This window comes from Thiomonas sp. FB-Cd, assembly GCF_000733775.1.
Classification (GTDB): Bacteria; Pseudomonadota; Gammaproteobacteria; order Burkholderiales; family Burkholderiaceae_C; genus Thiomonas_A.
The window spans coordinates 907,932-964,822 of the sequence record NZ_JPOE01000002.1; the positions used below are offsets into that span (position 1 = coordinate 907,932).

50 protein-coding genes and 1 pseudogene (2 of these 51 cut by a window edge) are annotated in these 56,891 nt (G+C 64.9%); 33 read left to right on the plus strand and 18 right to left on the minus strand.

Features of this window, described 5'->3' with window-relative positions:
* The 6 genes in view from CD04_RS0104470 to CD04_RS0104495 are tightly spaced (each overlapping or abutting the next) and all read left to right on the plus strand, a layout consistent with a single transcriptional unit that may run on beyond the window.
* Positions 1-568, plus strand: partial view of an undecaprenyl-diphosphatase gene (locus CD04_RS0104470; RefSeq protein ID WP_038167490.1) — the 3' portion only. It extends 29 nt beyond the left edge of the window; 568 of the gene's 597 nt are visible here — the last part of the coding sequence; its start codon lies beyond the left edge, outside the window; the stop codon is at positions 566-568.
* Positions 565-2,088: a TolC family protein gene (locus CD04_RS0104475; protein ID WP_051848923.1), complete on the plus strand. Its 1,524-nt coding sequence runs from the start codon at positions 565-567 to the stop codon at positions 2,086-2,088. Before CD04_RS0104470 ends, CD04_RS0104475 begins: the two co-directional genes overlap by 4 nt.
* Positions 2,085-3,182 (plus strand): efflux RND transporter periplasmic adaptor subunit, encoded by a 1,098-nt coding sequence (locus CD04_RS0104480; protein ID WP_051848924.1) that lies wholly within the window; start codon positions 2,085-2,087, stop codon positions 3,180-3,182. The genes CD04_RS0104475 and CD04_RS0104480 overlap by 4 nt, the downstream gene beginning before the upstream one ends.
* Positions 3,179-6,307 (plus strand): efflux RND transporter permease subunit, encoded by a 3,129-nt coding sequence (locus CD04_RS0104485; RefSeq protein WP_051848925.1) that lies wholly within the window; start codon positions 3,179-3,181, stop codon positions 6,305-6,307. Before CD04_RS0104480 ends, CD04_RS0104485 begins: the two co-directional genes overlap by 4 nt.
* Positions 6,288-6,974 carry a response regulator transcription factor gene (locus CD04_RS0104490; RefSeq protein ID WP_031404596.1) on the plus strand — a complete coding sequence of 229 codons (687 nt, stop codon included), beginning with the start codon at positions 6,288-6,290 and terminating at the stop codon, positions 6,972-6,974. Before CD04_RS0104485 ends, CD04_RS0104490 begins: the two co-directional genes overlap by 20 nt.
* Positions 6,971-8,332 (plus strand): ATP-binding protein, encoded by a 1,362-nt coding sequence (locus CD04_RS0104495; RefSeq protein WP_031404597.1) that lies wholly within the window; start codon positions 6,971-6,973, stop codon positions 8,330-8,332. The genes CD04_RS0104490 and CD04_RS0104495 overlap by 4 nt, the downstream gene beginning before the upstream one ends.
* Here CD04_RS0104495 and CD04_RS0104500 read toward each other — a convergent pair.
* The 4 genes from CD04_RS0104500 to CD04_RS0104520 form a co-directional block, all read right to left on the minus strand.
* Entirely contained in the window at positions 8,329-9,381 is a 1,053-nt protein-coding gene (locus tag CD04_RS0104500) for a xanthine dehydrogenase family protein subunit M (protein WP_031404598.1), read from the minus strand. The two genes, CD04_RS0104495 and CD04_RS0104500, sit on opposite strands and share 4 nt — an antisense overlap.
* Entirely contained in the window at positions 9,381-11,723 is a 2,343-nt protein-coding gene (locus CD04_RS0104505; protein WP_031404599.1) for a xanthine dehydrogenase family protein molybdopterin-binding subunit, read from the minus strand. Before CD04_RS0104505 ends, CD04_RS0104500 begins: the two co-directional genes overlap by 1 nt.
* Positions 11,720-12,262 (minus strand): (2Fe-2S)-binding protein, encoded by a 543-nt coding sequence (locus CD04_RS0104510; RefSeq protein WP_231480465.1) that lies wholly within the window; start codon positions 12,260-12,262, stop codon positions 11,720-11,722. The genes CD04_RS0104505 and CD04_RS0104510 overlap by 4 nt, the downstream gene beginning before the upstream one ends.
* Positions 12,263-12,693: 431 nt before the next feature.
* Positions 12,694-14,127 (minus strand): IS200/IS605 family accessory protein TnpB-related protein, encoded by a 1,434-nt coding sequence (locus CD04_RS0104520; RefSeq protein ID WP_051848915.1) that lies wholly within the window; start codon positions 14,125-14,127, stop codon positions 12,694-12,696.
* Between the two features lie 47 nt (positions 14,128-14,174).
* Here CD04_RS0104520 and tnpA point away from each other — a divergent pair, with 47 nt between their 5' ends.
* Positions 14,175-14,615, plus strand: a complete 441-nt coding sequence (tnpA, locus tag CD04_RS25175) for an IS200/IS605 family transposase (RefSeq protein WP_081857968.1) — start codon at positions 14,175-14,177, stop codon at positions 14,613-14,615.
* 324 nt (positions 14,616-14,939) lie between these two features.
* Here the strand turns inward: tnpA and CD04_RS22445 are convergent, their stop codons facing one another.
* The 3 genes from CD04_RS22445 to CD04_RS0104535 form a co-directional block, all read right to left on the minus strand.
* Positions 14,940-16,973, minus strand: coding sequence for an AAA family ATPase (locus tag CD04_RS22445; protein ID WP_051848926.1), 2,034 nt, complete (start codon positions 16,971-16,973; stop codon positions 14,940-14,942).
* Positions 16,974-17,088: 115 nt separating this feature from the next.
* A complete protein-coding gene (locus CD04_RS24975) occupies positions 17,089-17,214 on the minus strand; it encodes a hypothetical protein (RefSeq protein ID WP_255331966.1) in 126 nt (41 codons plus the stop codon).
* A 446-nt stretch (positions 17,215-17,660) separates the two neighbouring features.
* Positions 17,661-18,434 carry a class I SAM-dependent methyltransferase gene (locus CD04_RS0104535; protein ID WP_231480467.1) on the minus strand — a complete coding sequence of 258 codons (774 nt, stop codon included), beginning with the start codon at positions 18,432-18,434 and terminating at the stop codon, positions 17,661-17,663.
* A gap of 453 nt (positions 18,435-18,887) precedes the next feature.
* Here CD04_RS0104535 and CD04_RS0104545 point away from each other — a divergent pair, with 453 nt between their 5' ends.
* A complete protein-coding gene (locus CD04_RS0104545; protein WP_031404606.1) occupies positions 18,888-19,508 on the plus strand; it encodes a glutathione S-transferase family protein in 621 nt (206 codons plus the stop codon).
* A 60-nt stretch (positions 19,509-19,568) separates the two neighbouring features.
* Complete coding sequence (locus CD04_RS24980; RefSeq protein ID WP_255331968.1) at positions 19,569-19,694, plus strand: hypothetical protein; 126 nt, start codon at positions 19,569-19,571, stop codon at positions 19,692-19,694.
* Positions 19,695-19,864: 170 nt separating this feature from the next.
* On the opposite strand, the gene gcvA is transcribed toward CD04_RS24980, so the two are convergent.
* On the minus strand, positions 19,865-20,809 hold the full coding sequence (gcvA, locus tag CD04_RS0104555) for a transcriptional regulator GcvA (protein WP_031404607.1): 945 nt from the start codon (positions 20,807-20,809) through the stop codon (positions 19,865-19,867).
* 344 nt (positions 20,810-21,153) lie between these two features.
* Here gcvA and CD04_RS0104560 point away from each other — a divergent pair, with 344 nt between their 5' ends.
* Entirely contained in the window at positions 21,154-22,665 is a 1,512-nt protein-coding gene (locus CD04_RS0104560) for an acetyl-CoA hydrolase/transferase family protein (RefSeq protein ID WP_031404608.1), read from the plus strand.
* 60 nt (positions 22,666-22,725) lie between these two features.
* On the opposite strand, the gene CD04_RS0104565 is transcribed toward CD04_RS0104560, so the two are convergent.
* Positions 22,726-23,088, minus strand: a complete 363-nt coding sequence (locus CD04_RS0104565; RefSeq protein ID WP_031404609.1) for a diacylglycerol kinase family protein — start codon at positions 23,086-23,088, stop codon at positions 22,726-22,728.
* 365 nt (positions 23,089-23,453) lie between these two features.
* On the opposite strand from CD04_RS0104565, the gene CD04_RS0104575 reads away from it, so the two are divergent.
* The 3 genes from CD04_RS0104575 to CD04_RS0104585 all read left to right on the plus strand — a co-directional run bounded on the left by CD04_RS0104575 (position 23,454) and on the right by CD04_RS0104585 (position 25,780).
* The gene (locus tag CD04_RS0104575) at positions 23,454-24,743 is read left to right on the plus strand and encodes an RNA-guided endonuclease TnpB family protein (protein ID WP_031404610.1); all 1,290 of its coding nucleotides are present in this window, start codon (positions 23,454-23,456) and stop codon (positions 24,741-24,743) included.
* A 14-nt stretch (positions 24,744-24,757) separates the two neighbouring features.
* A complete protein-coding gene (locus CD04_RS0104580; protein ID WP_051848927.1) occupies positions 24,758-25,117 on the plus strand; it encodes an OsmC family protein in 360 nt (119 codons plus the stop codon).
* 93 nt (positions 25,118-25,210) lie between these two features.
* Positions 25,211-25,780, plus strand: a complete 570-nt coding sequence (locus CD04_RS0104585) for a TMEM165/GDT1 family protein (protein ID WP_031404612.1) — start codon at positions 25,211-25,213, stop codon at positions 25,778-25,780.
* Positions 25,781-25,912: 132 nt separating this feature from the next.
* On the opposite strand, the gene CD04_RS0104590 is transcribed toward CD04_RS0104585, so the two are convergent.
* From CD04_RS0104590 to CD04_RS0104600, 3 genes are read right to left on the minus strand one after another with little or no spacing between them, the layout of a single operon-like run.
* A complete protein-coding gene (locus CD04_RS0104590; protein ID WP_051848928.1) occupies positions 25,913-26,686 on the minus strand; it encodes an enoyl-CoA hydratase/isomerase family protein in 774 nt (257 codons plus the stop codon).
* Positions 26,683-28,284 carry an AMP-binding protein gene (locus CD04_RS0104595; protein ID WP_051848929.1) on the minus strand — a complete coding sequence of 534 codons (1,602 nt, stop codon included), beginning with the start codon at positions 28,282-28,284 and terminating at the stop codon, positions 26,683-26,685. Before CD04_RS0104595 ends, CD04_RS0104590 begins: the two co-directional genes overlap by 4 nt.
* The gene (locus CD04_RS0104600) at positions 28,281-29,111 is read right to left on the minus strand and encodes an SDR family oxidoreductase (protein WP_031404615.1); all 831 of its coding nucleotides are present in this window, start codon (positions 29,109-29,111) and stop codon (positions 28,281-28,283) included. The genes CD04_RS0104595 and CD04_RS0104600 overlap by 4 nt, the downstream gene beginning before the upstream one ends.
* An 81-nt stretch (positions 29,112-29,192) precedes the next feature.
* On the opposite strand from CD04_RS0104600, the gene CD04_RS0104605 reads away from it, so the two are divergent.
* The 5 genes from CD04_RS0104605 to CD04_RS0104625 all read left to right on the plus strand — a co-directional run bounded on the left by CD04_RS0104605 (position 29,193) and on the right by CD04_RS0104625 (position 32,838).
* Positions 29,193-29,915, plus strand: a complete 723-nt coding sequence (locus CD04_RS0104605; protein ID WP_156030090.1) for a TetR/AcrR family transcriptional regulator — start codon at positions 29,193-29,195, stop codon at positions 29,913-29,915.
* 192 nt (positions 29,916-30,107) lie between these two features.
* Entirely contained in the window at positions 30,108-30,521 is a 414-nt protein-coding gene (locus CD04_RS0104610) for a hypothetical protein (protein WP_031404617.1), read from the plus strand.
* A gap of 116 nt (positions 30,522-30,637) precedes the next feature.
* Positions 30,638-31,711, plus strand: coding sequence for a hypothetical protein (locus CD04_RS0104615; protein ID WP_031404618.1), 1,074 nt, complete (start codon positions 30,638-30,640; stop codon positions 31,709-31,711).
* 43 nt (positions 31,712-31,754) lie between these two features.
* Positions 31,755-32,300 (plus strand): copper chaperone PCu(A)C, encoded by a 546-nt coding sequence (locus CD04_RS0104620; RefSeq protein WP_081857969.1) that lies wholly within the window; start codon positions 31,755-31,757, stop codon positions 32,298-32,300.
* The gene (locus CD04_RS0104625) at positions 32,284-32,838 is read left to right on the plus strand and encodes a TlpA disulfide reductase family protein (protein ID WP_031404620.1); all 555 of its coding nucleotides are present in this window, start codon (positions 32,284-32,286) and stop codon (positions 32,836-32,838) included. The genes CD04_RS0104620 and CD04_RS0104625 overlap by 17 nt, the downstream gene beginning before the upstream one ends.
* A gap of 64 nt (positions 32,839-32,902) precedes the next feature.
* Here CD04_RS0104625 and CD04_RS0104630 read toward each other — a convergent pair whose 3' ends face one another.
* Genes CD04_RS0104630 through CD04_RS0104640 form a run of 3 tightly spaced genes read right to left on the minus strand, consistent with a single transcriptional unit; the run spans position 32,903 to position 36,177 of the window.
* The gene (locus tag CD04_RS0104630; protein ID WP_156030092.1) at positions 32,903-33,688 is read right to left on the minus strand and encodes a hypothetical protein; all 786 of its coding nucleotides are present in this window, start codon (positions 33,686-33,688) and stop codon (positions 32,903-32,905) included.
* 30 nt (positions 33,689-33,718) lie between these two features.
* Positions 33,719-34,354, minus strand: coding sequence for a cytochrome b/b6 domain-containing protein (locus tag CD04_RS0104635; protein WP_031404622.1), 636 nt, complete (start codon positions 34,352-34,354; stop codon positions 33,719-33,721).
* 26 nt (positions 34,355-34,380) lie between these two features.
* The gene (locus tag CD04_RS0104640) at positions 34,381-36,177 is read right to left on the minus strand and encodes a tetrathionate reductase family octaheme c-type cytochrome (protein ID WP_051848932.1); all 1,797 of its coding nucleotides are present in this window, start codon (positions 36,175-36,177) and stop codon (positions 34,381-34,383) included.
* A 424-nt stretch (positions 36,178-36,601) separates the two neighbouring features.
* Between CD04_RS0104640 and CD04_RS0104645 the strand changes: the two genes are divergently transcribed.
* Together CD04_RS0104645 and CD04_RS0104650 are read left to right on the plus strand one after the other, a co-directional pair.
* The gene (locus CD04_RS0104645) at positions 36,602-37,300 is read left to right on the plus strand and encodes a nucleotide-binding protein (protein ID WP_197033019.1); all 699 of its coding nucleotides are present in this window, start codon (positions 36,602-36,604) and stop codon (positions 37,298-37,300) included.
* Positions 37,301-37,614: 314 nt separating this feature from the next.
* Positions 37,615-38,403: a hypothetical protein gene (locus CD04_RS0104650; protein ID WP_031404625.1), complete on the plus strand. Its 789-nt coding sequence runs from the start codon at positions 37,615-37,617 to the stop codon at positions 38,401-38,403.
* Positions 38,404-38,609: 206 nt separating this feature from the next.
* Here the strand turns inward: CD04_RS0104650 and CD04_RS0104655 are convergent, their stop codons facing one another.
* A complete protein-coding gene (locus CD04_RS0104655; RefSeq protein WP_031404626.1) occupies positions 38,610-39,416 on the minus strand; it encodes a helix-turn-helix domain-containing protein in 807 nt (268 codons plus the stop codon).
* A 107-nt stretch (positions 39,417-39,523) separates the two neighbouring features.
* Here CD04_RS0104655 and CD04_RS0104660 point away from each other — a divergent pair, with 107 nt between their 5' ends.
* From CD04_RS0104660 to CD04_RS21390, 5 genes and pseudogenes are all read left to right on the plus strand, one after another.
* A complete protein-coding gene (locus CD04_RS0104660; protein ID WP_031404627.1) occupies positions 39,524-40,468 on the plus strand; it encodes a DMT family transporter in 945 nt (314 codons plus the stop codon).
* A 337-nt stretch (positions 40,469-40,805) separates the two neighbouring features.
* Positions 40,806-41,150, plus strand: coding sequence for a hypothetical protein (locus tag CD04_RS0104665; RefSeq protein ID WP_031404628.1), 345 nt, complete (start codon positions 40,806-40,808; stop codon positions 41,148-41,150).
* A gap of 173 nt (positions 41,151-41,323) precedes the next feature.
* Positions 41,324-43,078: a DUF1800 domain-containing protein gene (locus CD04_RS0104670; RefSeq protein ID WP_051848934.1), complete on the plus strand. Its 1,755-nt coding sequence runs from the start codon at positions 41,324-41,326 to the stop codon at positions 43,076-43,078.
* Positions 43,079-43,095: 17 nt separating this feature from the next.
* Positions 43,096-44,304 (plus strand): DUF1501 domain-containing protein, encoded by a 1,209-nt coding sequence (locus CD04_RS0104675; RefSeq protein ID WP_031404630.1) that lies wholly within the window; start codon positions 43,096-43,098, stop codon positions 44,302-44,304.
* Positions 44,305-44,532: 228 nt separating this feature from the next.
* Positions 44,533-45,734 (plus strand): annotated as a pseudogene (locus CD04_RS21390) (IS4 family transposase).
* Between the two features lie 445 nt (positions 45,735-46,179).
* Here CD04_RS21390 and CD04_RS0104690 read toward each other — a convergent pair.
* Both CD04_RS0104690 and CD04_RS0104695 read right to left on the minus strand, forming a co-directional pair.
* Entirely contained in the window at positions 46,180-47,478 is a 1,299-nt protein-coding gene (locus tag CD04_RS0104690; RefSeq protein WP_031404631.1) for an RNA-guided endonuclease TnpB family protein, read from the minus strand.
* A 34-nt stretch (positions 47,479-47,512) separates the two neighbouring features.
* The gene (locus CD04_RS0104695; protein ID WP_051848935.1) at positions 47,513-48,604 is read right to left on the minus strand and encodes a DUF2252 domain-containing protein; all 1,092 of its coding nucleotides are present in this window, start codon (positions 48,602-48,604) and stop codon (positions 47,513-47,515) included.
* A 300-nt stretch (positions 48,605-48,904) separates the two neighbouring features.
* Between CD04_RS0104695 and CD04_RS0104700 the strand changes: the two genes are divergently transcribed.
* The 8 genes from CD04_RS0104700 to CD04_RS21395 form a co-directional block, all read left to right on the plus strand.
* Complete coding sequence (locus CD04_RS0104700; RefSeq protein ID WP_197033020.1) at positions 48,905-49,696, plus strand: LytTR family DNA-binding domain-containing protein; 792 nt, start codon at positions 48,905-48,907, stop codon at positions 49,694-49,696.
* A 207-nt stretch (positions 49,697-49,903) separates the two neighbouring features.
* Positions 49,904-50,767 (plus strand): xanthine dehydrogenase family protein subunit M, encoded by an 864-nt coding sequence (locus CD04_RS0104705; protein ID WP_031404634.1) that lies wholly within the window; start codon positions 49,904-49,906, stop codon positions 50,765-50,767.
* Between the two features lie 21 nt (positions 50,768-50,788).
* Positions 50,789-51,280 (plus strand): (2Fe-2S)-binding protein, encoded by a 492-nt coding sequence (locus tag CD04_RS0104710; RefSeq protein ID WP_031404635.1) that lies wholly within the window; start codon positions 50,789-50,791, stop codon positions 51,278-51,280.
* 41 nt (positions 51,281-51,321) lie between these two features.
* Entirely contained in the window at positions 51,322-53,733 is a 2,412-nt protein-coding gene (locus CD04_RS0104715; protein WP_031404636.1) for an aerobic carbon-monoxide dehydrogenase large subunit, read from the plus strand.
* A 27-nt stretch (positions 53,734-53,760) separates the two neighbouring features.
* Positions 53,761-54,372 (plus strand): SRPBCC family protein, encoded by a 612-nt coding sequence (locus CD04_RS0104720; protein WP_031404637.1) that lies wholly within the window; start codon positions 53,761-53,763, stop codon positions 54,370-54,372.
* 13 nt (positions 54,373-54,385) lie between these two features.
* Positions 54,386-55,321, plus strand: a complete 936-nt coding sequence (locus tag CD04_RS0104725) for a MoxR family ATPase (protein ID WP_051848936.1) — start codon at positions 54,386-54,388, stop codon at positions 55,319-55,321.
* Complete coding sequence (locus CD04_RS0104730) at positions 55,318-56,502, plus strand: VWA domain-containing protein (RefSeq protein ID WP_031404639.1); 1,185 nt, start codon at positions 55,318-55,320, stop codon at positions 56,500-56,502. The genes CD04_RS0104725 and CD04_RS0104730 overlap by 4 nt, the downstream gene beginning before the upstream one ends.
* 44 nt (positions 56,503-56,546) lie before the next feature.
* Positions 56,547-56,891 carry the 5' portion of an XdhC family protein gene (locus CD04_RS21395; protein ID WP_051848937.1) on the plus strand. It continues 627 nt past the right edge of the window, so the window shows 345 of its 972 coding nt (coding positions 1-345); its start codon is at positions 56,547-56,549; its stop codon lies off the right edge, out of view.

Here is a 56,891-nt window from a genome sequence, read left to right on the forward strand (position 1 = left end):
CTGGATCAACGCAAGTTCAAACCCACCGGCCGGCCTGCTCGTGCTCGCGCGGTTCGCCGCCCAGGACTTGATCCTGCTGGTGCCCCTGCTCCTCGTCGCAGGTTGGTTGTGGCGATCGCAAGCGCCGCGCACGGCACTCGTGCGCGCTGCGCTTGCCGCGCTCACGGGCTTGGCGATCAACCAGGTCATCGGCTTATTGTGGTTTGAACCGCGCCCCTTTGCGCTCGCAGTCGGGCATCAGTTTCTCGCACACGCCGCAGACAGCAGCTTTCCGAGTGACCACCTCACGGTGATCTGGAGTGCGGCCTTCGCGTTGTGTGCCTCGCGCGGGTGGCGCATCGCTGGCGCTGGCCTTGCGCTGCTCGGGCTTCCCGTGGCTTGGGCGCGCGTGTATCTTGGCGTGCACTGGCCCGTGGACATGGCGGGCGCCGCCTTGGTGAGCCTGGCCAGCGCGCTCTTGCTCCTGTGGGCTGGGCACGAGCCCGTGACTCGCATCACAGGCGTGATGCACCGGGCCTACCGCATGCTGGGCCGGCCATTCATTTCCAGACATTGGATCCGCGCATGAACTCCACCGCGCAGCCTCGGCGCGTCAAGCCTTCAGGCCCGACCATGCAGCGACCGCACAGCAGCCGGCTGGGCCTTTTTGTCCTCGGCGAGCGCAGGCAACGCCGCCGCGCCCGCCGCATGCTGCTGTGCCAGACAGCGGCCGCCCTGGCGCTGGTTCTCGCAGGCTGCGCCACTTACGTGCCCAAGCCCTTGCCGCCGCAGGCTCGCCTGCAGGAGCATCTGGGCGCTTTGCAGATCGATCGCGAGCGCATCGCGCTGCCGCGGCTTGCTGCTCAGCCGATCGACCTGCACGCCCCGCTGACCATGGACGCAGTCGCCACCCTGGCCGTCCTGCACAACCCGCAACTGCAGCAGGCGCGCGACCGTCTTGGCGTGGCCAGGGCACAAGCCTTCGCGGCGGGGTTGCTACCCGACCCTCAGTTCAGCGCGTCGTACGACAACCCCGGTCACAGCGCGCATGCGACGAGCTCCGCATACAACGATACCCTGAGCTTTGATCTAGGCAGCCTGATCACGCGCCCGGCGGCCCAGGCGGCCGCCCGCGCGCATGTTCGCTCGGTGAACCTGCAGCTGCTCTGGCAGGAATGGCAATCCGCGTCGCAGGCGCAGCTACTGTTCGTGCAATTGGTCGGCCTGCGTGATCGCGACGCGTTGCTGCTGTCTGAGCGCAACCTCGTGCTGGAGCGCCTGCATCGGGCTCGCGATGCGGCAAGTGCGGGCAACCTGCCCCGCACCGACGCCGATGCCGACCTTGTGGAACTGCAACGCCTCAATGAAGGCCTGGCACGCGACGCGCGCCAGCGCGTCACGCTGCAGGCCAATCTGCATGCCCTCCTTGGACTGGATCCTCAGGTCCGCTTGCGCTTGGCTGAGCTGCCGGTCATCACGACCCAGGACGCGCAAAGCGCCCGCGTCGCGCTGACGAAGATTGCCGACATCCGTCCGGACCTGATGGCTTTGCGGGCCGGCTACACAAGCCAGGAACAGCGCCTGCGCGAGGCGGTCCTGGCGCAATTTCCATCGTTCAGCGTTGGCTTGACGCGTGCGCGCGACACGAGCAACGTGAATACGCTGGGGTTCGGCGTGAGCTTTACGCTGCCCATCTTCAACGGCAGCCGCGGCGCCATCGTCGTGCAGCGTGCCACGCGCCAGGAACTGTATGACGTCTATCAAATGCGCCTGAACCAGACGCATGCCGATGTCGAACAGGCGCTCGCCAATCTGGCGTTGCTTGAGCGCCAGCGTCAAAGCTTGCGGTTTGCGCTGCCCGCGCTGCAAAGCGCCAGTGCAGCGGCCGACACGGCGCTGAGCCAAGGCGCCATTACCCTGCCCCAGGCGCAGGCCCAGCGCATGGCCTTGCTGGATCAACGCATGGCTTTGCAGGCCAATGCGCAACAAATGGCGGAGCAGGCCGTCGCGCTCGATCTGCTGACTGGCGCGGGAATCTATCGCCAGACAGCAAGTTCAGCACAACCCCCTGCGAGTTCGCAATCGGCTCATCGGAGCATCACCCCATGACGTTTTTCCCTCCGGCTCCCACCGTCTTCAGGCACCGCATCCGCCAGGCGGCCCTGCCCGCGTTGCTGAGCATTGCGCTGGCCATCATCGGGCCCATGCCAGCCGGCGCTAAACCCTCCTCGCGGGCCACGCCCGAGGTCTCGGCCCTTGTGCAGGAGGCTCCGCTGCGCCAGGGAACCCTGGCGCAGACCGAGACGGCGCTGGGCCAGGTGATCACGGCGACCGACAAGGCGCTTGCCGTGGCGTTTCAGCGCAACGTGCAGGTGCTGCAGGTGCGGGTGCGCGCGGGCGAGAAGGTCCGGCGCGGGCAGGCATTGATCACCGTGCAGGGCGCGCCGGGCAGTGAGCTCGCCTACGTTCAGGCTTTGACCGGAGTGCGCTTTGCCACGGCGGACCTGCAGCGCGTTCAACAACTCGCTGGGCAGCAACTGGCAACGCAGGCCCAGGTCAACGCTGCGCGCAAGACACTGGCGGATGCCCAGGCGCAACTGGCTGCAGCGCGCGCCCAGGGGCTGGGAGGCGGCGTGCAGACGACCACCGCGCCGTTTGACGGCATTGTCCTGGCCGTGCACACCTCACCGGGCGCCCGGATCAACGCCGGAAGCGACGCGTTGATGCTGGCCCCTGCCGGGGGCCTTCAAGCCGTCGTTGGCGTCACACCCGATGTCGCCAGTGCCTTGCACGCGGGTCAAGCCGTGCGCGTGAGCGCCGTGTTCGACGCGGATCAGAGCACATCGGCAACCGTGTTGGCCGTGGGTGGCGTCGTGGATGCCCAGAGCCATCTGGTCAATGTCACGCTTGCCCTGCCGGGGCAAGCGTCGGGCTGGATGCCGGGGCTGGCCGTGCAAGCCAGCATGCAATTGCACCCGTGGCATGGCTGGATCGTCCCGCGCCAGGCGGTGCTGCGTGACGCTTCGGGCCAGGCCTATGTCTTTCAGGACGACCAGGGCAAGGCCCGGCGCGTGAACGTCACGGTGGAAATCGATCAGGCTAAACACAGCGGCATTGCCGGCGATTTGCTCGCCAACCGGCCGCTGGTCGTGCTGGGCAACTACGAGCTCAGCAGCGGCATGACGCTGCGGGTGGCGAAATGAACGTTTCGCAATGGCTGCAGCGGCACCGCCGCTCGGTGCTTTTCCTGTTGGCGCTGCTGGCGGCCGGCGGCCTCCTGGCCGCCTTCAAGTTGCCCGTGGGACTGTTTCCCAATGTCAACTTTCCACGGGTCATGGTCAGCGCCGATGCCGGCGACCGGCCATCGCGCCAGATGATGCTGCAGGTCACCTATCCCCTGGAGCAGGCGGTGCGCCGCGTCCCGGGCGTCGTCGACGTGCGCTCGACAACCAGCCGCGGCGCGGCCGACATCTCGGTGAACTTCCATTGGGGCACGGATATGAACCTGGCCGCGGTCCAGGTCAACGAAGCCATAACCCAGAAGCTGCCGGAACTTCCGCCTGGAACGGTCTTGTCGAGCAAGCGGATGGATCCGACAGTCGACCCCATCATCGCCTACAGCCTGACTTCGAACAACGTGCCGCTCACGCGGCTCTATGACCTCGCGCAATTCCAGTTGCGCCCGCTTCTGTCCAGCATCGACGGGGTCGGCCGGGTGCAGGTGCAAGGCGGCGCTCAGGAGGAATACCACGTCATCATCGATCCAGCCAAGCTGCAGGCCGACGGCCTGAGCCTGGGCGATGTGCAGCACGCGCTGTCCAGTGGTAACGGCGTCCAGGCCGTGGGCAAACTGGAGGATCGCTACAAGCTGCTCCTGGCGCTGGCCGACTCGCGGCTGCACGACGCCTCGCAGATCGGTGACCTCGTGATCAAGGCCACACCCACGGGCGTCGTGCGCGTGCGCGACGTCGCCGTGGTCACCCGAAGCACCGTTCCCCAATGGATCAAGGTCACGGCCGACGGCCATGACGCCGTGCTGCTCAACATTTACCAGCAGCCCGGCGGCAACAGCGTGCAGATCGCGCGTGCCGTGCGCCAGGCCCTGGCCACCTACAAGACGCCGCCCGGGGTGAAGCTGGCGAACTGGTACGACCAAAGCCAGCTGGTCGTCGCCTCGGCATCCAGCGTGCGCGACGCCATCCTCATCGGCGTGGTGCTCGCAGGGCTGGTCCTTCTCGTGTTCCTGCGCAGCATCAAGATCACGCTGATTGCCATGGTCACGGTGCCTGCGGTCCTGGCGTCCGCCGTGGTGCTTCTTTACGCCCTGGGCATGAGCTTCAACATCATGACCCTCGGGGGCATGGCAGCTGCTGTGGGCCTGGTCATTGACGACGCCATCGTCATGAGCGAGCACATCGTGCGGCGTCTGGGCGAATCGGGCGCACAAAGTCCCGACGTTGCAGCGCGCCACAGCCGTGTGCTGCATGCGGCGATGGAATTTTTCCGGCCGCTTGCGGGGTCCAGCGCGTCGACGGTCATCATTTTCGTGCCGCTGGCTTTCCTCTCCGGGGTGACTGGGGCATTTTTCCAGGCGCTGTCGCTGACGATGGCGGCAGCCCTGATCATTTCCTTTTTCGTGTCCTGGCTGGCCGTGCCGTTGCTGGCTGACAAGTTCATCACCGTGCGTGACGCCGAGCGGGAGCGAGATCGCGGCCATGGCCCGCTGACGGCTGCCGTGCATCGCGCCTACGCCCGCCTGCTGCCTGCCCTGCTGCGCCGCCCGGCCCTGCTCCTGCTCGGCCTTGTCCCGCTGCTGCTGGCGGGCGCCTTGGCCTACCGCCAGGTCGGCAGCGGCTTCATGCCGCACATGGACGAAGGTGGCTTCATTCTGGACTACCGTACGCCACCCGGCACCTCGCTGAGCGAAACCAACCGCTTGCTCAAGCAGATCGAGACCATTCTGCGCGCCACGCCCGAGGTGCAGACCTGGTCGCGGCGCACCGGCGCCCAACTGGGTGGCGGGATCACCGAAGCCAACGAGGGCGACTTTTTCGTGCGCCTCAAGCCGCCGCCGCGCAAGTCGATCGATCTGGTGATGGAATCGGTCCGCCAGAAAATCGAGACGCAGGTCCCGGGCGTGCAGATCGAGATGGCGCAGCTGATGGAAGACCTGATTGGGGACCTGACCGCGGTGCCGCAGCCGGTCGAGATCAAGATCTACGACGACAACCCGAGCCAACTGGCGAGGCTCGCGCACAAGACCGCCGCGGACATCGCCACGATCCCCGGCATCGTCGACATCAAGAGCGGCATCAAACCCGCCGGCGATGCCCTGAATCTGCGTCTTGACCCAACGCGCATGGCGCTTCAAGGCGTCGACGCGCAGCAGGTGCAGACGCAGCTTGCCACACTCATTGGTGGCACGGTGGCCACGCAGATCGAACAAGGACCGAAGATGGTGGGCGTGCGCATCTGGGATGCGCCGGATCTGTGGCGTACGCCCGCTGCCATCGACAAGCTGCCGCTGCGGGCGCCTGACGGCCATGTGTTTGAGCTCGGCCAAGTCGCCCATGCCAGCGTGCTGACCGGGCAGCCGGAAATCACGCGGGAGAACCTCAAGCGCATGGCCGCCGTCACGGCTCGCATCAGCGGGCGCGACCTTGGCACCACCATTGCTGCGGTCAAACGGGTGCTCGACGCCCCGGGCTATTACCCCTCGGATGTGTACTTCAAGCTCGGCGGCCTGTACAAGCAGCAGCAGATTGCATTCAGGGGCCTGGTCGAGGTTCTGGTGGCCGCAGTGCTGCTGGTGTTTTTCCTGCTTCTGTTCCTTTACGAGCGCTTCAAGGTGGCACTGGCCATCCTGGCCATGCCACTGGCGGCCTTGCCGGCCGTATTCGTCGGCTTGTGGATGGCGGGGATTGAGCTCAACATCTCGGCGATGATGGGCATGACCATGATCGTGGGCATCGTCACGGAAGTTGCGATCTTCTATTTCAGCGAAGTGCAGGATCTGCACCGTACGATGCCGACCATGCCTGCGGACACGGCGCTGGTGCAAGCGGGCATCAACCGGATGCGCCCGATCGCCATGACCACGCTTGCGGCAATGCTCACCCTTGCCCCGCTGGCGTTTGGCATGGGTCAGGGCTCGGCCATGCAGCAGCCGCTGGCGGTGGCGATTATTGCGGGGCTGGCCGTGCAACTTCCGCTGGTGCTGCTGCTTATGCCCGCGCTCTTTAAGCTGATGGGTGGCAGCCTGGTCAGTGAGGTCGACGAGGGCGCCGCGCAAGACGAGGTCAATGACGATGCGCATTTTGCTGGTTGAGGATGATCAGATGCTGGGCGCGGCCACGCAGGAGGCCCTGCGCGACGCCGCCCACGCGGTGGACTGGGTGACCGATGGCGAGTCCGCGCTGGCTGCCGTGCGAACCACGGCCTACGAGGCGATGCTGCTTGACCTGGGTCTGCCCAAACGCGACGGCCTGTCCGTGCTCCAGGCGATTCGCCATGGCGCAAACAACCTGCCCGTGCTGATTGTCACCGCGCGCGACGCCGTGGAGGACTGCATACGGGGGCTGGACCTTGGGGCAGACGACTACCTGGTCAAGCCGTTCGAAGCTGGTGAATTGCTGGCGCGGCTGCGCGCCGTGGCGCGGCGCAAGGGCGGCCAGGGCCAACCCCTTTTGAGCAATGGCGCGCTGACGCTGGATCCGACCACGCGCGAGGCCAGCTACGAAGGAAACACGGTCCGACTTTCAGCCCGGGAGCACGCGCTGCTCCATGCCTTGCTCCTGCGACCGGGCGCAATCCTCTCGCGCAAGGAACTGGAGGACCGCATCTATGGCTGGAACGAGGAAGTGGAAAGCAATGCCGTGGAGTTTTTGATCCACGGCATCCGCAAAAAACTCGGCCAGTCCGCCATCAAGAACGTGCGCGGCGTGGGCTGGATGGTCGACCGCGAGGCCGGGCAAGCGCAGCACACGGCGCCATGAACCCGCGCGCCGTGCTGCGCCAATGGGCGGCGCAATCGCTGCTGCGCCGACTCTGGCTGTGGATGACGGTGATCGTCGCCGTGGTGGGCGTGTGTACCGCTGCCGTGTCCTACGTGTTTGGCTACCAGGAAGCCAACGAACTGCAGGATGCGCAATTGCGCCAGATCGCCAGTCTTGTGCATCGCTGGGGCGATCTCCCCCAAGCCGTCCTTGAGCCGCAGGGCGCCGAAGTCGACAAAGACGCTCGCATCATCGTCGAGCGCCTTGACCGGCCGGCGTCTCCGCGCGGACTGGCCTTGCCAGGGCAGCTCGGCGTGGGCATGCATGTCGTGCAATCCGGCGGGCATTCCTGGAGGGTATTCGTGCGCGACGGTCCCATGGGACGCATCGCGGTTGCGCAACGCACGGATGTGCGCTCGGACGCCGCGATCGACAGTGCCCAGCGCACCCTCTTCCCGTTGCTGGCCCTCATTCCGCTGCTCGCACTGCTTGCCGCCTGGGTCGTGCAGCGCGCCTTGCGCCCCGTGCGCGATCTGGCACGTGAGGTCGATGCGCGCGATGACAGCCGACTTGACGCGCTCCCCGTCGAGCACGTCCCGCAGGAAGTGCTGCCTTTCATCGCATCCATCAATCGGCTTTTGTCGCGCGTGGCCACCATGCTCGAGCGTGAACGCCGGTTCGTGGCCGACGCGGCCCATGAGTTGCGCACGCCCATTGCGGCGCTGAGCCTGCAAGCCGAGAACCTTGCGCACGCGGACATGCCGGAAAACACGCGCACCCGTCTTCGCAGCCTGCAGCAAGGGTTGGCCAGAACGCGCACCGTGGTGGAGCAGCTCCTGAGCCTTGCGCGCGTGCAGTCCGGACGCGGCCTCACCCTGCGGCCCCTGGACCCGACGCAGGTTCTGCAGCAGGTCATCGCCGATCTCATGCCGCTGGCAGCTGAAAAGGGTATCGATCTGGGCATGGAACGCAACGAAGGTGCGCCGATCCTGGCGGATTCGACACAGCTCTATACCCTTTTGCGCAACGGCCTGGACAACGCGCTGCGTTACACACCCCCCGGGGGGCGCGTGGATTTGGCGATCTCGACGGACCGCACCGACGGTGACCCTGCGAGGGTCCACATCGACATATCGGACACGGGCCCCGGCATCGCCCCCGATGATCTGGAACGCGCCTTCGAACCGTTCGAGCGCCTGTGGCACGCGGCCGACTCCATGGGCAGTGGACTCGGCCTGGCCATCATGCGCAATATCGCGGAAAACCTGGGTGGGCGCATTCAGCTTCAGAATCGACCCACTGGCGGCTTGCGCCTGCGCTACAGCCAGCCCGCCGTGCGGCAAGCAAACGCCGTCTAGGCTGGCGCGCGCGCTGCAGGCGTCGCGGCTTGTTGGATGGCGCGAACGATCAGCGCGCGAAAGAGCGGCACCTTGTAGCCGTTTCCCGACAGCGGTGTGGCAGGAGCAAGGGCTGCATCGGCTGCGGTTTTTGCCACGTCGTCGCTGATCGTGGAGCCCTCAAGAATCGCTTCGGCTTGTGGCGCCCTCCAGGCGACGGGTGCTGCAGCGCCCAGCACAACGCGTGCCTGACGGCACACACCGTCGTCGCCCATGACCAGGACTGCTGCCACTGCGGCCAAAGGCCAATCAAAGGACGCCTTCTCGCTGAGTTGCACATAGGCCGAGCTGGCTGAACGGGCCAAGGCGGGAAGTCTGATGGCGGTGACCAACTCATCGGCACCAAGGACAGTCTCGCGGTGCGGGTCCCGGCTGGGCAGCACGAAGAATTCGTCCAGCGCGACGACCCGCCGCTCACCGTTGCCGCGGACGCACTCCACCTGGGCCTGCAACGCCAGCAACGCCGTGGCGGGCGTGGAGGGATGAACAATGGCGCAGCCATCCTGATTGGCAAAGATCGCGTGGTAGCGGTTGTCCCCCCCATATGCGAAGCAGTGCTCACCCCCCTTGCGCACGCAGTGATGCGCGGCCGAGCGCAGGTACCAGCACCGGGGGCGCTGCAGCAGGTTGCCTCCAAGCGTTGCTCGATTGCGGATCTGCGGGCTTGCGGCCAACGCTGCGGCCTGGGCAAGTGCTGCACAGCGCCGTTGCAAGGCCGGATGCGCGGCAAGCTGTGCTAGTGTCGTCAAGGCGCCGATCGTGAACCCGCCATCGGCCTCTTCGCGAATCCCCTGCAGTTCGGACAGGCCGCTGATGTCGATGAGACGCCTGGGGCTGACCAGGCCATCTTTCATCAGGTCGACAACATCCACGCCGGCCGCTTTGACAAGCGTCGCCTGGGACTTCGCCAATTGGCCTGGCCTGTGGACCATGGCCTCGGCGGTGGTGTGCGTGGCCCGCGACGCTGCCTCCTGGGGCGACGTAGCCCGTTGCCATTCGAAGGCATTCATCAAGGCACGCTCCTGCCGGCATCGTGCAGCGCCTGAAGGACAAGGGCCGGGGTCATGGGCAGCGCATGCATGCGCACCCCGGTTGCGTTATACACGGCATTGGCGACGGCTGCGGCCGTTGCAATGTTCGCCGGCTCGGCCACGCCATAGGCGTCCGTTGCACTCAATCCTTGATAGTTTTCGAGCACCACGACCTCGATGTCAGGCAGTGCGCCCGCGCCGATGCATTTGTAGTCGACGAAATTCGCATTCATCATCCAGCCTGTGTGGGGGTCGAGAATCCGCTCCTCAAGCAAGGCGTAGGAAATGCCCATCAAGACGCCGCCGTGGATCTGACTTTCAATCTGCAGGGGGTTGATGGGCCGCCCACAGTCGTGCACGGCCACGACGCGCTCGACCTGGATGATGCCGGTTTGCGTGTCAACGCAAACCTGCGCAAACTGCACGCCGCCGAGATCGTTCAGCGCGATGGCAGCGTCGCCGTGGCAGGTTCGAAAACCGGCATAGTCGTCGCTGCGGCTTGCCACCGCACTGATGCGGTCCGTGCGTAGCGTTGCAGCCGCCTCGCTCCAGGCCATGCGCGGCCGCGATCCATCGGTGCAGTGCACCCAGCCGTCTTGCAGCGTCAAGGCCTGCGGATCCACACCCCAGTGTGACGCCACCGCGTTCAATAATGATCGCTTGATCTGCCATGCGGCCGTGCGTGCCGGGGGCGTGATGGACGCCGAGGTTCGGCTGCCATACGACGGCGGACCCGAGGGAAACTCGGTGTCTCCAAGGCGCACGTCAATGGCACTGGGCTGCAAGCCCAGCTCTTCGGCAACGACCTGCTTGAGCAGCGTGCCAATCCCCGTGCCGATCTCTTGCACGCTGGAGAGGAGTTCGACGCTTCCGTCTCGCCACAGGCGCAACTCGCAAGCCGAGTTGATCTGGACATTGGCAGGCCATAGTGACTGCGCCATTCCGATGCCGCGCTTGATGAGGCCCTGATCGGAGCCCGGTGACCTTCGGTGTTCCCATCCGACTTTCTGCGCGCCAAGCCGGCGTTCCTCGCGCCGCACCGCGCTGAGGTCGATCACGTCGCGCAGCGCCACGGGATCCATGGCCAGTTTCTCGGCCAGCGCATCGATTGACTGCTCCAACGCAAACGCGCCTTGCGTGTTTCCGGGCCCTCGCATCGCCGTGCTCGGCGACGTATTGGTGAAGACATCAAACTGCAGCGATTCCCGGTTGGGGCAATCGTAGAGCGCCATGGCGATCCCGCCAACGCCCGCGCCCTGGGCAACACCCGCACTGCCCCACGCCTGCAGTGCGATGGCGGTGAGCTTGCCATCAAGGCGCGCCCCGATCCGCAGGTGCTGCTTGCTTGAGGGGCGGTTTCCACTGTCCATCAGTTCCTCGTCTCGCCGATACACAAGGCGCACCGGTGCCCTGGCCAGGCGCGACAGGGCCACGGCCGTCTTGCCATAAAGGCCAAGCTGCGATTTGGAGCCAAAGCCGCCACCGACGGCTTTGGCGCGGACCCGCACACGCGACAGTGGCAACTCGAACGCCTCGGCAATCTGCGCGCGCACGCCAGCCGTGAACTGCGTGGACATCCAGACCTCGACCCCGTCATCGCCCCAGGCGGCCACAATGGCGTGCGGCTCCAGGCAGCAGTGGGTCTGGACCTGGGTGAAAAACGTCCCTTCCACCACGCATTGCGCAGCGGCAAACCCGTCGTTCAGATCCCCGTGCGCCTGCCGGACGGGGCCTCTGACGTTGCCCGCGAGCGGCAGATCCGGGACGAAGGGAAACCCCACGGATGGAATGCCCGCCGCCTCGTCCTGCCGGTAAAGCGCTGCAGCCTCGGGCTTCATGGCGGAGTCCAGATCCAGGACCGATGGCAGCGGCTCAAGCTCGATCCGGATCCGATCGAGCGCCGCCTGCGCCGATTCGGGCGTTTGCGCTGCCACGGCCGCAAGGGGTTGGCCCACATAGCGCACCGTGGCCATGTGGCCGTGCGCTGGCCGGTCCACCATGGCCACGACAGCCCGCACACCTGGCTCCTCCCGCGCAGGAGCAAGGTCCAAGACACGGATGCGCGCATGCGCAAGCGGCGATCGCAGCACGGCCGCGAAGAGCATGCCTGGCAACTGAACGTCCACGGTATAGATCGCTGCGCCGGTGACTTTGTCAACGGCATCCCAGCGCGGCTCGCTGCGACCCACATGCCTGAGCTCGGCATTGGGCGCCAGCGCCGGTGGTTCGTCCCCGGATAGCGCGCGTGCGACATGCTGGACGCCAAGGTGGGCCATGCCCACCGCAAGCCGCTCTTCGCGTGGCAAGGAATCGTTCGTCATTTTTGTTCTGCCTCGACAGCGGCCAACGCCAGCATCGCCCGCATGACGTGCGGATAGGTTCCACAGCGACAAAGATGACCACTGATCGCGGTCTCGACGTCTTCAACACTCGGGTGCCGATTGCGTGCCAAAAGGGCAGCACAGCTCATGACGAGACCCGGCGTGCAAAAACCGCATTGCACGGCATCGTGCTCGATGAACGCCTTTTGCACCGGGTGCAGATCGTTGGCCGGCGCCAGTCCCTCAATTGTGGTGATGTGGCGCGAGTCGACTTCAATCGCCAGGATCGTGCATGCAGCAACGGGCAGATCGTCGAGCCAGACGGTGCACGCGGAACACGCTCCGTGATTGCATGCCACCTTCGTCCCGGTCAAATCCAGCGATGTGCGCAGGGCCTCTGCCAGCGTCGTACGCGGCTGCACCCGAAGCGGCCGTGAACGCCCGTTGACGACGAGCACGATCGGTACGTCTTCAAGCTTGGGGACTTCGTCCATTGGCTTGGACGTGCCATCAGCCGTTTCCTGCGCGTTGTTCGCCATGCTCTCGCCCTCCACCCCTGCGCATTTCCCGCCGCGCCCTGGACGCGGCGGTGCAGGGTCGATTGGCCGACGCACTGCGCTCGCCGCCTATTGCGCAACTGTAGGCCGCCCTCGCCGCAAATGCGAGATATCCCCACGCCGACTGGATCATCCAGGTGCTCCAGCCAGCCATGCACGTCGCCGGCAGCCAGGAATGCACGCGAGTCAAACCTCGATGCTCACCTGCTTTGCATGGCGCGCGCACAAGGTGGCGACCCACCCCCCGAACGTGCGCAGCTCGCCTGGCTGTCCGCAACGCTGGCAGGTCGTCATGCTCTGCTGCTCTGCCTGCCGGGTCAGATCACGCAGGCGGGAGCGCAGCTCCTCGGGAACTCGCCCTGGCTCGTGAATGCTCCCGCGACTAAGCGCCTTGTGGCGCTGTAGTCGGGGCATCAAAGGCCAGGCCAGCGCCCGAGTCCTTGATGCCCGTCCGATGAAACTTGGCGGTTAGAGGCCCCACGCAACAGACGGGCATGCGCCCAGATGTCGGCGAGAACCAGAGGCATTCTCTCCACGGCCCCGGAGCTTTTGCCGGTTGCCGCGCCTTGCATTTCTTTGGGCTTGAGCCCCAGGAGCATCGCCAGCCCACGGGCCGCGATGTTCAATGCGCCGTTGAGATCGGCGTTGTACTGCTTGCCCGAGGCGAAGGTCGCCAGTTGGGCATTTCGCTTCGAACGAATGACCTTGCCTGAGCCGTCATACGCCCATCGACTGGTGCCACGGGCGTAGACCTCCAGCACGCGCAGACCCATCTCCTGCGCCTTGAGCGCAAGGGCCTGGATCAGCGCGCGATGCTGGAAGCGATGGAAGCGCTTGCGCTGCTGCTTCGACGGCCCCTTGGGCTTCCAGCCCTTGAGATCTTCGACGGCAAAGGCTTTGGCGCCATGCTGGGCGGCGAATGCCGCCAAGCGCGACGCCAGGGTGCGCGCCGCGTCGAGGCTCAGTCCCTCGATACGGCGGTGAATCGCCGAGCAATGCTTCTGGCCGCGCACGTGGGGGCCGGATTGGCGCTGCTTGGCGGCGATGACGGATGCAAGAGCGTCGCGCTGGTCGTTGTGCCTGCCGCACGTCAGAAACGTGCGGGCGATCACCGTGCCAGTGGAGTCGACGATTGCGGCCGTCGCCGCGGTGTTGATGCCGACGTCCACGCTGCAGATGCGGTGCTTGCCGTGGACGAAGTCTTTGTTGGTCACGTAGTTTCTCGGGCGCAGCGCGACCGGGCAGGACAGCGCGACCTTGGCGCCGCGCACGATGAGCGAGGGGCTTTGGTCGAGCTTGGCCGCCTTCGGCAGCACGCGCACGAACCGGCCCTTGACGCGCAGCGGTTCGCTGAACCGCCACTGACCGTCTGCGCCCAGCAGCTTGACCTGCACGGTGCGCATGTCCTTGCCGTAGAGGATCATGTTGCCGCCGTACAGCGACGGGTAGACGTTGTTCAGCCCGAGCCGCGGGGGCCGGGCGCCTTCTTCGCGGTCGCGCCCGCCGATCTGCCCGTCGAGGAAGTTGTTCCAGTTCGACAGGAATGATGACACCGCGCCGTGGGCTTGTTCAATGGCTGCGCGGCGCAGGTAACTCGGCATCTTGCCGAACATGCGACCCAGCACCGGGTATTGGACCTCCGGGCGCTGCGCGGTCTTGTGGAACAAGTCTTCGATGCTGGCGCACTTGACCTTGCCGTGCGAGATGTCTGCCCAATGCACCAGCATGACGCCGCACAGTCCACGCACGACACGACGAAACGCGGCGACCGTGCGCTCGACATCCTCGCGCACTGCTGGTGAAACGCCAAGCGCATGTCCTTCGGAGCGAAAAATGACTGGAGCCATGCGCTTGATGGTACGATCATCAACTTAACTATTCAAGTGACATGACCATGTCTGACGGATTCAAGACAAGCAATCATGCGGCTTACAGCCTGTACTATCACATCATCCTCACAATTAAATACAGGAACAGGTGCCTGACCGTGGAGATGCTCGACCGACTGCGCGAAATCTTCACCAACGTCAGTGCGTCCTGGCGCTGCCGGCTGATCGAATTCGGCGGCGAGGCGGATCATGTACATCTACTGATCGAGGGGCAGCCCTCGATGGATCTTGCGCGATTCGTCGGAAATTTGAAGACTGTGAGTTCGCGCTACATCCGCAAGGAATTTGCGCAGCACTTGCGCAAGTTTTTCTGGAAGGTTCAGTTCTGGAACAACGCCTACGCAGTGGTCAGCGCGGGCGGACACGCGGGCATCGAACAGCTGCTCGCGTACATCCAGGATCAAGAACAGCCGCCATCGGCGGCTCACCGCTTGACCCGCGACTAAGCGCTTGCGCGCTGTAGTCGGGGGATGCGCGGTGAGTTGCTCAAATCCGTAGTACACACGCATGCAGCCAAACTTTTCCTTGATCTGCCGCAGGCGGAATCGCCGCAACGATGCGGGATCCTGCAGGAGCTCAACCTCGAAACCCGTGAACAGGCGGTCGTAGATCGCCATCCAACCAAGGTCGAAACTCAGCATGAAGGCGCCGGGAAGAATCTGCAACACGTACGGATGGCGGTGCATCAAGGCTTCAAAATCCATGCTGTGCACCTCCGCGATGACTCGGCTCCAAAATCTCCATGTTCGGCTCTGCTTACGCGCACATGCTCAATGCCGCATGGCCTGCGTCGATCCCAGGGCTTCGTGAAGCCACAGCCGCACACGCTGCTGCAAGGCGCGCACACTGGTGACATCACCCCAGGCCTGCACCTCGCGCGCGCTCGGCACGGGCAGCACACCGTGGGGAATCTGCATGCCGTCCTCGATATCGCGCACGATGAAGGGCACGAGCTGGGCAAAATGCTCAGGTCTGGGCTCGGTGACAAACTGCAGATCCAGTCGCGACCGCAGCGGCTTGGAAAGAGCTTGGAGACTGTTGCTGGTGGCCACCCATGACAGCTGCGAGAGGTCGCACGGCGCGCGCAGGAACACATCTCTCCACTGTCGCGCCGTCTCCGGCTCCAGCAACCCCAGAAGGATGGACTCAAGCGATCCTTTTGGCCCGTACCCACGCTCACTGATCTTGTCGATCTCATCGAGCAACACGAGAGCAGTGGCACGCTTGCGCGCGGCGAGCTCGTCCACGATGGGACTGGGTTGGGCGCTGGCCCAACCGCGCGCGGTCCCCAAGAGCAGCTTTTCGTCACTGCTGCCGCCAATCATCAGCGACACCATCGGCAATCCGAGCTCCTGCGCCAGACGCCGCGCCAGGCGGGTCTTGCCACTGCCAGGATGACCCACGAGAAGCGTGGGCTGCAAGCGCAGGATGCGCGCGCCGGCTCGCCTGCTCAACATGAGCGGCGCCAGCAGGTGCTCGACGGTGCGTGGCGTCCACGCAAACTCGGCCATGAGCCTGTCCTGGATCAACTGCAGTTGGGGCAAATCCGGCAACGCGGTCGCCGGCAGGGGACGTGTGAGCACGACATAGTCCTGGAGCGTTTGTGACTCTTCAGAGTCCTTCTGGCTCTGGGCCATCCCGGGGATTGGCTGGGAGATGATGACGATCGTCGGCTCCGGCTCTCCTGCGGTGAGCACCGTTTGCGCCAGCTGATCCTGGAGCTGGCGCTCAACAGTGGGCGTGGCGACCCCAGCACTGCCCAGGCCGGCGGCCAGCAGGCTCAGCACTTCAGTCCAGGCAGCCTGGAGGTCCTGCCGCGCGCCAGCCTCCTCGTCAGCATTCGCCTGGAATTGCTCGTCCCCGTTGGCAGCACCATGACGCAACAGGCCCAGGCGAACAAAGCATGGTCCAAGAACCGCCTCGGCACGCAGGCGGTGGCTGCGCGAATGCCCGCCATCCGCGTGATCCCCTCCGGCGTGCCCCTTTGGGTTGAACGACGCGCCACGCTGCCATGCCAGCGCGAGCCCATAAACCCCGGCCCACGCCAAAATCAGCATGGCAGCCTCCACATCCTCGTCAAAGTCGGAAGGGCCCTTCGACCGGTTACCGGTCGAGGCGGCTTGCAGGTCGCGATCTGCGGCGATGATGTGGCGCAAGGCCGCCGCGAGAAGGCCCGGTAGCGGATCGTGCCCCACCACAACAGCGCCCAGCTCCACTGCGGCCAGATTCATGTGCTCCCGGCCTTTGGCATCCTTCAACAACGGCGCAAGCAAGGTGGCACGGATGCGCTGAACGCGTAAATCAAAGGTCGGAGGCCCTTCGCCCTTGCTTGCCGCCGAGCGGCTTTTCTCGTCGCGCTCGGCGATGATGGTGGCTGCCAAATCCACCAGCGCCCGAAGGTTGCCGTGCGTGGCAGCGAAGTGAAGCAGGCGCTTGCGCATCCGGCGAGCCGTGCCGGCGTCCGTCACATGCAGTTCGAATCGCTCCCGGCTCAACACAAGGGCTTTGCGGGCACGCGCCTGAGGGGTGAGCGCCGGATCGCTGGACGTGATTTCGGCCAGGGCCTTCCAGATTTTCACCGTCGATCCATGCTCGCCATTGGAACCGGGCAAACGCTCGGCGCCGTGCTCGCCAGCGGCAAGGATGAGATAAAGCAGGCCATCGAGTGTCGGATCCGGGAATCCGGCAAATGATGGCATGCCGGCGTTGACGCCTGGCGACAGATGCGCGCTGTCGCCAGGCTCGTTGGACGCCTGGCTGCCAGGGGCGCCCTGGTCAGCTTTGGGGTTGGAGGAAAGGGCCATAGGGGGCTCATGTCGAGTTGGGGCACTGCACGGCGGCAACCGCTCCGCCATCCCGCATGTGCTGCGGGTTTCAATCCGGTGAAACCGAAGTGGCTTGGAGATGACCGGCGCCGGACTACAAAGCGTCACAACCGGGCATGCAGGAGCGCCACGCGCGCACGAGCGCCCCGACGCTGCGGCCGATGTGTGTCGGTGAAGCGCCAGTTTGGGTCTGTTGGGTCTCTTGGGTGCGCGTGGTCATGGAAGGCTCCTGTTGACATCTCCCCATCCTCGGCTTGCGGCCACCGCTTGCGCGGCAACGGCGGGGATTCCTGCGGCGCCGCGCATGAGTGGCCTCCTGCCCAGCCGCGTTGTTGGGTTGCTGCTGCTGGCAGCAAGGCGGCACCACTCACTTCACAGGCGATCCGGGCGTGTCTCGCCCTTGATATGTTTAAATATACAGTATTAACAAAGTGGAGCGCAAGCCCCCAAAGGGATGCCTTGCGCACCCCCGCAACCCTTTCCCGCCCCCAAGCACGAGGCTTGTCGCGCATCCAGACCCATGCCCCATGCTTGACACGTGCGCCTGGCTGCGCCGTCGATGCTCAGCAACGGTCGGCCTTGGCGGCAGGATATGCAGCGGATTTTGATGTCGCGCCCGACATCCTGTTGTCCCGGCATCGGGGGCCAGCCGCCGGCGGCCCATCCTTATTCGGAAACGATCTTTGTTGCCGAATGAAACCCCACCATGCCGGCCCAGACACTAGTCTTGCATCGGACGTCGGAAAATCCGCACAGGCCGAGCACGGTTGACAGCTCTTCGGGCGTATAAAAGTGATGGATGGCGTCGCTGAAATAGGCGCCACAGTTTCGCGATGCTTCGGAGGAGCCGAAGATCGAGGCTGTCAATGCCACGGCCATGCGGAGAAAGCGCAGATAGGACCACTCCACCATGCGGTGCGCGGGCCTGAGCATGTCGCAGTGGTAAAAGCGGCCATTGGGTTTGAGCACGCGGCAGATTTCGGGAAAGACCTTGTCGAGCTGCAAATGGCGCGATGCAGCCTGAAGAGTGACGACATCGAAGGTGTTGTCGGCAAACGGAAGCTCATGCACATCATGGATCACGCTTTCGATCTGCACCTGATTGCGCTTGGCAAGAACCTGGCCGTGCCGCTGCATTTCGCTGCTGCGATCCACCGCCGTGACCCGGATGTCGGGTTGTTTGTGCAGAAGCCGCATGCCCACGTCATTCGTGCCGGCAGCGACATCGAGGACGTGATCGCCGGGCTTGAGGTTGATCGATCGGACAAACTGCCAGACCCATAACTCCCAGATCCCGAAGCTTGCAACAATGTTGCCCTTTCGGTAGTAGGTGGGGACGTCCCGGAAGACCTGTGGAACGCTTTTTGACCAGATCTCGCTGAAATGCGACCGCCGCAGGCTCTCGCGCTGCTTGAACCAATCGATGGGGGCCGAGGCCATGTCACTTTGCTGCATCACGTGAACCCTCTTGGTGTGTGGTGCTGAACCCGCGCACGGCCCACGCAGGACTTCATGCATGGGCGGCCTTTCGCCCGGCACATCGTGCCGCGCAAGGCGGCATCCGATCCATTGCCGTCGGGACCAAACACTCGACAGCGCGCAGCAATGCGCACTCGCCAAGGCGCGACAGCCATCGCATCTGAACCGAGGGCGCCACGCCCCAGCCTGCCGGCTTCGCCGGGCAGGAACGCGCCAGCGCGGCTTCGTCGCTGGTCGGCGAGTTTGGTGCTCGGGCTGAGGACGAAGCGCATGGTTTGTTTGTAATGCCCCGGCGCACGAGCGGGGTTGATCGGGATCAAGGGCAAGCGTCGTGGGGGCGGCGCGAAAAGCCGGGCCACGCGCAATCGGCAGGTGCACGCTATAGTGGGCTTCAAGCCATTTCAAGCGCCTGCCATGATCGTCGTGCATCACCTCAATGAATCGCGCTCGCAGCGCGTCCTGTGGCTGCTGGAGGAGCTGGGGCTTCCCTACGAAATCCGCCATTACGAACGCGATGCCAAGACGCGTTTGGCCCCACCCGCCCTCAAGCAGGTGCATCCTCTTGGCAAATCCCCGGTGATCGAAGACCAGGGCGAAACCGTGATGGAGTCCGGCGCCATTGTCGATTACCTGATTCGGCACTACGGGCACGGGCGTTTGAGCCCGCCACAGCCATCGCGGAACTTCGAGCTGTATACCCAGTGGCTGCACTACGCCGAAGGATCGGCCATGCTGCCCCTGCTGCTCAAGCTTTATGTCTCGCGATTGGGCGAGGCCGGTGCGCCGCTTGCACCGCGTATCGACAGTGAACTGGCCAATCACCTGGGGTATGTGGACCGGTGCCTTGAAGGCCGCCAATGGCTCGTTGGCGATGAACTCAGCGGCGCGGACATTCAGATGAGCTTTGTCGGCGAAGCCGCGCGCGAGCTTCGCGCTGGCTACCCGCACATGGATGCCTGGATCCGGCGCTTTCAGCAACGACCGGCCTACCGGCGCGCCATCGAGCGCGGAGGACCCTACTCGCTGGCCAATTGACACCGCAAGCCCGGGACATGACCACGCCGATACCCGAGCATGCACACTGAATCATCGCCCATGGACCTGCTTCGCTGGATGACCGCACACGTCGACCGGCTCCTGGCCGTTTACGCCGGTATTGCAATCGTCGTGGTTGCCCTGCTGACGTTGCGCGGGGCGCGTCGGCGCAAAAAGGGGCGTTGAAGGCCCGCTGGGCCCGCTGCGGGGTCCACGGCGGGGAGACTGCCGCACGACCCGATGCACGGTTGCACACCGTGCGGCCCCCGGTCAGCCACTGGCGCGTCGACCGCGCGCCTCTGCCTTGCCGGTTTTCCCCCGCAAATTTGATGCGCAGAAGCGCCGGCGCGCCATCCTCAATGCTTGGCACACTCGGCGAGCAGCCACTGCCGAAACGCCATCACAGGCCACCGCTGCGCGATGGATTCGGGTGTGACGAAGAAGTATGCATAGGGCGAGCGTACGGCGAACTCAAAGGGGATCATGAGGCGCCCGGCGGCCACTTCAAGCTCGACCACGGGCCTTAGAGCCAGCGTCACACCCTGCCCGGCAAGCGCGGCCTCGAGAGCCAAAGCGGCATTGGCAAACCGCGGCCCCCGCGTCGCATCGACACCGGTCACACCAGCGGCGGCCAACCATTGTTTCCAACCAGCTTCATGCCGCTCATCCCCGAGCGTGTCGTCATGAATCAGCGTATGGCGCCCAAGGTCAGCCAAGCGGCCAAGGGGCCGCTGCGCCGTGGGCAGATTCACACTGCACACAGGGACGTAGACGGGTGCAAATAGCTGCTCCACATGCAGGCCGGGGTAGGAACCGGCCCCATAGCGTATGGCCACTGCGGCGGTGGCCTCGCGCGGGTCGAACAAGCCGAGCCCGGCCAGACGCGAGCCGTCGGGCCCGTCCACGGAATGCGAACTGCTGGACAGATGCACCTCAACGTCAGGGTTCGCGTCGGTGAAATGCGCCAGGCGCGGGATGAGCCAATGCGAGGCAAATGACGGGGGCGCGTCGACGATCAGCGGGCCGTCGCCTGTGTGACGGGTACGCTCAACCGCCGCCGCGAGGCACTCGAACGCCTCATGGATCTTGGGCAACATGGCCAGTCCCTCGGGCGTGACTTCCAGGGCTCGCGCCAGGCGGCGAAAGAGCTTGAATCCCAGGTAACGCTCGAGCGCCTTGATTTGCTGGCTCACGGCGGCAGGCGTGACGCTCAATTCTTCTGCCGCTTTCTTGAAACTCAAGTGTCGGCAGGCCGACTCGAAGGCTCTGAGCGGGCCCAAGGGAGGAAGACGATAACTCACGGCCGGAGCGGTGTTGTGTTGGGCAATGCGGCCCTGAGGGAATGCAATACGCCAGGAAGGACGGCAGAAAACGGTCATTGTGAGCGATTCTTCCCGGCGAAGAAAGAGATGGCTTAAGAATTTCTAATCCGAGACCTGATAAATGATCGTTTGTCGCCTCAAATTCCGTTCGGTAGAGTGCGAACTGTCTCCTCCAGTGCGAACCGAGCCCGGTTCGTCTGGTTCCGAGCCCGCGATCTGCGGGCTTTTTTTCGGCCCCATTTCTGCCGGCACCGGCGGGGAGACGCCACATTCAGGATGGTTTTTCCTTTCCATTGCATGCAGCCATTGGAGTCATTCAGTCCATGAGCGAAGCGTCTCGGATACAGTGCACCGCCTTGCGCAGCAAGATCATGTCGGCCGAAGATGCCGCCGCCCTGATTCCCTCAGGGGTCAATGTGGGCATGAGCGGATTTACCGGCTCGGGCTATCCCAAAGCCGTGCCTTCAGCGCTAGCCAAGCGCATCATGGACGCGAATCTGTACGGCAAGAAGTTCAAAATTGGCGTGTGGACCGGCGCGTCCACCGCACCGGATCTGGACGGCGCACTGGCCATGGTCGACGGCGTCGAATTGCGGCTGCCGTACCAGTCGGACCCGACGTGCCGCAAACGCATCAATGCCGGGGAGATGGAATACATCGACATCCACCTGTCGCACGTTGCACAGTTCGTGTGGTCGGGTTTCCTCGGCAAACTCGACTTCGCCGTCGTCGAAGTGGCTGGCATTCTGGACGACGGGCGCCTGGTGCCCTCCTCGTCGGTGGGCAACAACAAGACCTGGCTTGAGCAGGCCGACAAAGTCATCCTCGAGGTCAATGCCTGGCAAAACCCGCAACTTGAGGGCATGCATGACATCTATTACGGAACCCAGTTGCCACCCCACCGGCGCCCCATCCCGCTGGTGCGCGTTCAAGACCGGATCGGCGACCCCTACTTGCGCTGCGATCCGTCGAAGATCGTGGGCATCGTGGAGACGTCCAGCCCGGACCGCAACTCGGCGTTCTCAGAGCCCGATGAGAACTCCCGAAAGATCGCTGGGTTCATCCTCGAGTTCTTCGAGCACGAGGTGAAAAAGGGGCGCCTGCCGCCCGAGCTGCTGCCGCTGCAGTCCGGGGTCGGCAACATCGCCAACGCGGTGATGGCCGAGCTCGATGAGGGGCCTTTCGAGAACCTGACCGCGTATACGGAGGTGCTTCAGGACGGCATGCTCCAAATGCTCAAGTCCGGAAAACTCGCCTGCGCGTCGGCCACGGCGTTTTCGCTCAGCTCGGCGGCGCTCGTCGAGCTCAACAGTGAGCTTGCGCGCTATCGCGAGCGCATCATTTTGCGGCCCCAGGAAATCTCCAACCACCCCGAGCTGATCCGCCGCCTCGGCGTCATTGCCATGAACGGCGTGATCGAAGGCGACATCTACGGCAACATGAACTCCACGCATGTCATGGGCACGCAGATCATGAACGGAATTGGTGGCTCGGGTGACTTTGCACGCAACGCCTACTTGTCCATCTTCATGACCCCCTCACAGGCGAAGGATGGAGCCATCTCCTGCATCGTACCGATGGCTTCCCACGTGGACCACACCGAGCACGACGTGCAAATCTTCGTCACCGAGCAGGGACTTGCCGACCTGCGCGGCCTGTCGCCCAAGCAGCGCGCACGCACCATCATCCAGAACTGCGCGCATCCCAACTTCAGGCCTGCCTTGATGGATTATTTCAAGCGCGCTCTCGCGCATTCGCCGGGAAAGCAGACGCCCCATTTGCTCGAGGAGGCATTCAGCTGGCACTTGCGCTACCAGCAAACCGGAGCCATGTGAGCCCGGAACCCCGCGCCACGGCTGCACTGGGGACGTCTCGCGCGCGGGGCGCAGCCGCTTTCATGCATGGCCCAACAGCCTCCAGATTTTCGGCAGGACAATGATGGCGCCAATGGCAAGCGCCCCGATCGACGCCAGCAAGACTGAAGCTGCAGCCACGTCCTTGGCATCGCGCGCCAGCGCGCGCCATTGGGGCGAAGCCAAGTCCACGACAAACTCCAAAGCCGTGTTGAGGGCTTCTGCCATCATCACGAGCGTGATGGCGACAACCACTCCGATCCACTCGCCCGCGCTCAAACCCAACGCCGCACCGAGGCCCAGAACAAGCGCCGCCGCCACCAGGTGAATGCGCGCGTTCACCTGGCTTTGGAACAGAACCCTCAGACCCCTGAGGGCGCAAGCGAAGGATTGGAAACGGGACATGGACTCTCAGCTCTGTAGGCGGCATGGGCGCATGTTTGCGCGCCAAGCGGGCAAACCGACGTTCATCACGCGATGCGCGACCTTTGCCGACCATCGCGCTGCGCCGGGCACGGCATCTGGCGCAACAGCATAGCCCGAAGGCAAGCGCGGCCGCATCGCCGCACCTCATGTTCAAGTCGTTGCCAGTACAGTTGGGCTTTCGCGCGGATGATGACGGAGACTTGACCTTGAACATATGCTCGCGCATTCCCCTTCCTAGCCCGGCCCGACGCACAGCGTCGCTTAGGCGAAGCCGTCCGGGCAGGAGGGGGTCAAGCGGGCGGGTTTCGCTTGTTGTTCCGTCGATGGCTGGATAAAATACCAGCATGCAACGGCGCAAAGTCACGCTCAAACTTTATCCCAATGCCGCGCAGATGGCGCAGCTGGATGCGTGGACGCGGCTGCACTGCGAGTTGTACAACGCGGCGCTCGAAGAGCGCATCGACGCCTGGCGCAAGGCGGGCAAGTCGATCTCCTACTACGACCAGCAAAACGTCCTGCCGCAGATCAAGGCCGATCGACCCGAGCTCAACGAACTCGGCAGCCACGCCTTGCAGCAGACGCTGCGGCGGCTCGATCTCGCATTCCAGTCGTTCTTTCGCCGCGTCAAGGCGGGGCAGACGCCCGGCTTTCCGCGATTCAAATCCAGCATGCGGTTCTCCGGCTTCGCCTATCCCGATCCGGCGGGGTGGAAGCTCATGCAGCATGGCGGCAGCGGCGCAACCCTGCGCATCGGCAGTGGCGAGGCCGCCCTGTCCATCCGGGCGCGCGGACGGCACCGCTTCGGGCCGGATGCCAAGCCCAATGACATCACGCTGACGCGCCGCAACGGCCAGTGGTTCGTGTCGGTGACGCTGCGCGTGCCCGACGACGCCTGTGCGCGCGAGCGCACCGCTGACATGCGGCGTGGCGTGGATTTCGGGATCAACGACTGGGCCACATTCGACGCGGGTCCGCCCATCGCGAACCCGCGCTGGGTGCGCGAGGAACTGCCCCGCCTTGCAGCGCTGCAGCGCCAGCGTGCACGCAAACGCAAAGGCTCCGTGCGATACAAGCGATTGAGCCGCGGCATCGCGGTGCTGCATGATCGCATCGGCAATCTGCGCCGGGACTTCGTGCACAAGGAAACGACCAAGATGGTGCAGCAATGCGCCGTTCTGGCGACGGAGCAACTGGCTCCGAAGACCATGAGCCGCAGCGCGAAGGGCACGGTGGATGCGCCGGGCCGTCGCGTGCGGCAGAAGGCCGGACTCAACCGCGAGATCCTCTCGGCGGGGTTCGGCATGGCGCATCAGATGCTGGCGTACAAAGCGGAAGAAGCTGGTACGCGACTGCATCTGAGCAACACGCGCCAACTCAAACCGTCGCAGCGCTGCTCGGCCTGTTGGGAACTCGTTCCCAAGACGCTCGCAGACCGCATGCATGTCTGCCCGCATTGCGGGCACATCATGCAGCGCGACCAAAACAGCGCGTTGGTGGTTCTCATCGACGCATTCAACACGCAGGACGCGCCTGGGACGGGCGTGGCGGCGAGACCCAAACCTCTGCCCCGGCAACCGGGCAAGTCCAAGTCTGTGACCCGCGAAACCCCCACTACAGCGCCGTCAGGCGCTTAGTGGCGGGAGAGTTCATGGAGCTCTATCGCGATACGCCGGCGGCGGCGCTCGTGACCTTGAAGGCCGAGGGCAACCTCGCCGAAGGCATCAGCTGCAAGATCGAAACGGGCAAGGCGCTCGGCATCGAACTTCGAGGCGCCACGCTTCGCGCTGAAGGTGACCTGGATTTTCGCGGCACCCTCGGCGTATCGAAGGCTATACCCGTAGGCTTCCAGGACATTCGCCTCACGTTCGACCTCGACACCGATGCCTCGGAGGAACAATTGGAAACGCTGCTTCGACTGACCGAACGCTACTGCGTCGTCTATCAGACTCTTGTGCGCTCGCCGGCACTCAGGATCAGCCATCGAACCCTTTCCAGCAAAGCCCCATAGCAGTCAAACCCCATCGATGGCTCGCACGGGCGTCCTGAGCATCAAAATGCCCGCGACCCCAAATCGCCTGTGCCATCGCACCCATAAGCCTTCATGCATCCGTTTCTCGTAGCCACCGGCCTCGTCGCACTGGCCGAAATGGGCGACAAGACGCAGCTTCTCTCGCTTGTTCTCGCCGCCCGCTACAGACGGCCTGTGCCGATCATTCTTGGCGTGCTCGTTGCGACCGCGCTTAACCATGGCATGGCGGCGGCCCTTGGGGACGTGCTGGCCCGGGTCCTGACACCATCAATCCTGAACTGGGCGGTGGTCCTGTCGTTCGTCGCCATGGGTCTGTGGATTCTGGTGCCGGACAAGCTCAATCAGGATGAACTGCCGCAGCGAACCGCCTCGGGTGTTTTTGCCACAACGCTGCTGTCGTTCTTTGTGGCGGAAATGGGCGACAAGACCCAGATCGCGACGGTCGCCTTGGCTGCGCGATTTGCCGAATGGCTCCCGGTCGTTGCCGGCACAACCCTGGGCATGATGCTCGCCAACGTTCCTGCGATCATCTTCGGAGATCGCTTCGCACATCGACTCCCTGCCCGATGGATCCAAGCGACGGCAGCCGTTTTGTTCATTGTGCTGGGCGGGATCGCGCTGGGGCACGCTCTGCACGGTTAAGTGGCGCTCGCGCTCAAGCCAGTGCCGCGCCGAGCGGTCGACGCAACGAGGCCGGCAGCCGATTCCTGAGCGGCGCCTGCCCAGACGCGGAGTTTGCACTTGTCGACGCAGACGCAATCGCGCATCGCACCATCAAAGCCTCGAGCGTGCAAATGCATCCACGCGGCGCGCGGTATCGGGATCCGCGAAGCATGCCATGGCTGCCTGCCGCTCATACTCCAGCGCACAGATGAGCTGGGCACCGAGGCCCGTGGCCATGACGCGCTTGAGTTGCGTGGTGGCCCGCTGCGATCGCGCTGCGACCTCGGTGGCCCATTGGATGGCCGTGCTGAGCATTGCGTCGTGCGCCACAACCCGGTTGACCAGGCCCAGGCGCTGCAGCGCCTGGGCATCAAGCCGCTCGCCCAAGACGATCAGTTCCATTGCCTTCTGGTAACCCACAGCCTGGGGCAACAGATGCGTGACCCCACCGGTGACGAAATGCCCAAGCGCCATCTCGGGGAAAAACGCCACGAGGTTGTCGGCGGCCACCACCATGTCGCAGTTGAGCATCCATTCGAACCCGCCACCAACGGCATACCCGTGCATGGCGCCGATCACCAGCTTCGGTCCAAACATGATGTCGCGCGTGATCTGCTGGATGCGCTCGCAAGTCTCGGCTACGCAGGCGGCTGAGGCCGCTTGCATGCCGAACTCCTTGAGGTCGTCGCCAGCGCAAAACGCGCGCCCTGCTGCCGTCAGGACGATGGCGCGCGTGTCGGGGTCGGACTGGGCGTCCGTTAACGCCTGGTGCAGATGCGCCAGAAGGTCGGCGCCAATTGCATTGAGGCGTTGCGGACGGTCGAGCGTGACGATGCTCACCGGGCCCTCAGTGTGCAGCCGGGCGTACTGGGTTGTGGGGGTCATTGCCTCTCCTGATGCTTGATTGGTGGATGCGTGTGCCGCTGCGCGACATCGGCCTCGCGGTCCCAGGCACCGCTTGTGCCCAGCTCACGCAGACGGAACTTCTCCACCTTGTCGGTTGGCGTCATGGGCAGCGCATCCATGAAGCGCAGGTAGCGAGGCACCATGAACCGTGGCATGCGCTGCATGCACCAGTGGGTGAGCGCCTGCGGCGTGAGCGTGCTGCCCGGGCGCAGGACCACACAGGCCAGCACATCCTCCTCGGTCAGATCACTGGGCACACCCACCACAGCGCAGGCAAGAACTTCGGGGTGCATCTCCAGGCCGATCTCCACTTCCATCGCGGCGATATTCTCACCGCGGCGACGCACGATGTCCTTGCGCCGGCCGACGAAATAGAACCAGCCGTCGGCATCGCGCGTGAGCAGGTCCCCGGTGTGAAGCCACTGGTCGCGAAAGGTGCAAAGCGTTGCCTCGGGCATGCCCCAATACCCGTCCATCAGCACCGAAGGCTCCTCGGAGCGCACCAACAATTCGCCTGGGGTCCCCGGAGGCACCTCGAAACCGTCCTCATCCACCAGCCGTACCTGCCATGGCCCCAGCGGCTTGCCACAACTGCCCGTACGTCGCGGTTCGTGCTGGGGCGTATAGAGGATGGCACCCACCTCGGTCGCACCGTACAGTTCGACCAGCCGGCAGCCAAAGCGCGCCTCGAACGCGGGCGCCCATTCCGGCAGGGGCACACCCCAACCCAGCCGCGCGGCGTGCTCGCGGTCTCGCGGCGAGGCCGGCTGTTTCCACAGCATGGTCAGCGTGGCGCCCATGAAGTCGAACACAGTGCCCTTCAGCGCCCGCATCTCATCCCAGTAGCGCGACACACTGAAGCGCTCGCCGATGGCTGCCACGGCGCGCAGCAGCAGCGCCGGCGCCAGGGTCATCACGGTTGCATCCAGGTGGAACATCGGATAGGGGCAGTACAGCACATCCTCGCTGCGCAGGCCAAGACCCTCGATCACGCCTTGGGCCTGGCGCAGGACGAAACGGTGCGAGATCTTCACCGCTTTCGAACTGCCGGTTGTGCCCGACGTGTAAAGCAAAAGCGCCAAATCGGAAAACCGGGGCGCCGCGCATGGCGCAGGCTCGGTGCCGGCCACGATCAGCGATTCCCAGGCCAGCGCCGGCCTCACCCTTTCGGCGCCTCCCACCACGACCACCCGTCTGATCGTGTTCAGCTGCGCGCGCACGGCTTCAAACTGTGGCCATAGCATGTCGTGCACCACGAGCAGCTCGCTTTGCACGAGATTGAGTGCCTGGGCCAGAACCGCACCCTTGAACTCGGTGTTGACGGGTGCGGCCACCGCACCCAGCCGGGCAAGCCCGAACCAGCACAGCGCCAGTTCGACGCAATTGGGCAGCAGCAGGCTTACATTGGCCCCAGCACGCACACCCTGGGCGTACAGACCCGCGGCGAGTGCTTCGGACTGGCGCTGCACCTCCCCGAACGTCCATTCGCCATGCATAAAGCGAATGAAGGGTTTCGCCGGGGCCTCGGCTGCGGCCTGCCGCAGTTCGTCGGTCAGGGTCTGGGTGAAGCTGCTCATGCGTCCCCCGTGAACGGGATTGTCTGGCCATGCGGCGCGACCGGCCAGTGCTCGCGCCGATTGGGCACGGCGCCGTCGATGCGCAAGACCGAGCCCGAGATGAAGGCTGCTGCCGGTGACAGCAGGAAGATGATCCCCGCAGCCACTTCGGCCTCGGTGCCAAGGCGCCCGGCGGGCACCAGCTCGGCGAATCGTTCGATCACGGGGCGGTATGCATCGGGGTAGCTCTCCAGGCCCGATGATGCGATCCACCCGGGCGCCACCGCGTTGACCCGCACCGGGGCCCATTCATACGCGAGCGTCTCGGAGAGATTGAGCATGCCCGCACGCGCAGCACCCGAATGCGCCATGCCGGGCATGCCACCCCACATATCCGCCAGCATGTTGACAATGGCGCCGCCGCCCCGCGCCTTCATCGATTGCAGGTAAACCTCGCGCGCGAACAGGAAGCCACCGAGAAGATTGTTGCGCACTACCGCATCGAAACCGTTGGCCGAGATGCACTCGGCAGGACTGAAGAACTGGCCACCGGCGTTGTTCACCAATCCGTCGATCGCGCCCATCTCGGCCACGGCGTCGGACACCACGGCCTTGACGCGTGCCTCATCGCGAATGTCACAGGCATGCCAGCGGACCTCGGTCCCATGCGCGGCAACGCGTTGCCTTGCGCTGGCGAGCTTGTCCGCCGATTGTCCGACAAGAACAAGGTTGGCACCCAGCCACGCCAACTCCTCCGCGGTGCGAAGGCCAATGCCTGAGCCGCCGCCGGTGACGATGAAAACCTTGCCCGCAAAAAGGCCCGGGCGGAATTGGGACAGGCTCGACATACATTCTCCCAAAAACAAATATGATTATGACCTCATGTTTTGTTTTCGGCAACCATCAAGTGGAGCATCCTCAGGCCATTCATGATCTCCGCATCCCCCCACACCCCTGCATCCTGCGCCGCGCGCCAGGACGAAGCCGGCGATCTGTCGTTCCGCACGCACCTGCAGGCTCGGTCGGCCATACCCGGGCTGCGCAAGGGGCTGCGCACCGGTCTGCGCATTCGCGTTGCGGCCTGCCAACTGCTGGAGAGCACCGGGCCCGACAGGCTGAAAATTCACGATCTGTGCGAGCGCGTCGGGGTGTCCCAGGGCACCCTGTACCTGTACTTCGCCGACCGCGATGACCTTCTGGCCACCCTTTTGCAGGAGTTCGTCGCATTCCTGCACAAGGGAATGGCTGCGTCCACGCGCCAAAGCCCGTCCCCTGAAAACTCCGTGCGATTGGCCACGCTGAGCTACTGTCGCTACTTTGAAGCGAACAGGGGTCTGATGCGGTGCTTGCTCCACCATTACGAGACTTTTGCGAAGGCGCGCGCGGTGGTGGACGCCTGGAACGGGGTCTGGATCGAGACCATCGTGCGTTCCGTGCGACGCTGGCAGCGCCGCACCGGCCGCGCCGCAACATCCCCGCGAGATCTGCGACGCCGCGCCTACGCGCTCGGCGGCATGGTCGACCAATACCTCAACGCAATTTACCTTTACCAGGATCCGAATCTCGCCCCGGTGGCAGGCGACATTGACGCGGTGGCCGATACCTTGACGTTCATCTGGCTGCGCGCATTCGATTTGGTGCCCGATCGGTAACGCAATCGGTCGGAGCTTGGCTGGCGTGGCCCCGCCAGCGTGCCGCCTTGACGCGCATGCCCAGATGCTTGACCGCATGTACGTGACGCGCAAGCGCCCGTCGCCCGCGCCTGAGACTGCTCGCTGCGCCTGCCGGTCGGCGTTGCCACCTCCGCTACTATCGGCGCTTTGCTCGAACACTCTCGCCTCCGCATGTCTGCCTTCTCACGCTTGCGCCGTTGGGCCGGTTGCCGCGCCAGTCTGATCTGGCTGCTGCTGGCCTACGCCTGCACGCCGTGGGCGCAGGCGCTGCAGCCGCTTGCGCAATCGATTGAGATCCCCTATTGCGCAGCGGGACTCGCACAGTCTCAATCCGCCAGCCATGTACCGACGTCGGGCACACCGGCCACGCATGGCCAGGCGCACGCATGGCTGATCTTTGCCCTCGACGGCGGCTGCGCAGTGCAGTCACTGCAAGCGGCATTCGGGCGCAATCCACAGCTGCAACCTGCCGTGCCGCGGCGCCAGGCGCCCCTCCTGGCCGCATCGCCTTCACCGCGATCCGGAAACCTCGGATCCGTGCGCCCTCGCCCGCGCGCTCCGCCGACCCTTCTCCAAGCAGTCTGACCGTTGATTGGCACGGCCGCTCCAGCAGCCGCTGCCCGCCTTCATCGTTCAAGCCCCGGTATCCGCATCGCCACCTCTTGAGGCGATGGCGGCGGGGCCGCTTGGGAGTCTTCAAGATGCATCAGTGGTTACCCCCCCTGCAGCGCGCCGCGCTTGCGGGTCTTCTCGTCACGGCGGCGCCCCTGCCGGCGTTCGCCTGCGCCAGTTGCGGCTGTTCGCTGTCCACGGACGCTGCCATGGGCTATGCAGCCAGCCCTGGCTGGCGCCTGAGCCTGCAGTACGACGCCATCAACCAGAATGAGTTGCGCACCGGAAGTCATGCCGCGAGCCCTGCGCAGGTGGTCAACGAGCCGACCACCGGCGAGTTGGAACACCAGACCGTCAACCGGTACGTCACACTCGGGCTTGCCTATAGCCCCAATGCCGACTGGAACTTCAGTCTTCTCATTCCCTACATCGACCGCAGCCACAGCAGCTACACGGACCAGACGTCGGCGCCGTTCGACAACGCCCAGCTTGCGCCTTCCCATCTCAGCACGGCGCAGGTGTCGGGACTCGGAGACATCAAGTTCATCACCGCGTGGCAGGGCCTGCTGCCAACCCACAATCTGGGCCTTCAGCTTGGCGTGAAACTGCCCACGGGCGACTACGGCGGTGCAAACGCTGCCGGCACCGCGGCGATCGGACATCACCCCGCCGCCTTCGACAGTGGCCCGACCTCACTGGTGCCCTCGCCAGGCAACCTGCTCGACACCAGCCTGCAGGCCGGCACCGGAAGCACCGACCTGATCATTGGTGCCTTTTACTATCAGGCGGTCAGCCAGGACTTCGACGCATTTGTGAATGCGCAGTTTCAGGCCGCGTTGGCCCACCGGCTTGATCAGGCTGGCCAGGACTACCGTCCTGGCAACCTGACAACGATGAGTTTCGGCCTGCGCGATGAAGCCAATCCGGACGTGGTGCCGCAACTGCAGGTCAATCTCACCCGCAAGAGTGCCGATCAAGGCGCGCTGGCCGACACGCTCGACACCGCCGGCACCATCGCCTACCTCAGCCCTGGGGTCAGCCTCAGGGTCGCCAAGGGCGCACAGCTCTATGGATTCATCCAGCGTCCGGTTTACAGCCGGCTGGACGGGTACCAGTTGCTGCCGCGTTGGACCGCAACCGCTGGGCTGAGCTATGTCTTTTAACCGCGGCGCTCGCGCCGATTTTTCAACCAAGGAAGCCACGACCATGATCAAGACCCTGAACTCTCACGCCCATCGCCTGCCGCGCCGCGTTGCGCTGACCTTCGTACTGGCCGCCGCCGCACTGGCCGCTTCGCCCGCATTTGCCGCGGACAGCGCGCCGGTTCAGGCCAGCAACGCCTGGATCCGGTGGCTGCCAGCCGGGCTGCCAGCCGGCGGCTACATGCAATTGCGCAATCTCTCCGACAAGCCTGTGGATCTGGTCGGCGCAACCAGCGCCGACTATGGCAACACGATGCTGCATCACACCGTCAAAAAGGGCAATACGATGGAAATGCTGCCCGTCTCACGCGTGACCATCCCGGCGCATGGCAGCGTTGCGTTCCAGCCAGGCGGGTATCACATCATGCTGATGCAACCGAAAAAGGCGGTGCAGCCCGGAGACCAGGTGCCGATCACGCTGGAGTTCTCCGGTGGCAGCACCCTGCGCGTGGAGTTTCAGGTGCGCAAGGCCGACGCCACCGGGCCGGGGGCCGCTGGCGGCGTGAACATGCACAGCATGCCGGGCATGGGTGATGGCCAGACCAAGTGATCACGGACGTCGCGCCTTGCTGCGCGACATCCTTTCCCTTGGTATGGGTGCGGCCGCCAGCGGCTTGACCCAATCGGCGCGCGCCGACGACTTGCGCGTTGGCGCGCCGGCGCCGCCGCTGGTGCTGCACACGCTGGCCGGGGATTCGATTGCAACCCGCGATCTTCTCGGCCAGATCGTCATCGTGACCTTCTGGGCGAGCTGGTGCGGTCCCTGCCTTGCCGAGCTGCCGCTTCTGTCTGCCTATGCGCAGCGGCATCGCGCGCAAGGCCTGGCGGTGCTGGGGTTCAGCCTGGACGCACCGGACACCCTGCCCGCTGTTCGATCGATGGCGGCCACTCTGAGCTTTCCGGTCGGTCTGCTGGGCAGCGCCTACGCCGGAGCGTATGGACGCATCTGGCGCATTCCCGTGAGCTTCACGATTGACCGCCGGGGACGTCTCGCCGATGACGGCTGGCAGGACCGGGACCCGGGCTGGACCGAGGCTCGGCTCGAGCGCGTCGTCACGCCGTTGCTGAGCGGTGCGCCAATGGGCTGACGCACCGGGACAAATGGGGTGCATGACCCGGGAGCGGTCTGAACAGGAACGCTCCCGCCGCGGCTCAGGACCCCTTCGCCTGCGTGATCAGCGCGCCGCCCACGGTATCCCTGAGCGTGATGGAGCGCAAATCGAGCTCCAGGCGATGGCTCTTGCCCTGGGCGCCCTGCACATGGGCGACGATATCCATGGAAAAGTGCTCGAAGTTCCCGATCGCCGGATCGAGAATGGCGATGGTCTTGGGATCCGTGCAATGCAGTTTGCGGAAGGATTGCGCATCCGTATAGACGTAGTGATAAGGCGAGTTGTCGAAGTAATAGCCAACCCCCTTGATGAACAGGCGGTTGTCAAGTGGATACGCCTGGGCTGCCTTGTCATACGCGTCCAGGGCAATGTCGTTGACCTTGATCAGCACATCCGGATGCGCCTTGGCCGCCTGAATCAGGCGCTCGATGGCCTGCGCCTGCGCGGCGCTGGCCTGCACGGGCACCGGTGGGACGATGTTCTCGGTGTTTTCGGTCAGGATGGCGCTGTCGTCAACCGGCAAGCCCGAGTAGGCGTAGACATAGATTTTCAGCAACACGTCGGAATCGAGCACCGCCAGACCATGCTCGATCTTGAGCACACCACCGTTCAAGGCGCGATCCATGGCCGGCAGCGACGGCTTCGTGCCTGGCGTGTCGGCCAGGCCGGGAAGGCTCTGGTTGGTTTCAGATGGCGCGCCAACAGCAAGCGTGCACAGGCCGGGCAGCGCCATGGCGCCGGCAATCACCAGCGCTGTGGCCGCGTGTGCAACTGCACGGCGCCGGGGGCGCTCGCAACGGGGAAACTGCTTCGAAGTGGAGAGCATGATGGTGGTCACCTTTGTCGCGCGCGAATCTCATGCGCCTGTCGAGGAGGAACCCTGGGCTTCGTCGCTGCCGCTTTCCCAGCCCGTGATCATGGCCTGAATGTAAGCGGTGGGCGTTTTCCCGGTGGTCGCCAGATACACGTGGGCGATGAAGAACAGAAGCATCATGTAGGCCGCTGCGGTGTGCGTCCAGGCGACTGCGGTCAAGCTCAGCCCCAACGGCATGACGCGTGTCCAGTCGTAGGCGAAAATCAGCAGCAGTACGCCGCTGGCCCAGATCAGCGGGTTGATCATCAGCTTGAGCCACAGATACGCCAGGCGCTGCAGCGGGTTGTGCTTGTGCAGCAGCGTCGGCTCGTACGGGTGGCGCTCGCCGCGGAACATGCCCCAGGCGTAATACCGGGCAACCTGGGCCATCCTTTGAAAGGTCGGGATGTATTGTTTCCACTCTCCCGTGGTGAAGTGCCAGAAGATGGCAAAGGTCCACAGGGTGACCAGCAGCCATGCGGCGTACTCATGAATGAGCAGCGCATTTCGGAACCTCAGTCCGCCCAGATAGCCGTGGATGGCAAAACCGGTGTACAGCATGGTGATGACGAGAAGGGCCTGGCTCCAATGCCAGAAGCGTTCGAAGCGTTTGAATAGATACAGACGATGCTCAGCCATGATCATGTCTCCTTGACGGGTGAGTTTCAGCGCCGGCGCAGCCAAAGGCCGATGCGGATGAGCGCGTGGATCACGACGCCTGCCAGGGCAAGCGCCGCAACGAGCAGGCCCAGGCGCTCGATCAGCGGCTGATGGTCACGCGGCCGTCCCGGCATGTACACCCCGTCGATGTTTTGCAGCCGGCCCTGATCTGCGTGGCATTGCACGCACCGCAGCGCGTTTTCCTTCGGCGCCACCATGTGGGCAATCGGCCAATACATCTCGGTCTTCACAAACCCGTAATGACCCGAATACGGCAGGTGCGCAGCCTTCATGCCCGTGGCAATCGACGTGTTCCAGTTGTAGTTCATCGTGTAGGAATCCTCGTCGAATCCAAACGAATGGAAGATGGCCAGGATGCCTGTGCGCGTGTCATACGGCTGGTTGTTGTGATGGATCTTGAATGGCCAGATCTTGGACTGGCCATCGGTGGGGCTGCCCTCGATGGCGTTGACCTGCACGACGCCGTTCTTCTCGTGGTTCTGGATTTTCTCCCCAATGTGCATCCACGTTTCCGTGCCATTGAACCAGCGGTACTGCGGCACCACGTTTTCGGCCCAGCGGAAGCTGCCCTTCACCCCCCAGTAGGTGTTCCAGCCGCGCGCATTCATGATGACCAGCGGTGAACCGTTGGGCGCGAGCTTGCCTGCGGTGGCGTAGTTCCAGTCCATCTTCGTTGGCAGCCCGCCGCGCGCGAACTGCGGAATGTGGCAGGTCTCGCACGCTATATCGCGGGTGTGCATGTTCAGCGTCGACGCCACCAGGCTGGACTGCACGTTGTCGCCCACGTGCGGCGCCTGACCGTGGCAGGACTGGCAGGTCACGGCGTTGCCGTTGTGCGCCGCGCCGCGCATGTACGCGCCCTGCTTGGGATCGGCATCGATCGCGTAATGCTCGCCGCTGACGTTGTGGTCCGTCGTTTTGTGACACTCCTGGCACGAGAAATTCAGGCCCTTGGCGTCCATGTGCACGTCAAGCGCACGCGGCGGGTCATTCAGCGAGCTGTCGAGATCGCCATGCTTGACGCCGTCGCCCCCGCCTCCATAAAAGTGGCAGATGCCGCATGTGTAGCGCGTGGGCGCCCCCACGCGCTTGGCCACCGCGGCCAGATCCTCGGGCTCCACATAGGCCTTGTCCGTGCCGTAGACCTCGTTGCAGCCGGGCCGCACCGCGATCTTGGCCAGCGCCGGATTGCCACCGATGAACGGAATCTTGCGGTAGGTCTTCGTCTTGTCATGGCACACCAGGCAATCCACATGGTCCTCGGTGCGCTGACTGAACGGGATGAACTTGTCTGGATCCTGGCTGCCGTAACCGGCATGACACACCGTGCAGAACTGTTCATTGCTGATGGGGCTGACGCAGAACGTGTTGTAGATCTCGTTCTTGCCCACCATTTGCTTGGTCTTCGGGTTCCACGCCTTCCAGGTCCAGTGGATGGTGGACATGACCTGCTTGGCTGCCTGCGTGTGGCAGCTCAGGCACGCGCGGGTGACCTGTTCGGGCGATGTGAACGGGCCCTGAAGTTGTTTGAATTTGCTGTGGTCTTGCGGCGTCTCGGGCCCCACCGGGCCGTCCACTTCCTTGGGCACGACGTGCCAGGTTGGCGCGTCCGCCGGGCCCGCCGCATTGGCGTTGACGAATTGCTGGGCTGACTCGGCGCCAAACGCCGGCACGCTCAAAGCGAGCAGCCACGCCGCCAGCCACCCCATTGCGATGCGTGCCTTGCGCGCCAGGAACGAGCGATGCAAGCCCGATGCGCTGCGCTGTGTGGCCAGTTTCATAAACGCCTCCTCAGATTAGGCGGATCGTTGTCCGCCTGTTTGTGTATTGGGCTCGTTGTAATACTGGTCGGGGTATTTTGAATAGGCCCTGACGAGCATCCTTTGATCCAGGTCATGCAAAGTCGATTTAGAGGCATGTTTGAGCTCACACGCGGTCATTTGCGGCGACACTTTCGCCCATCGGTATCGACGGGCTTTGCGGCGCTTGCAGGCCGGGGCACAGGCACGAGTGGTGGTTCAATGCAGTGCGACGCAAGGCATGACACCGCGCCCAATCCCGGCTTTGGCACGACCGCCCCTGCCCCCGCGCCGAAAACTGAGCGACGGCTCTCCACGACCCTGCCGGTTCGCAGCCAAATGCCGGGCAGCGTCCTGGGCCGAGCGAGCCGTCTCGGGATGGGGCCTTTGATGAGGATGGATGACCATGATGAAGTTTTTGCTCACGATCTGCGTTCTTCTTGCGACTTGCTCACCGACGTGGGCCAGTGAACGTCCGACGGCCATGCCTGGCGTGCCGGATGCCATTCATGGCAAGGTGCTCCAGACCATGGACGCCGGCGCCTATACCTACCTGCACCTGCAGGCCGCTTCAGGCGATGTCTGGGCTGCGGTGTACAAGGCCCCGGTCAAGGTCGGCCAAGATGTCAGCGTGGATCACGTCGTGCTGATGAAGAACTTCGAAAGCAAGACGTTGAAACGCACGTTCCCGGCGATCTACCTGGGCATGCTGGAGCCGGCCACCGGTGCCGTCGCGCTGGCTGCACCCACTGCAGGTGCACAAGCTGACGGTGGCCCGGATCCTCGGGTTGCCAAGGCCCGGGGGCCCAACGCTTACACGATTGCGCAGGTCATTGCGCAGAGAAATCAGCTTCAGGGCAAAACGGTTGTCATTCGGGGACGGGTCGTCAAATACAACCCCCAGATCATGGGCAGGAATTGGGTTCACCTGCGCGACGGATCGGCTGCTGCCAGTGCGCAGCCCGATGAGATCCTCGTGACAACGAGCAGCGCGACGAAACTCGGTGATGTCGTGACGGCACGTGGCAGCGTGCGCACGAATGCCGACTTCGGCGCGGGCTACGCCTACCCTGTGCTCGTCGAACACGCCACGCTGCAACCTTAAGTCGGACTGCGGCACGGGCTGCCTCGGACGCAATCCAGTGTGTGGCGGCTGCGACGCGCGTCTTTCGCCGCGCCAGCCCGCCCCTGGCGAGGAGGGGCTGCTGCACGGCGTCTTGCCCGTGCCCATTGCGCAGGACACACAGCGCGTCTGGAGGATCAGGACGGCGCGTTGCGGTGCCTGGAGGTTTGCGCCATCGCTGCGCTGCCGGGGCAAGGCGTGTACGCTCGGCGGTATGTTGCCCACGGCCCCCGCCCACTTCAGGAGATCCGCCATGCTCGCCCGTCACACGCTCGCCTTGCGGATCGGATCCGTCCATGACTGAGACCGAACCCCTGCATGCCCTGCGTCCGTTTCTGCGCAACTGGGTCTGGGAGCACGGACGCGTCGGAACCCGTTACCTGGACTGCACCTGTGGCGAGCTCCGGTTTGACGAAGGCAAGAAGGCGCATTACGCAAGCGAGACCCACCAGTATGTCTCGCTGCTCAAGGACGCCGAGCCGGTTGCCAAAACGGCGCCGTCGATTCACGAAGGTGGCCTGGCCCGGCTCTTGCGCGCCGCCCAGCAAGGACGCCCGGCCGAGGCCGGCTCCGCGGCCGAGGTGCAGCGCGCAGTCCAGGACTGCATGGAACTGGGCCTCATCAGCGCCTACCAGCGCGATGCCGAGCAGGCTCGCGCGCGTTATGCCCTCGAGCCGCTGTTTGACGATGAAATCCGCGCTGCGGTCATCGAGGATGTGCGGCGACTCTGGGTCGGCGTGCGCGAGCAACTGTTGCGCTACGACTTCACCATCTTTTACAGCCTCCCGCAGGCATTGCTGATCAGCGACGCGCCGTTCACCGACTGGCGCGTGCGCGCCAAGCCCGCCCTGCCCTTCGTCTCGCTGCCGCTTGGACCGCATAGCCTGCTGGTGGGCACCCCTTCGGCCCGCACCAGCCGCACCGCGCCGGTGCTGTGGAAGGAGGCCCCCGTCATGGGACCGTTCCGTGATCACAACCAGCACCAGGTTCAGAGCGCGCGTCGCTGGCTGGTGGCAACGACGGACGAGGCGCTGCTCGCCGTGCAGCCACGCTTTGCACCCGATGCCCCAGCGCCCTCGGCGTGACACCGCGTCCCAATCCGCGGGATCGGCTGCGCCCAATGACGCGCGAGGGCGAACGCTCAACGGACGTGATCGCCAAACCTGCAAGGGCCCGGGTGTGCCGCTTGGGCCCACGGCAATGCCAGCCTGATGTGCCGGCTTCCAGGGCAAACCCATGCCCGGGACGCGTCGGCTCAGCGTCGTGCGTGGCTGGCGCTGAGCGCCTGGGGTCACGACCCCCCGGGAGCGCGGGCCGATCCCTTGCGGTATTCGTCGGGGGGCAGCCCCATCAGGCGGCGGAACATCGCGATGAATGCCGACGATGAGCCGTATCCAAGGTCGTGCGCGATGTGCTCAACCGTCTCCCCCGCCTCCAACAGCGGCAGGGATTTGACGGCACGAAGGCGCTGGCGCCATTCCGCAAGCGACATGCCCAGTTCGCGCCGGCAGCGCCGCATCAGGGTTCGCTGCGTGGTGTGCGCGAATCCAGCCCACTCGGCAAGCGATCGTGTCGCTCCCGGCTCGGCCTGAAGCGCCTGCAAAATGGGGCGCAAGAGCGCGTCTTCTGACATGGGCAAGAAGCTGCCCGCACACTCGGCCCTGGCCAATTGGTCGACCGTGACCTGCAGCAGCCGAGAGTCCTCGTCCGATGGCGGAAGCCGCGGGGGTTGGTGGCGCAAATGTTCCAGAAGCGCCCGCAGCAGTGGATTGACCATCAGCGCGCAGCTTGTCGTGGGCAAGGCGCCGCTCAATTCCGGTGCGACATACAGCGAGCAGTGGCTTGCCTCCTGCCTGTTCAGGCCCCGATGCTCCACATGCGGTGGCAGCCAGATGCCATATTGGGGAGGAGCAAGGTAATGGCGGTCGGCAAGCTTGACCTCCATCACGCCGGTGAAGGCATAGACGAACTCGCCCCAGGCATGTCGATGCCGAGGATAGGTTCCGTGAGCGGGCATCGATGCCGCGCGAAAGTAAATCGGACTGGGCAGTGCCTCGCTGAACGGAGGGCGATGCACATGAATCGAAGGCGTGTCCATGACGTGTCATTGGCCGATTGATGCTATGCATTGTCGCAATTTCACTATATGAAGCGTAGGCGCCGGCTGGACAATGCGGGGATCATCACACGGATGCGAAATGCACCATGGATTCACGTCGACCGCTCGATGCACTGGCGATTGGCCTCATGCTTGTGCTTTGCCTGGTCTGGGCCATGCAGCAAATTGCACTCAAGGCAACCGCTGCAGACATCGCGCCGATCCTGCAAATTGCCCTGCGCTCGGGATTCGCCGCAGTCCTGGTGAGCGTGCTCATGGCCGTGCGGGGAACACGCCTGTCGTTCGTCGACGGCTCGTGGCGAGCGGGACTGGCGGTGGGAGGGTTGTTTGCCCTGGAGTTCCTGCTCGTGAGCGAGTCGTTGCGTCACACCTCCGCGGCGCATCTGGTGGTCTTCCTCTACACGGCACCCGTGTTTGCCGCGCTGGGCCTTCACTGGAAGCTGCCCTCCGAGCGGCTGGCCCCACTGCAGTGGCTCGGCATCACGTTGGCGTTTGCCGGCATTGCGGTGGCTTTCCTGAGTGGGCACCAGCGTCAAGTCGAGGCCGCACATGGCCAGGTGCTGCTGGGCGACTTCCTTGCACTGCTGGCTGGTGCCGCCTGGGGCACCACGACGGTGGTCGTGCGTGCGACCGGCTTATCCCGGCTGGCGGCGGCGCAGACCCTGCTGTACCAATTGGCCGGGGCATTCGTGCTCCTGCTGGCCGGTGCCTTCTTGCTGGGTCAAACAACATTCCATCCAACACCGCTGGCTTTGGGCGCCCTGGCGTTCCAATCGGTGATTGTGTCGTTTGCCAACTTCCTGGCGTGGTTCTGGCTGCTGCGCCACTATCTGGCGTCTCGGCTGGGCGTCCTCTCGTTCATGACTCCGCTGTTTGGCATCGTGCTGGGAGCATGGCTATTGGGTGAGCCGATCAGTCCCGGGTTTCTGACCGGGACATTGCTGATTTTGCCCGGCATCGTCCTTGTCAGCGGATACGGGTGGCTCAGGCAATGGGCTCGCGTCTTCACTGCATCGAGCCGGCGCGGGTAAAGCACCATCCGACGCGACGCCGCTCGCGATGTTGCGCCCTGGGTCGCCAGCACGGCGACTTTCGCGTTTGGACGCCGCTGCCACGCATTCGCTCTCAACAGCGGCCTGCCTGCCGAGGATCGGGACCTTCGGAACAGCGCTCGAGACCGCTGGTGAATTTGCCGGGTGCTCACTCCGGCCGCGCGCGGCTTCGTTGATGGGGCTGCAACGCCCGGCGTCATACACATTCGCATACAACTGCGTTCAGTTCCCTGTCGCCAGATGCACCGCCGAACCCGTTATGGCCCGCACAGCATGCTGCATGTCTTCACCACAAAGGCAACCAAGGAACCGCATCATGACCCCCTTTTCGACCCGATTGAACACAATCCTGCTTGGCTTGCTGACGCTCGCTGCAATCCTCGCCGCCGCCAGTGCGCATGCCGAAACCGCCTGGGAACGCGCCCACCCGCGGCGCGACCAGGTGCTGGACCGCACCCAACATCTCAACCAGCGAATCGCCCGCGAGCGCCGGGAACGCGAACTGACGCCAGGGCAGGCGCACGCCCTGCACGGCGAAGTCCGCCAGACGCGACTGGAGCAGGCCGCCATGTCGCGTGCCAATGGCGGCTTCATCACCAAGTCCCAGCAAGCGGGCCTGAACCAGCAGGAGAACGCCATCCGCCGCAGCATCCGTCCGTAGGCGATCCCTGCATCAGTGTCCGCGGCCAGTGCATCGCCGATGGCCTCACGCATCCGTCGATTGACGCGCCTGACTTTCCACGGTGCAGGACGCCACCTCGCAGAGACACGCGATCACCCATTGGCACGTTTTTGCGCCCCGGCCTGACCGCCGGGCTTTCCGGGAATGAACTGATGAGAAAATCTTCCATCCACCCGCAACGCACTGGTCGCCTTGCGGGCTCCTTGTGGGCACTGGCCGCGTCGGGGGCATTGGTCCTTGCCGGCTGTGCGGCGCAGGCCGCACCCCTGGGTTCCGCACCGGGTGTGACGTCGGCTCAGCACGACGCTGCCGTCTTGAATACGGCCGCGCGCCTTCATCCCGTCGCCTTTCTTGACCGCATTGGCTGGGGGGCAAGCGCTGCGCAATTGCAGGAGCTTTCCCGCGTCGGAGCCACCCGCTTTCTGGACGCGCAGCTGCGCCCCGACCCCGGCCCGGTCCTTCCAGCCGAGGTGCGTCAGCAAATCGCCGCCCTGCAGTGCACGCAGCCCCTGAATCAGCTCATTCCCCCGCTCGTGCGGCAGATGCAAGCCATTCAGCAAGCCAGGCATGAAGGCCAGGCCATCAACGCCCAGCAGGCACAGGCCGCGCTTCAGGCGCTGAATCAGCGCAAGAACCAGCTCACTCAGGAAGCGATGACCCAGCAACTGCTGCTGGCGGTGTACGCCCCCAATCAGTTGCAACAGCGCCTGACCTGGTTCTGGCTGAACCATTTCAACGTGTTCCGCGGCGGCAACATCGGCCCCATGATGGCTGACTACACCCAGCACGTCATCGCGCCGCGGGCGCTGGGCCCTTTCCGCGATCTGCTGCAGGCGACCATGTTTTCGCCGCAGATGCTGCTTTATCTGAACAACGCGCAAAACGCTCGCGGCCACGTCAACGAAAACTACGCGCGCGAGGTCATGGAGTTGCATACGCTGGGCGTGGGCGGCGGTTACACGCAAACGGATGTGACCAATCTGGCGCGCGCCCTCACCGGCCTGGGCGTGGACCTCGGTGAGCGCCCGGTGCACGTGCGCCCCGCCCTGCGCAATGAACTGTGGCAACACGGCCTGGTCGTCTTCAATCCGGCGCGCCACGATCCCGACCCCAAGGTCGTGCTCGGCCACGTGCTGCAGGGACGTGGGCTTGAGGAGATCGAACAGGTCATCACCCTGCTCGCCGACGATCCGGCTACGGCGCGGCATGTGAGCATGGAGCTCGCCCAGTATTTTGTCGGCGACCGCCCCGACCCGGCGATGGTGAACGCGATGGTGCAAACCTGGGCGCGCACGCGGGGCAACATGGCCGCCGTCATGCGCACCATGCTGACCAGTCCGCAATTTGCTGCAAGCCTGAGCGCGCCCCAGTTCAAGGACCCGATGCGCTATGTCGTATCGGCCGCGCGCGCCAGCTTCAGCGGGCGCATCATCACCAACACTCAGCCACTCATCGGCATGCTGTACAGGCTCGGCGAACCCCTGTACGGACGGCAAACACCCGACGGCTTTGCACTGAGTGGAGCCACCTGGGACAGCCCGGGCCAGCTGACCACGCGCTTTGAAGTGGCACAGCAAATCGGCGCTGGCGCCCCGGCGTTGTTCGGCCCGCCACCGCCCTTCCTGCGCACGCGCTCCGTAGCCGACCCCGCGAACGCCGCCGGCACCATCGGTGAGCCGGGCTCGGCCATGGCCGGGGCGGGGGCCATGCTCACGCAAGGTGCGGCGCAGCGCAGCGTGCCGCCCAAACTGCCGCGACGCCCTCCGCCTGATCTGGCTCGCAGCACGGTCTTTCTCGCAGCTGAGCCCGATCTGGGACGGAGCACGCTGGAGGCCCTGGCTCAGACCAACCAGCGCATGCGCTGGAACGCGCTGTGGCTGTCATCACCCGAGTTCATGAACGACTGACTCCCTGGGAGATCACCATGCAACGTCGACATCTTCTGCAAGCTGCTGCGCTGTCGCTGGCGGCGCCCACGGCCCGGCTCTGGGCCGCGCCCGTGCCCGGTGGGCCCAAGTTCATCCTGGTGTTCCTGCGCGGCGCCTACGACGCGACCAATGTCCTGGTGCCTTACGCCAGCGACTTCTATTACGAGGCACGCCCGCACATTGCCGTACCGCGCCCGGGCACCGGCCCCGACGGCGCAATCCGGCTCGATGCCGACTGGGCGCTGCACCCGGCGCTGCAAGCGAGCATGCTGCCGCTGTGGCAGGCGGGCCAGCTGGCGTTCGTGCCGTTTGCCGGCACGCGCGACATGACGCGCAGCCACTTCGAGACGCAGGATCACATCGAGCTCGGGCAGGGACCGCAGACCCGCGACTTCAACAGCGGTTTTCTCAACCGACTCGTGCAGCAGCTCGGAAACCGCACGAGGCCCATGGCCTTCACCGCGCAACTGCCGCTGTCGCTGCGCGGGGCCGAGCGCGTGCCCAACATGGCCATGGGCCAGATTGCCCGCAGCGGCATCGACACGCACGAGCAAACGCTGCTGGAGCACATGTGGGGCCGCACCCCGCAAGCCGCCTCGGTTCGTGAGGGCTTTGCCGTGCACGCCACGGTGATGCGCGACATGCAGGCCTCGGACTGGGAAGCCGAGATGATGGCTGCCAGTCGCGGGGCCATTGATCCGCGCGGTTTCGTCGCCGAGGCCGCGCGGGTGGGCGGCCTCATGCGCGCAAGCTTCGACATGGGTTTCATCGACGTCGGCGGCTGGGATACGCATGTGAACGAAGCCGCTGCCAACGGCGCCAAGGGTCAACTCGCCGCGAAGCTCGGTGATCTGGGCCAGGGTCTGGCTGCCCTGGCTCATGCCATGGGCCCGGCCTGGCGCGACACGGTGGTCGTGGTGCTGAGCGAGTTCGGGCGCACGTTTCGGGAAAATGGCAATCGCGGCACCGACCACGGCCACGGCACGGTCTACTGGGTGCTGGGCGGTGCCGTGCGCGGCGGGCGCATCGTCGGCGAGCAAGTCACGCTGTCTCCCGGCACCCTCAACCAGAACCGCGATGCCCCGGTGCTCACCGAAGACCGCAACGCGCTCGGGGGCCTGTTCGCTCGCCTTTGGGGCTTGAGCGCCCAACAGGTGCAAGCCGTATTCCCGGGCAGCACGGCGCTGGACTTGCGCCTGGTTTGACGGCGACCCGGCACGCCTCGAGTCCGTCTCGTCGCCGTGCGACGACCGCAGGGCTCGGACATCCGCCAGCCCGCCAGACTGCCTTGTCTTGCCAACATGGGTGCGCACTGCGCCGGTTCCGGGCCTCTCGACCAACCCTTGCGGGCCTTTGACCTAGACCCAATACTGTTCAGATAGAGTGTAATCAGCGATAATTCGTCCTCATTGAGACTTGGATGATGGCGGGGCATGGCTAGAACACGCAAGACGCTTGCAGCGCAGGTGGATGTGGCGCACCTGATCAGCGCAGGCGTGCTCGCCAGCGTGTGTCCGCGGGCGCTGATTGAGGAAGTGCTGAGCGAGACAGGCCGAGCCAGTCAGCGTGAGCGTCTATTACCTGCACCGGCGGTGGTGTACTACGTGATGGCCTTGGCGCTGTGGCGCGAAGCGCCTTTGGAGGAAGTGCTGCGGGTGGTCTGCGAGGGCCTGCAATGGCTGGGTGGGGTCGAGCCGGTGCGGTCCAAGCCAGCAAATCGGCGATTTCGCAGGCGCGCACGCGGCTGGGCGCCGAAGTCCTGCATCGGTTGGCCCAGCGGGTGTTGCGACCGCTCGCTCAGCCCGGGGCGCCGGGCGCCTGGTATCGCGGACTGCGCGTGATGGCCTTGGACGGAAGCTGCATGGATGTGGCCGACGAGGCGGCCAACGCCGACTATTTCGGCTATCCCGGTGCTGCCCGCGGCCAGAGCGCCTTTCCACAGGCGCGGCTGCTGGGCCTGGTGGAGTGTGGAACCCACGCGGTGGTGGCCGCCGACATTGCGCCCTATCACCAGAGCGAACGTGCCATGGCCAGCCAACTACTGCCTGGGAAGTTGACGCCAGACATGCTGGTGCTGGCCGACCGCGGCTTCTACGGATTCAAGCTCTGGAGCCTGGCGTGCGCCACCGGCGCCAAGCTGGCCTGGAGAGTGCGATCCACGATCAAACTGCCGCTTGAAAAGACGCTGCCCGACGGCTCCTATCTCAGCACGGTGTTCGACAGCGGCGACCCAACGCGCGCGCGCACCGGGCAAACCGTGCGGGTCGTCGACTATGCGTTGAGCGGCTCGGCCACGCCCACGCAGGACCGCTACCGACTGGTCACCAACATCCTTGATCCCGAGGAGGCTCCCGCGCTCGAACTGGCCGCGCTCTACCACGAGCGCTGGGAAGTGGAGAGCGTCTTCGCCGAATTCAAGACGCACCTGCGCGCCAACAGCACCGTTTTGCGCAGCAAGACGCCGGAGCTGGTCAAGCAGGAACTGTGGGGACTGCTTCTGGCGCATTTCGCGATTCGCCAGCTCATGGCGCAGGCCGCCTGGCCGCGCGGGCTCGATCCGGATCGCCTGAGCTTCACCCATGCGGTGCGTGTGATCAAGCGAAAGATGCCGCAAGCTGCGGCCATTCCCCCCTGAGCGCCTGCCCCACTGGCGCGACGCGCTGCTGGAGGAAATCGCCCGCGGCCGCTGCGTGAGCAGCCGAGGACGAACCAATCCGCGAGGCGTCAAGCGCAAGATGAGCAACTACCCCTTGCGCCGTCGCGGCGAAACCCTCCATCAACGCCATCAGCCGCAACCGATCCTCCGTATCTGAACAGTATTGGACCTAGACCCGCAAGCCGCCGTCGTCGTATGCCGCGGCAAAGGCCTTCCAGTCCGCCACGCACGCCTGCGCGCAGTCGTGTGCCGCGGCGATCAGGTTCCGACTCCATTTGCGCCCAATCGCAAAATCCTGCAATGCGTCTGCAGTCGCCGATCCGCCCCGGCCACTGCTGCGCAACTGCGCCCACGCCTTGACCTCCTCCCCGCCCTTGGCCTTTGGCCACCGCTTGCGCGGGAAGGACGGAGATTCCTACGGCGCTCAGGTGCGGCATTGAACCGTCCCTGAGTCGCTTCGGTGGGTTCCTGCTGCTGGCGGCCTGACTGCACCACTCACTTCACAGGCGATCCGGGCTGCGGTTTCCCACCCAGCGCAAGCGTGCGCCATGTCCTGCCCTTCGTCTCGCAGTTTTTGCATCCCGCGAGAAAGGATATTGATCGCGCCGACAAGGTCAGCATGATTCGCGTAGCCACACGCGACGCACTTGAACTGCGCCTGGGTGCGGCGATTATCGGCCGCGATGTGGCCGCAGCATGGGCAGGTGCGGCTCGTGTTGTGCGGTGGCACGGCCATGAGATAACCGCCGCTCCACTGGACCTTGTAGTCCAGTTGGCGGCGGAACTCGAACCAGCCTTGATCGAGGATGGATTTGTTGAGTCCGGACTTGGCCCGAACATTCGTCCCCGGCTTCTCGGTTGTGCCTGCTGCGGACTTGGACATGTTCCTCACCTGCAAGTCCTCGATACACACCATCGCGTGGTTTTGGCTGATCGTGGTCGTGGCCTTGTGCAGGAAGTCGCGCCGGGCATTGCCGATCCTCTGGTGGAGTTTTGTGACTTTGGCCTTCGCTTTCCTCCAGTTCTTGCTGAACTTCACCTTGCGGCGCATCGCTCGCTGGTACCGCGCAAGCCGCACCGCGTGCTTCCCGAAACTGCCCAGCGGCGCCAGGAATGTGCCGTTGCTGAACGTGGCAAAGCGGGCCACGCCCACGTCGATGCCCACGGCATCGCCCTTCGGCATCGGCTGCTCGACCTCACGTTCGGTCTGGATCGACACAAACCATTTGCCTGCGCTGAAACTCACCGTGGCGTTGCGCACCGCACCGAGCACGTCCCGGCTGTTGCGGTAGCGCAGCCACCCCAGCTTGGGCAGAGCGATGCGGCTGTTGGCCTGATCGAACTTGATCTGTTTCGGGTCCGGGTAGCGCAAGCTGTCGTGCTGGCCCTTCTTCTTGAATCGCGGAAAGTCCGCGCGCCTGGCGAAGAAGTTGGTGTAGGCGCGTTCCAGATCCTTGAGCGCCTGTTGCAACGGATGCACGGGCGCCTCGGCCAGCCAGGGTGCCCGGCGCCCTGACGGCAGCGGCGCGCCGTTACGCCATGCCGTGAGTTCCTTGCACAGCCCGGCGTAGCCGAGCTTTTGCTCACCCCGCTCGTGGCGGGCCTTTTGCAACGCCAACGCCTCATTAAACACGACCCGGCACGCGCCCGCGAAGCGGCGCATCTGGCGCTGCTGCTGACCGTTTGGACGAAGTTCGAACTTGAACGCCTGGAGTCGCTTCATGACTGGGTTAATGTACAGCTTATGCGGCGCCACTTCAAGACCAACAAGGATGCCTGTGGCATCCGCGCTTTACTTCCCCACCCCGAACGGCGAGGCTTGTCGCGCATCGGGTCAATTGCCCCATCGTGTGCATGATCCCTTCGAGCTCGCCCAGCGACTGACTCGAGCGGTCCAGCACAACCCGGTCTTCCGAAGGCTGCAGGCCGCGCAGGACATACGACTGCCTTTTCCACTTCAGCGGCTGCAGGAAAGCCATCGACACCGCCTGCATGCGCCGCTGCACGCCGACAACGCGATGCGCATGCGTGGCCCACTCGGGCTGGCGCGTGGCGACATGCCCGCTGAGCGCTGACGGCAATGCCTGCTTGAGGTCGAGCAGATAGTTCGCATCGGGCGACCCCTTGCCCTGCACCAGGATGACGTAACGGTTGACGCCCAGACTTCCCGTGCCTGCGATGCGCCTGGCCACATCCAGGACCGTATAGAACTCCGGATGCGGCTGGCTCGCCGCGAACGCCTCCAGCAAGGCAGACACGCTTGAGCGCTGTTCGGCGTCAGCGGGAAGGGCCTTCTTGCCATCCAGCCGCAGCAACCGGCGTTTTCCCCTGCGCACGGTGCGCGTGTCCAGATGCGCCGGGCGCGCGCGGCGCTGCAGGTCATCGAGCAACCGCCGCACAGGCCCATGCGCCGTTTCGCGCTCCACCCAGCGGGCCTTGCCGTCGAGGATGGCCTGGCTATAGGCGTCCACGAAACCCCGGCACAGATGCAGCGCGTCGTTCGCGCTGGCATGCAGGGTTTCGGCGCCGACCAGAATGCTGGTGATGATGCGCACGAGATCAAGGGTGACGGGCCCCAGCAGGGCCTCATCAAAATCATTGAGATCGAAATACACCAGGCGGTTGTCGCCCTTGTAGCTGCCGAAGTTTTCCAGGTGCAGATCGCCGCACAACCAGGCGGCCGGCGCCTTGGTGAAAAGCTTGGTTGTCGGCAGCCGGTCGTAGAAGAGGTGGCAGCTTCCACGCAGGAAGGCGAAACTGTTTTGCCGCATGGCGCGGTACTTCAGCGCCAGGCGCTCCGGATCACGCCCGGCGTTGAAGGCGCGAATCGCGCTGACAGGGTCAATCATCGTGGGCGCTTCCGAGGATGGTGGCGAGGTCTGGCCCGCATGGCGCGGGCGCTTGCAGCGCCATGCGCAGCCGGGGATTGGAACACTCCCGGCCCGCCATGCGGCATTGTGTGCGCACGAAGCCAACGGATCAAGACCTTTCCAGGCGAATGCCTCCAGGACTCCGCGTGGATTGACGGCCGTCGGCGGCAGCGGACCGGTGCATCGGCCGGGATCCCGCGGCAGGCCCGTGGGCTGCGTCGGTTAATCTTGCAAAAAACGGCGACCAAAAGGACACTCCAAGCCGGGTGGAGACAAGACATGGATGCACGAGCAACACCGAGTTCGGCTTTGTACCTGTTCGAGAAATTCGAGGTGGGCGTGGTTCACCTCGACGAGCGGCGCACCGTGCTGGCCATGAACGACTTCGCACGCAAGGTCCTTCCTGTGGGTGAAAAACAGCCATTCGACAAGCTGGTGGCGTCTTTTCACCCCGAGCGCTCCAAGCCGAAAGTCAATTTCCTCCTGGACGAGGCCTCGCGATGCCCGGTGGCCAATGCCACGCCCATGACGATGATCATCAACATTCCCGAACAGGTCTTGCTGATCAAGGTGACCCGGCTGGCCGATCATCTCGGCACCACAACGGGATTTGCCCTGGTCTTCTATGACGTCACACAGATTGTGACGAACGACGACACGGCACCCGAGTCGCTGCAGGCCCACCGCCGCCTCTCCCGCATTCCCATGGTGGCGAACCACAAGGTGGCGTTTGTCGATACGGCCGATGTGCTGTGCCTGGAATCGCAGGCGCACTACACCCGCGTGCTCACCCGGGACGGCTTCCATTTCTGCAACCTCAGCATCGGCGACCTGGCGGCCCGACTCGACCCGGCACACTTCATGCGCGTGCACCGCTGTTTCATCGTCAACTTGCAGGCCGTGGCCGAACTCGGTCGCGAGGGCAGCAAGACGCACATCGTGCTGCGCGGCAAGCACGCCGGACCCCCCATCCCGGTGGCGCGTGGCGAGGTGGCGCAGCTGCGCGCCGCGCTCGGGCTCCTGAAGCGGGCCCGAGGCGCCGTATCCAGCGCCGCGCCGGTCGCGATCTAGGGACATTCCTGTATTGCGCTCGCGGCAAAACGCGTTCTCAGCAGTTCGTGCAGCGCGATGCGCATTCCGTGAAGAAAACGCGGATTTGGTGCAAAGTGCCCTGCAATGGTGGGCCCTTACGCCGAAATGCAAAGTTCTCTAAACTCGTTTCGTGAATATGTCATTGACGGAAATCAATGACGACAACGACAACTGCTGGAGACAAGCATGATCCCACCGCGTTTCGAGTACCACGCGCCTCGCTCCCTGAGCGAAGCCGTGGCCCTGCTGGGCCAGCTCGGCTCGGAAGCCAAGCTGCTTGCAGGCGGCCACAGCCTGTTGCCCATGATGAAGTTGCGCTTTGCCGAGCCCGCGCACTTGATCGACATCAACCGCATCCCCGAGCTGCGCGGCATCCGCGAAGACGGGGCGACGGTGGTGATCGGCGCCATGACCGTCGAACACGCCTTGATCACCTCGCCGATCGTGCAGGCCAAAGTGCCGCTGCTGGCCGAAGCCGCCACGCAGATTGCGGATCCCCAGGTGCGCAACCGCGGCACGATCGGCGGCGATATCGCCCATGGCGACCCGGGCAACGACCACCCGGCCCTGTCCATTGCACTCGAGGCGTCCTTCGTGCTCGAAGGCCCTGACGGGCGCCGCACGGTGGCCGCCGACGGGTTCTTTCTCGGCCCCTACATGACGCAAATGCAGGAAAACGAAGTCCTGTGTGAAATCCGCGTGCCTGCCTTCGCACACGGCACGGGCTGGGCCTACGAGAAACTCAAGCGCAAAACCGGTGACTGGGCCACGGCCGGCTGCGCAGTGGTCATGCGCAAGAGCGGCGACACGATCAGCCATGTGCGCATCGCGCTGACCAATGTGGCGCCGACCGCGCTGCGTGCCGAGGCCGCCGAGGGCGCGCTGCTGAACCAGCCGCTGAACGCCGCCACGCTGCAGGCGGCCGCCGACGCTGCCGCCGCCATCTGCGAGCCTGCCGAGGACCTGCGGGGCGACGTGGAATACAAGACCGCGATGGCCGGCCAGATGGTCAAGCGCGCCCTGTCCAAAGCCTGGTCCCGTTGTGCCTGAACCCGCTGCCGGAGCAACCCCATGAGCAAAAAACTGATCACTGTCAACGTCAATGGCCGCAACGTGGAAAAGGCGGTCGAACCCCGCACCCTGCTGATTCACTTCCTGCGCGAGGAACTCAACCTCACCGGCGCCCACATCGGCTGCGAGACCAGCCACTGCGGGGCCTGCACGGTCGATATCGACGGCCAATCGGTCAAGTCGTGCACCCACCTGGCCGTGCAGTGCGACGGCTCCGAGGTGCTGACCGTCGAGGGCCTGGCGAACAAGGGTGTGCTGCACGCCGTGCAGGAGGGTTTCTACAAGGAACACGGCCTGCAGTGCGGCTTTTGCACACCGGGCATGCTGATGCGCGCCTACCGGTTCCTGCAGGAAAACCCCAACCCCACGGAGGCCGAGATCCGCACGGGCATGAGCGGCAACCTGTGCCGCTGCACCGGCTACCAGAACATCGTCAAGGCCGTGCAGTACGCCGCCAGGAAGCTGCAGGAAAGCCAGACCGCCACGGCCTGATACACACGGATCGCCCAGAGCAACCCGCCGGAGACACACACATGAATGCACCAGTACCAACCGCCGAAGCCCGCGAACTCGCGCTGGCCGGCATGGGCGCCTCACGCCTGCGCAAGGAAGATGCCCGATTCATCCAGGGCAAGGGCAATTACGTCGACGACATCAAGATGCCCGGCATGCTGCACATGGACATCGTGCGCTCGCCCGTGGCCCACGCTCGCATCAAGAAGATCAACAAGGAAGCGGCGCTGGCGATCCCCGGCGTGCACGCGGTGCTGACCGCCGATGATCTCAAGCCCCTGAAGCTGCACTGGATGCCGACCCTGGCGGGCGATGTGGCAGCCGTGCTTGCCGATGAAAAGGTGCATTTCCAGATGCAGGAAGTGGCGATCGTGATCGCCGACGACCGCTACATCGCAGCCGATGCCGTGGAAGCCGTCGAGATTGAATACGACGAACTGCCCGTGGTGCTCGATCCCTACGCCGCGCTGGCGCCCGACGCGCCGGTGCTGCGCGAAGACCTGGCGGGCAAGACCGAAGGCGCGCATGGCAAGCGCGAGCACCCGAATCACATTTTCACGTGGGACGCCGGCGACAAGGCTGCTGCCGACGCGGCTTTCGACGCCGCGGCGGTGAAGGTCTCGCAGCACATGTATTACCCCCGCGTGCACCCCTGCCCGCTGGAAACCTGCGGCTGCGTGGCCAGCTTCGATCCAATCCGCGGCGAGCTGACCACCTACATGACTTCCCAGGCGCCCCATGTGGTGCGCACCGTGGTGTCCATGCTCTCGGGCATTCCCGAGTCCAAGGTGCGCATCGTCAGCCCCGACATCGGTGGGGGATTCGGCAACAAGGTCGGCATCTATCCCGGTTACGTGTGCGCCATCGTCGCCTCCATCGTGCTGGGACGCCCGGTGAAGTGGGTGGAGGATCGCATCGAGAACATTTCCTCCACCGCCTTTGCCCGTGACTACCACATGGATGGGGAGATCGCCGCCACGGCCGACGGCAAGATCACCGGCTTGCGCGTGAACGTGGTGGCCGACCATGGCGCGTTTGACGCTTGCGCCGATCCCACGAAGTTTCCGGCCGGCATGTTCCACATCTGCTCGGGCAGCTACGACATCCCGGCGGCCTATGCCAGCGTCAAGGGCGTGTACACCAACAAGGCGCCGGGTGGCGTGGCCTACCGCTGCAGCTTCCGCGTCACCGAAGCCGTCTATCTGGTCGAGCGCATGGTCGACGTGCTGGCGCAGAAACTGGGCATGGACAAGGCCGAGATTCGCGCCAAGAACTTCATCCGCAAGGAACAGTTCCCCTACACCAGTGCCTTCGGTTTTGAATACGACTCCGGCGACTATCACACCGCGCTGAAGAAGGTGCTCGACGCGGTTGACTACCCGGCGCTGCGCGCCGAGCAGGCCGCCAAGCGCGCCGACCCCAACAGCCCCACGCTCATGGGCATCGGTCTGGTCACCTTCACCGAGGTGGTGGGCGCCGGCCCGAGCAAGATGTGCGACATTCTGGGCGTGGGCATGTTCGACTCCTGCGAAATCCGCGTCCACCCCACCGGAAGCGCGATTGCACGCATGGGCACGATCACGCAGGGTCAGGGGCACCAGACCACCTACGCGCAGATCATCGCCACCGAGCTTGGAATCCCCAGCGAGGTGATCCAGGTCGAGGAAGGCGATACGAGCACGGCGCCCTATGGTCTTGGCACCTACGGCTCGCGGTCCACGCCCGTGGCGGGTGCTGCCATTGCCATGGCCGCGCGCAAGATCCATGCAAAGGCCAGGAAGATTGCCGCGCACATGCTGGAAGTCAACGAAAACGACCTGGACTGGGAAGTCGATCGCTTCAAGGTCAAGGGGGACGGCAGCAAGTTCAAGACCATGGCCGATGTGGCCTGGCAGGCCTACCACCAGCCGCCCGAGGGCTTGGAACCCGGCCTGGAAGCGGTGCACTACTACGACCCGCCGAATTTCACGTTTCCCTTCGGCATCTACCTCTGCGTCCTGGACATTGATCGCGGCACGGGCGAGACCAAGATCCGCCGTTTCTATGCCCTGGACGACTGCGGCACGCGCATCAACCCGATGATCATCGAAGGCCAGATCCACGGTGGCCTGACCGAGGGCTTCGCCGTGGCCATGGGTCAGCAGATGCCCTTCGACGCGCAGGGCAATTTGTTGGGCAATACGCTCATGGACTACTTCCTGCCCACGTTCGTGGAGACGCCGCATTGGGACACCGACCACACCGTCACGCCCTCGCCGCACCATCCGATCGGCGCCAAGGGCGTGGCCGAGTCGCCGCATGTGGGCTCCATCCCCACCTTCACCTCAGCGGTGGTGGATGCGTTCTCCCATTTGGGCATGACCCACATGGACATGCCCCACAACGCGTTTCGCGTCTGGAAAGAACTCAAGGCCCACGGTGCCAATCTCTGATTCCGATCCCACCCCAACAAGGCATTCATGGAAGTCAAACTCGATAAACGGTACCCGCTGGATGTGGATCCGGGGCGCGCCTGGGCGATCCTGAGCGACCTCAGGGCCGTGGCTGCGTGCATGCCCGGTGCCGAACTCACCGAACAACTCTCCGACACGTCCTACAAGGGTGGCGTGCGGGTGAAGGTGGGGCCGGCCGTGGCCCAGTTCGGGGGCACGGTGGACGTGGTGGACAAAGACGACAACGCCCACAAGATGGTGCTGCGCGGCAAGGGTGCCGACAAGGGCGGCTCCTCGGCGTCGATGGACCTTGCAGCCGCCATCGAGCCCGACCCCGCCAACCCGGCGCACGCCGTGCTGCATGGCGACTCCACCGTCATCGTCAACGGCAAATTCGCCCAATTCGGCGGGCGCATGATGGTCTCGGTCTCCGAGATGCTCCTGGCCCAGTTCGTGGAAAATTTCCGCCAGGCCGCCCTCGCCTTGCCCGCCGCCCCGGGCGCGGCCACGCCCGGCGCCGCGTCCCAGGCCCCTGCGCCCGCAGCGGCGCCCAAGGTGGCGCGTGAGATCAACGGGCTGGCCATCGTCTGGGCTCTGATCCGGAACTGGTGGCTTGGCCTGTTTGCCAAACGCACCTGAACGGCCTCAAGCCATGGCCAGCCCAACCCCACCCCTGGATGAGCGCGCGCTGCGCGAGCAGTTGCAGCGCGTGGGCTACCTGGCCGATACCGATCTGGCCACCACGGTCTGGTTGGCCCAGAGGCTTCAACGCCCGCTCCTGATCGAAGGCGATGCCGGCGTGGGCAAGACGGCGCTGGCCACGGCGCTGGCGGCCGCCCAGGGGGCCGAGCTGGTGCGGCTGCAGTGTTTCGAGGGGCTTGACCTGGCGCAGGCCGCCTATGAGTGGAACTACGGGCGCCAGCTCATGGCCATCCGCCTGCATGAAGGGCGAGGCGACGCCGTGCGGGAATCCGACGTGTTTGCGCGCGACTTCCTCCTCGAGCGCCCCTTGCTCAAGGCCATCAGCCAGACAGGCCCCTGCGTGCTGCTGATCGACGAGATCGACCGGGCCGACGAAGCGTTTGAGGCCTTCTTGCTGGAGGTTCTGGCGGACTACCAGATCACGGTGCCTGAGATCGGCACCATCCGCGCACAGCATATCCCGCAGGTCATCCTCACCAGCAACGGCACCCGCGAGCTCTCCGACGCGCTGCGCCGCCGCTGCCTGTACCACTATCTGGACTACCCCACGGTGGCGCGTGAAGTGGCGATCGTCAAGACCGCCGTTCCCGAGGCCGACACCCGGCTGGTGGAGGAGTGCGTGCAGTTCGTGCAGCGCCTGCGCCATGAAGACCTGGCCAAGACACCAGGCATCGCCGAGACCCTGGACTGGGTGCGCGCGCTGCACCAGCTCAACCAGCACACCCTGCCCGACGACACCGCCGTGCTGCTGACCACGCTGGGATGTCTGCTCAAGACCCGCGAGGATCGGTTCTTGCTGACGGGCGAACGTGCGTCGCAGCTGGTGGAGGGACGGCGCACGGTGGGTGTTGCCGAAAAGGCCGATACGGTGATCGCGGGACCATGAATTCAACGCGCACGCAGCACGCGGTACCACCTGGCCAAAGCCTGGCGGGTTTTGCCAGCATGCTGCGCGACCACGGCCTGAAGGTTGGTGTGGCCGAGCAGCAGGCCATGCTGCAGGCCGCCCTCGCCCTCGGCGCCTTGAAGGGTGATCAGCTGCGCGCTGCGTGGCGCGCCATTGCGTGCCACGCAGCGCGGGACTGGCGCCAATGGCCCGAACTCTTCGAGCGCTACTGGTATGCGCACCGTCTCAAGGGCCAGATCCGCGTCAGCGGCCACACGCGCGCCTCGCGCGACCTGCGCCAGGCGGTGCAAAGCCTGCATGAGCAGATGCAGCGTTCAGAGCCCGGCAGCGCGCCGGGCAAAGCTGCGCCGCTGTCCGCCAGCGAGGCTGGCGCCACCAGCACACCCACCGACGACGCTGGCAGCCCGCGCGCCATGGGAGGCGCCAGCAGCACCGAAGCGCTGCACCAGCGCGATGGACAGATGTGGCTTCCGCAGGAGCTTGGCGCGTTGCAGCAGCTGGCTCGCCGGATCACGGCGCAACTGCGGCCGCGTCTGACCCGGCGCTGGCGCACGGCGCAGCCGGGTCAGCGTCTGGACCTGCGTCAGACGCTGCGCCGAAGCGTGGCGTGGGGCGGGCAGCCGCTTCGCCCGGCCTGGCAAGTGCAGCGGCGCGAAACGCCGCGTCTGTTCATCCTGGCCGATGTGAGCCGCTCCATGGAGTCGCACGCGCCGCTGTTCCTGCGCATTGCGCGCGCCTTCGCCGTGGCCGCCCAGGCGCGCGTGTTCGTCTTCCATGTGCGACTGGCCGAGATCACCCCCCTGATGCAGCGCGACTCGGCGGCGATCCAGGAAAAGATCAATGCCGTGACCGCGGGTTTTGGCGCCGGCACGCGCATTGCGCACAGCCTGCAGGACTTCGTGCGCGTGCACGCGCGCGCCCAGCTCAACCGCGGCTCCCGTGTCTGGATTTTTTCCGACGGTTTCGACACCGCCGAGCCTGACGCGCTGCCCGCAGCGCTGCGCGCGGTGCGCGCCCACGGCGCGCGCATCACCTGGTTTCACCCCACGCGTGAAGTGCCGGCGGCGGCTGCGCTGCAGCGCTCGCGCATCTGCGTGGACCGCTTCATTCCCCTGGCGCGCCTGAGCGACCTCGCAGCCGCGCGCCCCTTGCTGCACTGACCGGTTTTTCGCTTTCACCAGGAGCATGCCATGAACACCTCCGCATGGATCAACGCCGCAGCCCGGCTGCAGGCCCAGCAGCAGCCCTTTGCCCTTGTCTCCGTGCTGCGCGTGCAGCCCCCGCGTCGGCCCGAGCCGGCGACAAGGCCCTGGTCACCGCTGACGGCGCCATTCACGGCTGGATCGGCGGCGGCTGCGCCCAGCCGGCCGTCATCAAAACCGTGCGCCAGGCGCTGGCCGACGGACGGCCGCGCACGATCCGCATCACCCCCACCGATACCACCGCCGAGCGCACCTTGGGCGACGTGCTCGAGTTCGGCATGGCCTGCCATTCGGGCGGCACGCTCGAGCTCTTCATCGATCCGGTGCTGCCCGCGCCCCGCCTGATG

Coding starts and splice junctions, on each gene's coding strand:
- CD04_RS0104620 (WP_081857969.1), top strand. CDS start 31,755: ATGATCAAGACCCTGAACTCTCACGCCCATCGCCTGCCGCGCCGCGTT.
- CD04_RS0104625 (WP_031404620.1), top strand. CDS start 32,284: ATGGCCAGACCAAGTGATCACGGACGTCGCGCCTTGCTGCGCGACATC.
- CD04_RS0104690 (WP_031404631.1), bottom strand. CDS start 47,478: ATGAAGCGACTCCAGGCGTTCAAGTTCGAACTTCGTCCAAACGGTCAG.
- CD04_RS0104635 (WP_031404622.1), bottom strand. CDS start 34,354: ATGGCTGAGCATCGTCTGTATCTATTCAAACGCTTCGAACGCTTCTGG.
- CD04_RS0104595 (WP_051848929.1), bottom strand. CDS start 28,284: ATGAGCAGCTTCACCCAGACCCTGACCGACGAACTGCGGCAGGCCGCA.
- CD04_RS0104520 (WP_051848915.1), bottom strand. CDS start 14,127: ATGGCTCCAGTCATTTTTCGCTCCGAAGGACATGCGCTTGGCGTTTCA.
- CD04_RS24980 (WP_255331968.1), top strand. CDS start 19,569: ATGGACCTGCTTCGCTGGATGACCGCACACGTCGACCGGCTCCTGGCC.
- CD04_RS22445 (WP_051848926.1), bottom strand. CDS start 16,973: ATGGCCCTTTCCTCCAACCCCAAAGCTGACCAGGGCGCCCCTGGCAGC.
- CD04_RS0104480 (WP_051848924.1), top strand. CDS start 2,085: ATGACGTTTTTCCCTCCGGCTCCCACCGTCTTCAGGCACCGCATCCGC.
- CD04_RS0104585 (WP_031404612.1), top strand. CDS start 25,211: ATGCATCCGTTTCTCGTAGCCACCGGCCTCGTCGCACTGGCCGAAATG.
- CD04_RS0104675 (WP_031404630.1), top strand. CDS start 43,096: ATGCAACGTCGACATCTTCTGCAAGCTGCTGCGCTGTCGCTGGCGGCG.
- CD04_RS0104485 (WP_051848925.1), top strand. CDS start 3,179: ATGAACGTTTCGCAATGGCTGCAGCGGCACCGCCGCTCGGTGCTTTTC.
- CD04_RS0104600 (WP_031404615.1), bottom strand. CDS start 29,111: ATGTCGAGCCTGTCCCAATTCCGCCCGGGCCTTTTTGCGGGCAAGGTT.
- CD04_RS0104695 (WP_051848935.1), bottom strand. CDS start 48,604: ATGATTGACCCTGTCAGCGCGATTCGCGCCTTCAACGCCGGGCGTGAT.
- CD04_RS0104605 (WP_156030090.1), top strand. CDS start 29,193: ATGATCTCCGCATCCCCCCACACCCCTGCATCCTGCGCCGCGCGCCAG.
- CD04_RS0104655 (WP_031404626.1), bottom strand. CDS start 39,416: ATGGACACGCCTTCGATTCATGTGCATCGCCCTCCGTTCAGCGAGGCA.
- CD04_RS0104590 (WP_051848928.1), bottom strand. CDS start 26,686: ATGACCCCCACAACCCAGTACGCCCGGCTGCACACTGAGGGCCCGGTG.
- CD04_RS0104640 (WP_051848932.1), bottom strand. CDS start 36,177: ATGAAACTGGCCACACAGCGCAGCGCATCGGGCTTGCATCGCTCGTTC.
- CD04_RS0104700 (WP_197033020.1), top strand. CDS start 48,905: ATGGATGCACGAGCAACACCGAGTTCGGCTTTGTACCTGTTCGAGAAA.
- CD04_RS0104630 (WP_156030092.1), bottom strand. CDS start 33,688: ATGCTCTCCACTTCGAAGCAGTTTCCCCGTTGCGAGCGCCCCCGGCGC.
- CD04_RS0104495 (WP_031404597.1), top strand. CDS start 6,971: ATGAACCCGCGCGCCGTGCTGCGCCAATGGGCGGCGCAATCGCTGCTG.
- CD04_RS0104730 (WP_031404639.1), top strand. CDS start 55,318: ATGAATTCAACGCGCACGCAGCACGCGGTACCACCTGGCCAAAGCCTG.
- CD04_RS0104475 (WP_051848923.1), top strand. CDS start 565: ATGAACTCCACCGCGCAGCCTCGGCGCGTCAAGCCTTCAGGCCCGACC.
- CD04_RS0104535 (WP_231480467.1), bottom strand. CDS start 18,434: ATGGCCTCGGCCCCCATCGATTGGTTCAAGCAGCGCGAGAGCCTGCGG.
- CD04_RS0104650 (WP_031404625.1), top strand. CDS start 37,615: ATGACTGAGACCGAACCCCTGCATGCCCTGCGTCCGTTTCTGCGCAAC.
- CD04_RS0104505 (WP_031404599.1), bottom strand. CDS start 11,723: ATGACGAACGATTCCTTGCCACGCGAAGAGCGGCTTGCGGTGGGCATG.
- CD04_RS0104705 (WP_031404634.1), top strand. CDS start 49,904: ATGATCCCACCGCGTTTCGAGTACCACGCGCCTCGCTCCCTGAGCGAA.
- CD04_RS0104500 (WP_031404598.1), bottom strand. CDS start 9,381: ATGAATGCCTTCGAATGGCAACGGGCTACGTCGCCCCAGGAGGCAGCG.
- CD04_RS0104490 (WP_031404596.1), top strand. CDS start 6,288: ATGCGCATTTTGCTGGTTGAGGATGATCAGATGCTGGGCGCGGCCACG.
- CD04_RS0104510 (WP_231480465.1), bottom strand. CDS start 12,262: ATGGCGAACAACGCGCAGGAAACGGCTGATGGCACGTCCAAGCCAATG.
- tnpA (WP_081857968.1), top strand. CDS start 14,175: ATGTCTGACGGATTCAAGACAAGCAATCATGCGGCTTACAGCCTGTAC.
- CD04_RS0104720 (WP_031404637.1), top strand. CDS start 53,761: ATGGAAGTCAAACTCGATAAACGGTACCCGCTGGATGTGGATCCGGGG.
- CD04_RS0104670 (WP_051848934.1), top strand. CDS start 41,324: ATGAGAAAATCTTCCATCCACCCGCAACGCACTGGTCGCCTTGCGGGC.
- CD04_RS24975 (WP_255331966.1), bottom strand. CDS start 17,214: ATGACCACGCGCACCCAAGAGACCCAACAGACCCAAACTGGCGCTTCA.
- CD04_RS0104660 (WP_031404627.1), top strand. CDS start 39,524: ATGGATTCACGTCGACCGCTCGATGCACTGGCGATTGGCCTCATGCTT.
- CD04_RS0104560 (WP_031404608.1), top strand. CDS start 21,154: ATGAGCGAAGCGTCTCGGATACAGTGCACCGCCTTGCGCAGCAAGATC.
- CD04_RS0104645 (WP_197033019.1), top strand. CDS start 36,602: ATGATGAAGTTTTTGCTCACGATCTGCGTTCTTCTTGCGACTTGCTCA.
- CD04_RS0104580 (WP_051848927.1), top strand. CDS start 24,758: ATGGAGCTCTATCGCGATACGCCGGCGGCGGCGCTCGTGACCTTGAAG.
- CD04_RS0104725 (WP_051848936.1), top strand. CDS start 54,386: ATGGCCAGCCCAACCCCACCCCTGGATGAGCGCGCGCTGCGCGAGCAG.
- CD04_RS0104665 (WP_031404628.1), top strand. CDS start 40,806: ATGACCCCCTTTTCGACCCGATTGAACACAATCCTGCTTGGCTTGCTG.
- CD04_RS0104615 (WP_031404618.1), top strand. CDS start 30,638: ATGCATCAGTGGTTACCCCCCCTGCAGCGCGCCGCGCTTGCGGGTCTT.
- CD04_RS0104545 (WP_031404606.1), top strand. CDS start 18,888: ATGATCGTCGTGCATCACCTCAATGAATCGCGCTCGCAGCGCGTCCTG.
- CD04_RS0104565 (WP_031404609.1), bottom strand. CDS start 23,088: ATGTCCCGTTTCCAATCCTTCGCTTGCGCCCTCAGGGGTCTGAGGGTT.
- CD04_RS0104575 (WP_031404610.1), top strand. CDS start 23,454: ATGCAACGGCGCAAAGTCACGCTCAAACTTTATCCCAATGCCGCGCAG.
- CD04_RS0104710 (WP_031404635.1), top strand. CDS start 50,789: ATGAGCAAAAAACTGATCACTGTCAACGTCAATGGCCGCAACGTGGAA.
- CD04_RS0104715 (WP_031404636.1), top strand. CDS start 51,322: ATGAATGCACCAGTACCAACCGCCGAAGCCCGCGAACTCGCGCTGGCC.
- CD04_RS0104610 (WP_031404617.1), top strand. CDS start 30,108: ATGTCTGCCTTCTCACGCTTGCGCCGTTGGGCCGGTTGCCGCGCCAGT.